At 59.3% G+C, this 41807-nt stretch carries 31 protein-coding genes and 1 riboswitch; of the genes, 15 read left to right on the forward strand and 16 right to left on the reverse strand.

Annotated features, from left to right (window positions below; translation table 11 throughout):
* The first annotated feature begins 160 nt into the window (after positions 1-160).
* Positions 161-1234 carry a 3-deoxy-7-phosphoheptulonate synthase gene (locus D8U60_RS10220; RefSeq protein WP_122746391.1) on the forward strand — a complete coding sequence of 358 codons (1074 nt, stop codon included), beginning with the start codon at positions 161-163 and terminating at the stop codon, positions 1232-1234.
* Between the two features lie 17 nt (positions 1235-1251).
* On the opposite strand, the gene D8U60_RS10225 is transcribed toward D8U60_RS10220, so the two are convergent.
* Positions 1252-2364 (reverse strand): hypothetical protein, encoded by a 1113-nt coding sequence (locus tag D8U60_RS10225; RefSeq protein ID WP_130900051.1) that lies wholly within the window; start codon positions 2362-2364, stop codon positions 1252-1254.
* A 334-nt stretch (positions 2365-2698) separates the two neighbouring features.
* Here D8U60_RS10225 and D8U60_RS10230 point away from each other — a divergent pair, with 334 nt between their 5' ends.
* From D8U60_RS10230 to D8U60_RS10275, 10 genes are all read left to right on the forward strand, one after another.
* The gene (locus D8U60_RS10230; RefSeq protein ID WP_130900070.1) at positions 2699-3568 is read left to right on the forward strand and encodes a triacylglycerol lipase; all 870 of its coding nucleotides are present in this window, start codon (positions 2699-2701) and stop codon (positions 3566-3568) included.
* A 95-nt stretch (positions 3569-3663) separates the two neighbouring features.
* A complete protein-coding gene (locus D8U60_RS10235; protein ID WP_130900052.1) occupies positions 3664-3945 on the forward strand; it encodes a peptidylprolyl isomerase in 282 nt (93 codons plus the stop codon).
* Positions 3946-4076: 131 nt separating this feature from the next.
* A complete protein-coding gene (locus D8U60_RS10240; RefSeq protein ID WP_130900053.1) occupies positions 4077-5945 on the forward strand; it encodes an extracellular solute-binding protein in 1869 nt (622 codons plus the stop codon).
* Positions 5945-7006 carry a microcin C ABC transporter permease YejB gene (locus D8U60_RS10245; protein WP_130900054.1) on the forward strand — a complete coding sequence of 354 codons (1062 nt, stop codon included), beginning with the start codon at positions 5945-5947 and terminating at the stop codon, positions 7004-7006. The genes D8U60_RS10240 and D8U60_RS10245 overlap by 1 nt, the downstream gene beginning before the upstream one ends.
* A complete protein-coding gene (locus tag D8U60_RS10250; RefSeq protein WP_122610514.1) occupies positions 7006-8028 on the forward strand; it encodes an ABC transporter permease in 1023 nt (340 codons plus the stop codon). The genes D8U60_RS10245 and D8U60_RS10250 overlap by 1 nt, the downstream gene beginning before the upstream one ends.
* Before the next feature lie 9 nt (positions 8029-8037).
* The gene (locus tag D8U60_RS10255; protein WP_130900055.1) at positions 8038-9612 is read left to right on the forward strand and encodes an ABC transporter ATP-binding protein; all 1575 of its coding nucleotides are present in this window, start codon (positions 8038-8040) and stop codon (positions 9610-9612) included.
* A gap of 117 nt (positions 9613-9729) precedes the next feature.
* The gene (locus D8U60_RS10260; protein ID WP_130900056.1) at positions 9730-11145 is read left to right on the forward strand and encodes a sigma 54-interacting transcriptional regulator; all 1416 of its coding nucleotides are present in this window, start codon (positions 9730-9732) and stop codon (positions 11143-11145) included.
* Between the two features lie 272 nt (positions 11146-11417).
* Positions 11418-12809 carry a GntP family permease gene (locus D8U60_RS10265; RefSeq protein WP_016774505.1) on the forward strand — a complete coding sequence of 464 codons (1392 nt, stop codon included), beginning with the start codon at positions 11418-11420 and terminating at the stop codon, positions 12807-12809.
* Between the two features lie 7 nt (positions 12810-12816).
* Complete coding sequence (hbdH, locus tag D8U60_RS10270) at positions 12817-13590, forward strand: 3-hydroxybutyrate dehydrogenase (RefSeq protein WP_130900057.1); 774 nt, start codon at positions 12817-12819, stop codon at positions 13588-13590.
* Between the two features lie 58 nt (positions 13591-13648).
* Positions 13649-15622 (forward strand): acetoacetate--CoA ligase, encoded by a 1974-nt coding sequence (locus tag D8U60_RS10275; protein WP_130900058.1) that lies wholly within the window; start codon positions 13649-13651, stop codon positions 15620-15622.
* An 18-nt stretch (positions 15623-15640) separates the two neighbouring features.
* Here the strand turns inward: D8U60_RS10275 and D8U60_RS10280 are convergent, their stop codons facing one another.
* Together D8U60_RS10280 and D8U60_RS10285 are read right to left on the reverse strand one after the other, a co-directional pair.
* Entirely contained in the window at positions 15641-19330 is a 3690-nt protein-coding gene (locus D8U60_RS10280) for a hypothetical protein (protein WP_153188789.1), read from the reverse strand.
* A 142-nt stretch (positions 19331-19472) separates the two neighbouring features.
* Positions 19473-20582 (reverse strand): PilT/PilU family type 4a pilus ATPase, encoded by a 1110-nt coding sequence (locus D8U60_RS10285; RefSeq protein ID WP_130900060.1) that lies wholly within the window; start codon positions 20580-20582, stop codon positions 19473-19475.
* 109 nt (positions 20583-20691) lie between these two features.
* Between D8U60_RS10285 and D8U60_RS10290 the strand changes: the two genes are divergently transcribed.
* A complete protein-coding gene (locus D8U60_RS10290; RefSeq protein ID WP_122699210.1) occupies positions 20692-23241 on the forward strand; it encodes a PAS domain-containing protein in 2550 nt (849 codons plus the stop codon).
* Between the two features lie 40 nt (positions 23242-23281).
* Positions 23282-23557: a peptidylprolyl isomerase gene (locus tag D8U60_RS10295; protein WP_007912322.1), complete on the forward strand. Its 276-nt coding sequence runs from the start codon at positions 23282-23284 to the stop codon at positions 23555-23557.
* A 116-nt stretch (positions 23558-23673) separates the two neighbouring features.
* On the opposite strand, the gene D8U60_RS10300 is transcribed toward D8U60_RS10295, so the two are convergent.
* From D8U60_RS10300 to D8U60_RS10335, 8 genes are all read right to left on the reverse strand, one after another.
* Positions 23674-24597 carry a sugar kinase gene (locus tag D8U60_RS10300; protein WP_130900061.1) on the reverse strand — a complete coding sequence of 308 codons (924 nt, stop codon included), beginning with the start codon at positions 24595-24597 and terminating at the stop codon, positions 23674-23676.
* A gap of 134 nt (positions 24598-24731) precedes the next feature.
* Positions 24732-25946, reverse strand: a complete 1215-nt coding sequence (locus tag D8U60_RS10305; RefSeq protein ID WP_130900062.1) for an amino acid deaminase — start codon at positions 25944-25946, stop codon at positions 24732-24734.
* A gap of 38 nt (positions 25947-25984) precedes the next feature.
* Positions 25985-26749: an IclR family transcriptional regulator gene (locus D8U60_RS10310; protein ID WP_122610571.1), complete on the reverse strand. Its 765-nt coding sequence runs from the start codon at positions 26747-26749 to the stop codon at positions 25985-25987.
* Between the two features lie 147 nt (positions 26750-26896).
* Positions 26897-27286 (reverse strand): RidA family protein, encoded by a 390-nt coding sequence (locus tag D8U60_RS10315; RefSeq protein ID WP_016774497.1) that lies wholly within the window; start codon positions 27284-27286, stop codon positions 26897-26899.
* Between the two features lie 31 nt (positions 27287-27317).
* Entirely contained in the window at positions 27318-28109 is a 792-nt protein-coding gene (locus D8U60_RS10320) for an amino acid ABC transporter ATP-binding protein (RefSeq protein ID WP_073474746.1), read from the reverse strand.
* Complete coding sequence (locus D8U60_RS10325) at positions 28106-28768, reverse strand: amino acid ABC transporter permease (RefSeq protein WP_016774495.1); 663 nt, start codon at positions 28766-28768, stop codon at positions 28106-28108. The genes D8U60_RS10320 and D8U60_RS10325 overlap by 4 nt, the downstream gene beginning before the upstream one ends.
* A 9-nt stretch (positions 28769-28777) precedes the next feature.
* Complete coding sequence (locus tag D8U60_RS10330) at positions 28778-29440, reverse strand: amino acid ABC transporter permease (protein ID WP_024012746.1); 663 nt, start codon at positions 29438-29440, stop codon at positions 28778-28780.
* Positions 29441-29491: 51 nt separating this feature from the next.
* Positions 29492-30340 (reverse strand): transporter substrate-binding domain-containing protein, encoded by an 849-nt coding sequence (locus tag D8U60_RS10335; RefSeq protein ID WP_016774493.1) that lies wholly within the window; start codon positions 30338-30340, stop codon positions 29492-29494.
* Positions 30341-30798: 458 nt separating this feature from the next.
* Between D8U60_RS10335 and D8U60_RS10340 the strand changes: the two genes are divergently transcribed.
* Positions 30799-31230, forward strand: coding sequence for a thioredoxin family protein (locus D8U60_RS10340; RefSeq protein ID WP_130900063.1), 432 nt, complete (start codon positions 30799-30801; stop codon positions 31228-31230).
* Positions 31231-31345: 115 nt separating this feature from the next.
* Complete coding sequence (locus D8U60_RS10345; RefSeq protein WP_130900064.1) at positions 31346-32422, forward strand: GGDEF domain-containing protein; 1077 nt, start codon at positions 31346-31348, stop codon at positions 32420-32422.
* 35 nt (positions 32423-32457) lie between these two features.
* On the opposite strand, the gene D8U60_RS10350 is transcribed toward D8U60_RS10345, so the two are convergent.
* The 5 genes from D8U60_RS10350 to cobW form a co-directional block, all read right to left on the reverse strand.
* Positions 32458-34017: a TerC family protein gene (locus tag D8U60_RS10350; protein ID WP_130900065.1), complete on the reverse strand. Its 1560-nt coding sequence runs from the start codon at positions 34015-34017 to the stop codon at positions 32458-32460.
* Between the two features lie 357 nt (positions 34018-34374).
* The gene (locus D8U60_RS10355; RefSeq protein WP_130900066.1) at positions 34375-35019 is read right to left on the reverse strand and encodes a VWA domain-containing protein; all 645 of its coding nucleotides are present in this window, start codon (positions 35017-35019) and stop codon (positions 34375-34377) included.
* 20 nt (positions 35020-35039) lie between these two features.
* On the reverse strand, positions 35040-36050 hold the full coding sequence (locus tag D8U60_RS10360; protein ID WP_130900067.1) for an AAA family ATPase: 1011 nt from the start codon (positions 36048-36050) through the stop codon (positions 35040-35042).
* 214 nt (positions 36051-36264) lie between these two features.
* Positions 36265-40113 (reverse strand): cobaltochelatase subunit CobN, encoded by a 3849-nt coding sequence (gene cobN, locus D8U60_RS10365; RefSeq protein ID WP_130900068.1) that lies wholly within the window; start codon positions 40111-40113, stop codon positions 36265-36267.
* Between the two features lie 3 nt (positions 40114-40116).
* Positions 40117-41181 carry a cobalamin biosynthesis protein CobW gene (gene cobW / locus D8U60_RS10370; protein WP_130900069.1) on the reverse strand — a complete coding sequence of 355 codons (1065 nt, stop codon included), beginning with the start codon at positions 41179-41181 and terminating at the stop codon, positions 40117-40119.
* Positions 41182-41279: 98 nt separating this feature from the next.
* Positions 41280-41492: riboswitch (cobalamin riboswitch) on the reverse strand.
* Between the last annotated feature and the right edge of the window lie 315 nt (positions 41493-41807).

Raw genomic sequence — 41807 nt, forward strand, 5'->3', positions numbered from 1 at the left:
CCTGGCGATTTACCAGCCTCCGCTCGGGACAGCCTGCCGCCTCCGATCGGTCACCTACCGGTGGCAAACACACACGCCTAGCCAGTACGGCCATTTGTCGAACACCCCAGTAGGGCCGAGTGCGCGGGAAAAACCCGCCATCCGCCCAGGAAGACCGAACATGAACTCTTCAGTTTCCGCTTTGCCACTGTCCACCCTCGATTCTGCCAACGAAGCGCTGACCCTGCGTCTGCCCAGCTCGTTGCAGCTCAAACAGCAACTACCGCTCAGCCACTCCCTGCATCAGCAGGTCACTGCCCATCGCCAGGCGGTGCGCGCCATCCTCGACGGTGAAGACCCGCGCCTGCTGGTCATCGTTGGCCCCTGCTCCATCCATGATCCGCAGTCGGCAATCGAATACGCCAGCAAACTCGCTCGCCTGGCCGAAGATGTCAGCAGTGAAATGCTGCTGGTCATGCGTGCCTACGTCGAAAAGCCGCGAACGACGATCGGCTGGAAAGGTCTGGCCTACGATCCGCATCTGGACGGCACTGACGACATGGCTGCGGGTCTGACGCTGTCGCGCGAACTGATGCTGGAAATGATCCGGCTCGGACTACCGGTCGCTACCGAACTCCTGCAACCCATGGCCGCCAACTACTTTGATGACCTGCTGAGCTGGGTGGCCATTGGTGCCCGCACCACCGAATCGCAAATCCACCGCGAAATGGCCAGCGGCCTGAACATGCCGGTGGGCTTCAAGAACGGCACCGACGGCGGCGCCGCCGTTGCTGTCGACGCCATGCGCTCGGCAGCCCATCCGCATCGGCACTTCGGCGTCGACAGCCAAGGGCATCCGGCGATCGTGCAGACAGCCGGCAACGCTGACACCCACATCGTGCTGCGCGGTGGCCATCAAGGGCCGAACTACGATGCAACCAGCGTGGCCAACATCAGCGCCGAGCTCAGCCGACTGAAGATCCCCAGCCGGATCATGGTCGATTGCAGCCATGCCAACAGCGGCAAGGATCCACTGCGCCAGCCGGCAGTCTTCAATGACGTCCTTGAACAACGCCTGCGTGGAAACCACTCGCTGATCGGCATGATGCTGGAATCTCACCTGTTCGAAGGCTGCCAGCCGCTGAGCAGTTCTCTAAGCTACGGCGTATCGATCACCGACGGCTGCCTCGGCTTCGATGCAACTGAGCGATTGCTGACCGATGCCGCACGACGCGTCGCGCAAGCCGAACGTTGATCGAACCGCCCTCCCGCTCATTCAAAGCGCGGAGGGCCGGCATTCACTGGCAAAGCCTCCACGCTGATTTGTCTAACGGGGGATTGCTGACTGACATCGTCCAGACGCTCCACGGTGTAGGCGATCTGCACCGTTGTGCCGTGATGCTCACGCCAGAACCGGTGAGGGACGATGAAACACACCGCTTGACCAGCCGTCTCCCGCGTAATTTCAAGATCATCCCGGTGACTGAAGAACTCACCGTCACACTTGAGATAGACCAACTCATCCTCTTGCACCTGCGCCCCTTCGATGAGAACGGAAACGCCGTCGACCGAATCCTTCAGTGACAACACGTTTTCAACTGCCTCAACGACATCCGGCGCAGGCAATTGCGCACGCACTGCAGGCCCGAGGAAAACCGTGGCAGGCTCGGACGCTCGAACCGTTCCACAGCGTTGTTCGACACGGTAGGCGACGACCACTTCACCACCTCGGTGAGCTTCGATGTAGCTCCCCGGCACCCAGAACGACAGGCATTGCGCGACGGAGTAGGCCTCCACGTTCAATGTGTCGGTAAAGATCTCGGGCGAGGTATCGCCGTGCCAGGACAACATCACCCGATCACCCGCCGACATCCTCGCGTAAGGCTGCAGAGTCACCAGGGTGCCCTCTGCCACTCGCGATGGCTCCAGCGCTCCGTTTACCGAGCCTTCGATCTGTGGAGCCAACAATTGCGTGCGCATATCGCCCACAGACAGTTGCAGGCGTGCAGATTCCAATGCCTTGGGCGCGGACGCATTGTGAAGTGTCCAGTAAACCTCCAGCGAGCCTCCATCCAGCGCAGCCACATGCATGGCCTTGATGACGAAGATTACGTCCCTGCCGACCTGAGCCTGGCTGATGAATCGAACACTCTCGTATTGATAGGTGAAGCCTTCGATATCCAGCCCCTCCCAATACAGCGTCAACTGATCGCCGCAGCTCATGTTGGCATAAGGAGAAATGCGAACGATGGCTTTGACCAGTGAAGGATCCAACACGCTCCCACTGAGCCCGTCAATCATCGGCGCGACAAGAGGTTCGATGGACACTTCGGCAACCATCGGCTGACGCATCCGCCAGCAAAACTCGACTTCATGGCTATTCATTTTCGTTTCCACTCCCTGGAAAACGTGCCGCCCCGAATGGCGACACTGACATCTACATTGAGGACTTCTTCGAATGTTCTTGATGTCAGCCGAATACACCGCGACGACGGCGTAAGCGCTACTCGCAAGGTAGGCAACCGGGGCGTTCGCGCTGTTATGCCGACAAACGACCCACTGAACTTCCGATTCGGATTTCACAGCTCTCCGAAATTTCGTACGCCTCGTAGTCCATTTTCAAACACAACGCGAAGCCTCTTCGTACTTCCTCAGCGACAGGGGTGTTTTAGAGTGGCTCGGTGATTTCCCGATGAACTTCTACGAAAAAGGTAAGAACATGCAACGGAATGCTACAACTCGTTATCCCATCCTGTTGGTCCACGGTCTGTTCGGGTTCGAGCGTATCGGTCATTTCGAGCTGTTCCATGACGTCAAATCCGCGCTGAAAGCGGCTGGCTGTCGATTGTTTGTTCCACACCTTTCGGCCACCCACGACAATGAAATGCGGGGTGAGCAATTGCTGTCACAGATGGCCTGCGTGCTGCGAGGCACAGGCGCGAAGAAAGTCAACCTTATAGGACACAGTCAAGGTGCACTCGCTGCACGCTATGCGGCAGCGCTTGCACCAAACGTCGTCGCTTCAGTCACCTCCGTCAGTGGTCCGAACCATGGTTCGGAGCTCGCCGACTTCCTGCGCAAGGCACTGGTCCCGGGCAAGCTGCCGGAGGTCGTTGCACAAAACGTGGCGACGCAATTTGCCGATTTGTTGTCGCTGCTCAGTGGCAGCGTGGCACTGCCACAGAATGCAGTGGCCGCACTCAACGCACTGACCACCGTCGGCGTCGGGCAATTCAATGACAAATTCCCACAAGGACTGCCACACACCTGGGGCGGTCACGGCCCGGAGCAAGTCAACGGCGTGCGTTACTACTCGTGGAGCGGGGTTGTTGCGCAATCCAGGCTGCCGGCGCTGGATCCGCTTCAAGCAACCTGCCGGGTCCTGTCGCAATATTTCACCACCGAACCCCAGCAGAATGACGGCTTCGTCGGACGCTTCAGTAGCCATCTCGGCCAAGTGATCCGCTCTGATTATCCAATGGATCACCTGGCGAGCTTGCGGCGCAGCCCGGGCGTAACCGCGTCTTCGCCGGACCCTATCGAGCTGTACGTCGAGCATGCCCGGCGCCTGCGTGCGGCGGATCTTTGAGTAGAGTCAGGAAATCAGAATGGAACTTTGCCGAGAATTCACCGACTGATTCCGGTACGCTCCACCTTTTATTGAAACAGTTCGGAGAATTCCCCATGGCCAAAGCCACTGCCCGCCACATCCTGGTTTCCAGCGAAGACAAGTGCAACGAACTCAAGGCTCAGATCGAAGCCGGCGCCGATTTTGCTGATGTAGCCAAAGCCAACTCCAGCTGCCCATCCAGCCGTCAGGGCGGTAACTTGGGTTCGTTCGGTCCTGGCCAGATGGTCAAGGAATTCGACACCGTGGTGTTCAGCGCGCCGATCAACGTCGTGCAAGGCCCGGTGAAGACCCAGTTCGGTTACCACCTGCTGGAAGTCACCAGCCGTCAGGACTGATTCGTCGTCCTGTTGCTGACAACGGCCCACCCTTTGGTGGGCCGTTGTGTTTCGGTTACATATACGGCTGGCGAGTGGCGCGCCGCTCGCGTACAACTTGCGCTTATCGATTTTGCGTTCCAAGGCTGACGATGCGACTGGTTTTTCCCACACTGATGCTCACCGCCCTCGCCCTGCTCACGGGTGCCGCCGGTGCGACCGCTGCCCCGCAACACGCACTGACCGTTTACGGCGAACCGGCCAAATACCCCGCCGGCTTCGGCCATTTCGACTACACCAATCCGCAGGCGCCGAAGGGTGGGACGATGCGGCGCTCGGCAATCGAAATCGGCCACTTCGATCATCTGCTGCCTTATATAGACAAAGGCATCGGCGTCACGCAGATCGACGGCCTGCTGTATTCTCCGCTGGCACAGCGCTCGCTGGATGAGCCCTACACGGTGTACGGTCTGGTGGCGGAGAAAATGGAACGCTCTGAAGACGGTCTGTCGCTGCGTTTCTTCATCAATCCGAAGGCGCGTTTTGCCGATGGCAAACCGATCACCGCCGAGGACGTTCGCTACACCTACAACCTGCTGATGACCCAGGGCAGCCTGCGTTATCGCACCCAGTTTGCCGACGTCAAAGGCGTCGAGATCGAGGCGCCGCTGACCGTGCGCTTCGACTTCAAAAGCAACGAAAACCGGACCCTGCCCCTGGATATCGCGACCCTGCCGGTGTTCCCCGAACACTGGTGGAAGAGTCGTGATTTCGCCGGCGGCGGTGGTTATGAACCGCCGCTGGGCAGCGGGCCGTACCGGGTCGGCAAGGTCGACTCCGGGCGCAGCATCACTTTCGAACGCAATGGCGACTGGTGGGGCAAGGACCTGCCGGTCAGTCGCGGCCTGTACAACTTCGACCATTTCAGTATCGAGTACTTCGGCGACACCGACGTCGCCCGTCAGGTGCTGCGTGGCGGTGCCTATGACTACAACCGCGAGTTTTCCGCGACCGGCTATTCGATCGGCTACGACAGTCCCGCCCTCAGCGATGGCCGTTTACAGAAGGCCCACCTCGCCACTGAAGCGCCGCAATCGGCCCAGGGTTTCGTGTTCAATCTGCAAAAGCCGATGTTTCAGGACCGTCGCGTGCGCCAGGCGCTGGCGATGCTCTGGGATTTCGAATGGAGCAACCGGCAGATGATGCGCAACGTCTATATCCGCCAGCAGAGTTACTTTTCCAACACCGATCTCGCCGCCCGGCAGCTGCCCGACGCTCAAGAGCTGAAGATTCTCGAACCGCTGCGCGGTCAGGTGCCTGAGGAAGTGTTCAGCAAAGTCTTCGAGGCGCCGAAGACCGACGGCAGCGGCATCATCCGTGACAAGCAGTTGCAAGCCCTGCAACTGCTTGAGCAGGCCGGCTGGAAACCGGATGGCGATCAACTGGTCAACGGCGCCGGCGAGCCGCTGAGCTTCACTTTTCTGGTCAGCCAGAACGGCATGGACCGCCTGCTGTTGCCCTACAAGCGCACGCTGAAGCAGATCGGCATCGAGCTGAATATCCGTCGCATCGACGCCTCGCAATACGTCAATCGCCTGATGAGTCGCGACTATGACATGATCGTCACCGGCTACCCCGTTACCACGTCTCCGGGCGGTGAGTTGCTCAACTATTTCGGCTCGGCAGCGGCCAACGATCCCGGCGCGAACAATTACATGGTGTTGAAAAACTCGGCGGTCGATACCTTGATCAACGGCCTGATCCGCGCTTCGACCCAATCGGACATGTTGCACTACGCCCATGCGCTGGACCGGGTGCTGCAATGGAATTACTACTGGATTCCCAACTATTACCCGCCGGGCACCTCGACCGTGTGGTGGAACCGCTTCGGCATTCCCACGGTGCAGGCGAGCAATGACGAAGCCATCGAGAGCTGGTGGGAAATCAGCCGCACGCCACTGACCAATCAGCAGATGACCGCCGAGAAAATCAGTCGCGGCAGACCCGGAGGGCCGCACTGATGTGGGGTTACATACTGCGGCGCCTGCTGCTGATCATTCCGACGCTCGTGATCATCCTGCTGGTCAATTTCGTCATCATCCAAGCCGCGCCCGGCGGACCAGTGGAACAAGCCATCGCCCATCTGCAAGGCATTGGCGGCGCCAGTGTCGGCGGCGGAGCCGGCGAGACATCGAGCAACGCTTCGCGCGCCAGCCGTGGCCTCGATCCGCAATTGATCAAGGACATTGAAAAACAGTACGGCTTCGACAAACCGGCCCACGAGCGCCTGTGGCTGATGCTGAAGAATTACGCGCAACTGGACTTCGGCAAGAGCTTCTTCCGTGGTGCAACAGTCACCGACCTGATTCTGGAAAAGATGCCGGTGACCATTTCGCTCGGACTGTGGGCGACACTGATCACCTATCTGGTGTCGATCCCGCTGGGCATCCGCAAGGCTGTGCACCACGGCAGCCATTTCGACATCTGGAGCAGCACGGCGATCATCATCGGTTACGCCATGCCGGCGTTTCTGTTCGCGATGTTCCTGATCGTGGTATTCGCCGGCGGTACTTCGTTGAACTGGTTTCCGGTGCGCGGACTGGTTTCGGACAACTTCGAATCGCTATCGACCCTGGGCAAGATCGCCGATTACTTCTGGCATCTGGTGCTGCCGGTCACCGCGCTGGTGATCGGTGGATTCGCGACCTTGACGATCCTTACAAAAAACTCGTTCCTCAGTGAAATCACCCGACAGTACGTAGTAACGGCTCGCGCCAAAGGCTTGAGCGAACGCCGCGTGCTGTACGGACACGTGTTTCGCAACGCCATGCTGTTGGTGGTCTCGGGGATACCTCAGGCGTTCATCAGTGTGTTCTTCGCTGGCTCACTGCTGATCGAAGTGATCTTCTCCCTCGATGGCCTTGGGCGCATGAGTTACGAAGCAGCGGTATCGCGGGACTATCCAGTGGTGTTCGGTTCGCTGTTCATCTTCACCCTGTTCGGCCTGCTGATAAAACTGATCGGCGACCTCTGCTACACCCTGGTCGACCCGCGTATCGACTTTGCCGCGAGGAATGCCTGATGTTCAAGCTCTCGCCTTTGGGTCGTCGCCGTTTCGAACGCTTCAAGAAAAACCGTCGTGGCTGGTGGTCGCTGTGGCTGTTCATCGGCCTGTTCCTGCTGACGCTGGGTGGCGAATTGATCGCCAACGACAAACCGTTGATGGTCAGCTATCAGGGCCAATGGTACTTCCCGGTGTTCAAGCGCCATACCGAACAGGAGTTCGGCGGGCAACTGCCGTTTCAGGCCGATTACCGCAGCGATTACGTGCAGAATCTGATTCGCAAGGACGGCGGCTGGTTGCTGTTCCCGCCGATTCCGTTCAGCGACGACACGCCCAACTATGACCTGAACAAACCGGCGCCGAGTCCGCCGACTTCGGTCAATTGGCTCGGCACCGACGATCAGGCGCGCGACGTGCTGGCGCGGGTCATCTTTGGTGCCCGGGTGTCGATTCTGTTTGCCTTGATGCTGACCTTTGTCAGCGCGCTGATCGGTATCGCCGCCGGCGCGTTGCAGGGCTATTACGGTGGCTGGGTCGACCTGCTCGGACAGCGCGTGCTGGAAGTCTGGTCGGGGCTGCCGGTGTTGTATCTGCTGATCATCCTTTCCGGGTTCGTCGAGCCGAATTTCTGGTGGCTGCTGGGGATCATGGCGCTGTTTTCCTGGTTGGCGCTGGTGGACGTGGTGCGCGCCGAGTTCCTGCGCGGGCGCAATCTGGAATACGTCAAAGCCGCACGCGCCCTGGGCCTGACTGACCGCAAGGTGATCTTCCGGCACATTCTGCCCAACGCAATGAACGCGACGCTGAGCTACCTGCCGTTCATTCTGACCGGGGCCATTTCAACGCTGACCGCGCTGGATTTTCTCGGTTTCGGCATGCCGGCCGGCAGTGCCTCGCTGGGCGAACTGATCGGTCAGGGCAAGCAGAACCTGCAAGCGCCGTGGCTCGGGTTGACCGCGTTCTTCACCCTGGCGTTGATCCTTTCGTTATTGGTATTCATCGGCGAAGCGTTGCGCGACGCTTTTGACCCTCGATCCTGAAGCGTGACCATGACTGAAAACCTGATTGAAATCCGCAATCTCAACGTCGCCTTCCATGGCCAGACCGTGGTGCGTGACCTGTGCCTGGATATCCGCCCCGGTGAGTGCCTGGCACTGGTGGGCGAATCGGGCTCGGGGAAATCGGTGACCGCGCATTCGATCCTGCAACTGCTGCCTGAGAGCGAGGCGCAAACCCGTGGCAGCATCCGCTATCGCGGGCAAGAATTGCTCGGTGCTGATCCGAAGGTCTTGCGAGAACTGCGCGGCAATCGCATCGCCATGATCTTTCAGGAGCCGATGACTTCGCTCAATCCGTTGCACACCATCGAAAAGCAGATTGGCGAAACCCTATTGCTGCACCGCGGCCTCGGCGGCAAGCAAGCCCAGCAGCGCATTCTCGAATTGCTCGGACTGGTCGGTATTCAGAAGCCCAAGGAGCGTTTGAAAGCCTATCCGCATCAGCTCTCTGGCGGGCAACGGCAACGGGTGATGATCGCCATGGCCCTGGCCTGCGAACCGGAGTTGTTGATTGCCGACGAGCCGACCACGGCGCTGGATGTCACCGTGCAGCGCAAGATTCTCCTGCTGCTCAAGTCCTTGCAACAGCGGCTCGGCATGTCACTGCTGCTGATCAGTCACGATCTCAATCTGGTGCGCAGCATCGCGCAGCGGGTGTGCGTGATGAAGGCTGGCGAGATCGTCGAGCAGGCGCCCTGCGAAACCCTGTTTACCGAACCCAAACACCCTTACAGCTGCGTGCTGTTGAACGCAGAGCCGGAAGGTGAAGCCCTGCCCCGTGACGAACGTGAAAATGTGCTGGAAGTCGCTGACCTGCGCGTCGATTTCCAGGTCGGCGGCGGGTTGTTCAGGCGCAAGCAGTATCTGCGCGCTGTCGATGGCATCAGTCTGAATATTCAGCGCGGCAAGACCTTGGGCATTGTTGGCGAGTCCGGTTCGGGCAAGTCGACGCTGGGTCAGGCGATCCTGCGTTTGCTGGACTCCGAGGGCAGCATTCGTTTTCAGGGCGAAGCGCTGGATGGACTCAATCAAAAGCAATTGCGCCCGTGGCGGCGGCAGATGCAGGTGGTGTTTCAGGACCCGTTTGGCAGCCTGAGCCCGCGCATGTCGGTGGCACAGATCATCAGCGAAGGTCTCGAAGTGCATTGCGAGTCGACCGCAAACGAATGTGATAAGCAAGTGATTCGCGTGCTCAGGGAAGTGGGGCTCGATCCGGAAAGCCGCCATCGCTACCCGCATGAATTTTCCGGCGGCCAACGCCAGCGCATCGCCATCGCCCGGGCCTTGGTGCTGAAACCGGCGCTGATCCTGCTCGATGAACCGACCTCGGCCCTCGACCGCACCGTACAGAAACAAGTGGTCGCCCTGCTCCGTGATTTGCAGGAAAAATACGGTTTGACCTACCTGTTCATCAGCCATGATCTGGCGGTGGTGCGCGCGTTGGCACACGACATGATCGTGATCAAGGACGGCCAGGTGGTCGAGCGTGGTGCCAGTCACGACGTGTTTGACAACCCGCAGCATCCCTACACCAAAGAGCTGCTGGCGGCGGCGCATCCGGGGTAGGTTTTTTCTGTAAATCCGCGGCGCGGCATTCGCGAGCAGGCTCGCTCCCATATTGGAATGCAGCCCCCTGCTCGCGAAGGGACCGGTACCGGCAACAAACAATCAGGATCAGCCTCCATGAACACCACCGAAAGCCTCAAGGACTACCAACGGGTGCGCACCCTGGCGATCCGTTCGCTGTTCGAGATCATCGAGCAATCCAGTGAGGGCACGGTGATTGTTGACCGCGATGCGAATATCGTCTGGATGAACGAACGCTACGCCCGGCGCTTCGGTCTCGATTCAGCGGCAGGCGCTATCGGCAAACCCTGCGAAAGCGTGATCCCCGGCAGCCTGCTGCGCGAGGTGGTACGCACCGGTCGGCCGATTCTGCTGGACATGCAGGACACGCCAAAGGAACCACTGGTGGTGATGCGCCTGCCAATCCACGACGACGCCGGCAGCGTGATCGGCGCCATCGGTTTTGCCCTGTTCGACGAGTTGCGCACGCTGTCGCCGATGCTCAAGCGCTACCTGAGCATGCAGGAAGAACTCGCCTCGACCCGCTCGCTACTGCGTGCGCGGCAGACCAAATACAACTTCGCCCACTTCATCGGTACCAGCGCTGCCAGCCTTGAAGTCAAACGACGTGCGCGCCGCAGTGCCAGCGCTGATTCGCCGGTTTTGCTGCTGGGGGAAACCGGCACAGGTAAAGAGTTGCTTGCCCAAGCGATCCACAGCGCCTCACCACGCGCGCACAAAGCCTTCGTCAGCATCAACAGCGCGGCAATTCCCGAGGCGCTGCTGGAAGCCGAATTCTTTGGCACTGCACCCGGCGCCTTTACCGGCGCTGACCGCAAGGGCCGCACCGGTAAATTACAAATCGCTCAGGGTGGCACGCTGTTTCTCGATGAGATCGGCGATATGCCGCTGCCGCTGCAAAGCAAACTGCTGCGCGTGTTGCAGGAAAAGGAGTTCGAGCCGGTCGGCTCCAATGAAGTGATTCAGAGCGATGTGCGGGTAATCGCCGCGACGTCGACGGATTTGCAGGCGGCGATCAAGCGCGGCGAATTTCGCGCCGATTTGTACTACCGCCTCAACGTACTGCCAATCCAGGTGCCGCCGCTGCGTGAACGTCTCGATGATCTGCCGGCGCTGAGCGAAGCGATTCTCGAAGAACTGCGCAGCCAGCATGAATTGCACCGCGATGCGCTGGCGTTGCTCGGCCAGCATGCCTGGCCGGGCAACATCCGTGAGTTGCGCAATGTGCTGGAGCGGGCGGCGTTGCTCAGTGATGATCTGATGCTGACCGAGCAGGATATTCGCGGGGCGATTGGCACCTTTACTCCGGTTGAGCGAACGTCCGAGCCGAGCATGCAAGCCTCCGCTGGGGAGACATTTGCACAGGCGCGGGCGCGGTTTGATCGGCAGTTGATCGAGTCGACCCTGGTGCAATGCGCGGGAAAAGTGCCGGAGGCGGCGGTTCGGCTGGGGCTGGGGCGGTCGACGCTGTACAAGAAAATGGCTGCGCTGGGGATCGCAGAGTCTACATAAAGAGACACTGATCTCATATCTTGGATAGGTTTTAAAGATCAAAAGATCGCAGCCTTCGGCAGCTCCTACAGGGTAGATACGTATTTCCTTGTAGGAGCTGCCGAAGGCTGCGATCTTTTCGGTCTCACAAAGGAGACAAATTCTTCGGCACAATTCCACCCTTTTACGAAATATCTATAGATATCAACATGTTAGGTATTTGGCACAGTAATCGCTAACACCTCTCCACAACCGTTCCACCCACAAAAATAACAATCCTGGAGAGACACACCATGAGTGTGATCATTGCCTTGGCAGCCCTGACGCTGCTGATGCTCGCCGCCTACCGTGGCTACAGCGTCATCCTCTTTGCCCCGATCGCCGCCCTCGGCGCGGTCCTGCTCACCGATCCGTCCGCCGTTGCCCCTGCGTTCACCGGGGTGTTCATGGACAAGATGGTCGGTTTCATCAAGCTCTATTTCCCGGTATTCCTGCTCGGCGCGGTGTTCGGCAAGCTCATCGAACTGTCCGGTTTCTCGCGCTCGATCGTCGCCGCTGCGATTCGCCTGCTTGGCACCAAACAAGCGATGCTGGTGATCGTGCTGGTGTGCGCCTTGCTCACTTATGGCGGCGTGTCGTTGTTCGTCGTTGTCTTCGCTGTTTACCCGTTTGCAGCGGAGATGTTCCGCCAGAGCAATATTCCCAAACGCCTGATCCCGGCGACCATTGCCCTCGGCGCATTCTCGTTCACGATGGACGCCCTGCCCGGCACGCCGCAGATCCAGAACATCATCCCCAGCACCTTCTTCAACACCACCGCATGGGCGGCGCCGTGGCTGGGTGTGATCGGCACGATTTTCGTGTTCTGCGCCGGCATGCTGTTTCTGCAGCGCCAACGCAACAAGGCGCAACGTGCCGGCGAAGGCTACGGCACTGAACTTCGCAACGAACCGGAAACCGCCGAAGACCTGAAGCTGCCCAACCCGTGGATTGCCCTGTCGCCATTGCTGGCGGTGGGCATCATGAACCTGTTGTTCACCCAGTGGATTCCGCAGTGGTACGGCAAGACGCACAGCCTCGCACTGCCGGGCATGGCCGCGCCGGTCACTACCGAAATCGCCAAGCTCACGGCGATCTGGGCGGTGCAGGCGGCGTTGCTGGTCGGCATCCTCATGGTCCTGGCGTTCGGCTTCAAGGCGATTAAAAGCAAGCTCGCCGAAGGCAGCAAAAGCGCGGTCAGCGGTGCGTTGCTCGCGGCCATGAACACCGCGTCTGAATACGGCTTTGGTGCGGTAATCGCTTCGCTGCCGGGGTTCCTGGTGCTGGCCGACTGGCTCAAGCAGATTCCCAATCCGTTGGTCAACGAAGCGATCACCGTGACACTGCTCGCCGGCATTACCGGTTCGGCTTCGGGCGGTATGAGCATTGCGCTGGCGGCGATGTCCGAGCAGTTCATCAGTGCAGCGCACGCGGCGAATATCCCGCTGGAAGTGCTGCACCGCGTGGCCGCGATGGCGAGCGGCGGCATGGACACCCTGCCGCACAACGGCGCGGTAATCACGTTGCTGGCGGTGACCGGGCTGACCCACCGCGAAGCCTACAAAGACATTTTCTGTATTACGCTGATCAAGACCCTCGCGGTTTTCGTGGTGATCGGCACTTTCTACGCCACTGGCATTGTGTGAGGTATTCATGACCACTCTTTCCGGCAAGACAGCCTTGGTAACCGGCTCCACCAGCGGCATCGGCCTGGGCATCGCGCTGATTCTCGCGAAAGCGGGCGCCAACCTGATTCTCAATGGCTTCGGCGACGCCTCGAAGGTGATCGCCGACGTCGCTCAGTACGGCGGCAAGGTCGGCCATCATCCCGCCGATGTCAGCGACCCGGCGCAGATTGCCGACATGGTCGCCTACGCCGAGCGCGAGTTTGGCGGCGTCGACATTCTGGTCAACAACGCCGGCATTCAGCACGTTGCGGCCGTAGAAGAGTTTCCTGTTGAGCGCTGGGATTCGATCATCGCGATCAACCTGTCATCGGTATTTCACAGCACGCGGTTGAGCCTGCCGGGCATGCGCCGCAAGAATTGGGGGCGCATCATCAATATCGCCTCGGTGCACGGCCAGGTCGGCTCCACCGGCAAAGCCGCGTACGTTGCCGCCAAGCATGGCGTGATCGGCCTGACCAAAGTGGTCGGGCTGGAAACCGCGACCAGCAATGTCACCTGCAATGCGATCTGTCCGGGCTGGGTGTTGACGCCGCTGGTGCAGAAGCAGATCGATGATCGCGCGGCCAAGGGTATCGATCCGCAGCAGGCGCAGCATGATCTGCTGGCGGAAAAACAGCCGTCGCTGGAGTTCGTTACACCGCAGCATCTGGGTGAGCTGGTGTTGTTCTTGTGCAGTGAAGCCGGCAGCCAGGTGCGCGGCGCGGCGTGGAATATTGATGGTGGCTGGCTGGCGCAATAAACACCTGGCCATTGTGGGAGCGAGCCAGCTCGCGAATCCGATAAGAAGAGGCAAACCCATGTCCGACATCCTCTGGCAACCCGACGCCCAGCGTATCGCCGGTTCGCGTATGGACGTTTTCCGGCGCGAAATCAATCAGCGGCATTCGCTTGAGCTCGACGACTTCCCTGCCCTGCACCAATGGAGCATCGATCAGCGCCCGGCGTTCTGGCAGGCGATCGTCGATTTCTTCGACATCCGCTTCCACACTCAGCCAGACGCCATCTTGCGTGAAGGTGCAGAAATGCCCAGCGCCGAGTGGTTTCCGGGCGCGACGCTGAACTTTGCTGAACACCTGCTGCGCCGCCGCGACGATGCCGTGGCGGTGGTTGCTGTGGCGGAAAACGGCCAGCGCGAACAACTGACCTGGGCCGAACTGGCCGAACACGTCGCCGGTTTTCAGGCGAGCCTGCGCGCAACAGGCGTTGGCCGGGGTGATCGCGTGGCGGCTTGCATGCCCAACACCTGGCAAACCCTGGTGGCGATGTTGGCCACCACCAGCCTCGGCGCGATCTGGTCCTGCTCGTCGCCGGACTTCGGCACCCACGGCGTGATCGATCGCTTTGGCCAGATCGAACCGAAAGTGCTGCTCACCTGTGCCGGTTATCAATACGCCGGAAAAATCCTGGATCAGACCGCCAAGCTCAACGAAATCCTGATACAGCTGCCGTCGCTGCAGCAGTTGATCATCGTCCCGTACGCCCGTCCGCAAGCGCGCATCGAGGATTATCAAACCCACGCTGATGTCTGCTTGTGGGAAGACTTCTATCAACCCGGCGGCGAACCGGTTTTCACCCCGGTGCCGTTCAATCATCCGCTCTACGTGCTGTACTCCAGCGGCACCACTGGCGTGCCGAAATGCATCGTCCACAGCACCGGCGGTGTGCTGCTGCAACACGTCAAGGAACATGGTTTGCACTGCGACCTCGGTCCCGATGACCGCTTGTTCTACTACACGACCTGCGGCTGGATGATGTGGAACTGGCTGGTTTCGGCGCTCGCAGTCGGCAGCGCCGTGGTGCTCTACGACGGCTCGCCGTTCCACCCGAATCACCAGCGCCTGCTCGACCTGATCGACGATGAACGCATCAGCGTGTTTGGCACCAGTCCGAAATTCCTCGCGACGCTGGAAAGCAGCGGCGCCAGGCCCCGCGAAAGTCATGACTTGAGCAGTTTGAAAACCCTGCTGTGCACGGGCTCGGCTTTGTCACCGCAAAGCTACGATTTCGTTTACCGCGACTTCAAAACCGATGTGTGCCTGGCTTCAATGTCCGGTGGTACCGACATCGTTTCGTGCTTCGTCAATGGCAACCCGCTGTCAGCGGTACGTCGCGGAGAAATCATGGGCAAGAGCCTGGGCATGGCCGTCGAGGTGTGGAACGACGCTGGCCAACCGGTGATCGGTGAGAAAGGTGAGCTGGTCTGCACACGGCATTTCCCGGCGATGCCGATCGGCTTGTGGAATGACCCCGACGGCTCAAAACTCCGCCAGTCCTACTTCAGTCTGTTCCCCGGCGTCTGGGCACAAGGTGATTACGCCGAACAGTTGCCCCACGGCGCGATGATCATCCATGGCCGCTCGGATGCGGTATTGAACCCGGGCGGCGTGCGCATCGGCACGGCGGAAATCTATCGTCAGGTCGAGAAAATCACCGAGGTACTGGACAGCGTCGCCATCGGTCAGCAGTGGCAGGATGATGTGCGGGTCGTGCTGTTCGTGCGTCTGCGCGATGGTGTCGAACTCGATCAAGGGCTCGAACAGCGAATCCGCGAAGTGATCCGCGCCAATACCACGCCGAGGCATGTCCCGGCGCGGATTGTTGAAGTGACGGACATACCGCGCACCATCAGCGGCAAAGTCGTGGAGCTGGCGGTGCGTGATGTCGTGCATGGAAGGCCGGTAAAAAACACCGATGCACTGGCCAATCCCGAAGCGCTGGAGCAGTTTCGGGATCGGCGCGAACTGGCCATGACCGAAGTTATTCAACACTGAATTTCGTCTGGCGCAGCCTCAATTCAGCTGTATTACAACTTCACCGGTAAGGGGCTGATCTCCACTGGCGTCGATCGCTGCGCGCATGATGCTGAGATTCAGCGAAAACAACGCTTCGTTTGTTTTCAACAAACTGAGCAAGGCAATAACGAGCATCAGCGAGTCGGCATTGAGGAGCGCTTGAGCACTTTCGTGAAAACCGCCAGTGATAGGCTCAGACCGGGGCAAGCGTCCCTTTGCCAAGTTTAGTAAAGGCGCCACATCCAAACCTGCCTTACCATCTCGGGTCGCCCCCTCGGCAGTGATCAGACTGATCTTGGCGGGGTTGACCCGAATCATTTCGTGGATGAGGTCATCAGCGATTTCGCCGTAACCTGTCAGGCTGAATCGCTGGTTGAAGTTACGTGTATTGACCGTCATGTACTGAACACGTTTTTTATCTGTAGCTTCTGCGCTCTTCCATTTACTGTAATCGAATGGATTTACCTCAATGACGCCATCATCTAGTTTCAGGCTATCCAACAGGAAATTACTGGCGGACGTTCCGCCGAAATCCAGCCTGATGGCGCTTAGCAGATTGGACAATTCGTCACGCGCCGCCGCGGTACTGCCAAAAAACAATCCAATCGCGGGGTCGGTTTTGAAATTCAGCGCCGGAGAGCCCAGCATTTCAATTGCGCTGTCTATTTTGAAACGGGCCAGTGGCAGACTGCGCTCGAGAATGTGAGCTGTAAAAACACCCGGAACCGGTTTCTGCAGTAATGGCAGACTAAACTTCTCTTGCAGGTCGAAATTGACGAGTCGTTTTCCCCACGGCTTACCTAGCCGATTGGCCGCGTACCACTCACTGCTTTTCTTGATGGCACAGACATTGAAAGAAGACGCGGTGCTTCCAAGCGGGCGCCACCTCCCGAAACCAACATCGGTAGCATTCGCCAGCTTGTGAAATTCCCGCGCCGTACCGGTCAGTCTGCTCATCTGGACAACGGCAGATTCCACGACTTTTGCGCCCGACGCGCCCAAATGCATGACGCTTTTGAACAATGCTTTCGACGCTTGGTATCCAGCAGTTGGCAATCCATCAATCGGATTGAAAGTCGAGACTGTCAGAGAAATGCCAAACCTGACGAGGCTGCCGATTTTTGCCGTCAACGAAACTGTTTTGGCTGCGATATACAGAATTTTAGCCGGGGCACCCAGTACAGTGAAGAAAATACCGATAGCATCCATCGTGCACGCGTAAATTCCGTCAACCACCTGATTTCTATTTCCGGAAGCCAAGTCTTCGATACATTTCTTGAACGGGACACACAGGTCAATAATATACGCCAGCACCTCGTTATAAGTGTTCTCCGCACGCTCTTTATCAGTGTATTCGGTGAAGACTTCCCTGAAATCCTGGAGGCTGCCCAATGGTCTGTTCTTCACAACAAATTGGGCAATATTTTCGATATGCTCATTTACGAAAAACTGATAATGATTACGAACGACCCGCGACGCAGAAGTCGGAGCGATAACAGTGCCAAGTTTCTCTATAACCATAATCCCAGAAGCATTCGGCGACGGCCTTTTTCCGACAATGTAACTATCGAAATCAGTTGGAACGTTATGCGTGGGGGGCAAAGGGAAAAATGCATCATCGGGCTTCCCTGTGTATTCAACCCTTCCAGGCATGTCCATTTTTTGGGTATAACTAATCAATTTGCCTAGCTCATCGTTTCTTCTGCACTCCCCCAGCAAGGTAAACATTTCATAGCATAAAGTCTGATTATTCCCGAAGGAAGCTATCATAATTACGCCGAACCGCCCCACCGCCTGGTCTTTCTTGAGCTGAACTTCGATATTTTTGGGTGGCTGATTACCCGCGCCGACCAAGTTATAATTAGCCGATGACGGATAGTAAACCTCTGCAACCGAAGGACGTACAGTAAAAAACGTGATCTTGCTTGAGGCAAAGACATCTCGATCGGCTCGAGGAATTCCTGCTATCGCAAGCTTTATGTTTGAAGCCATCGCCTTATGAATATTGCAGTGATAGCTAACGAGTTCAGCTTCGAATGCTGGTTTGATGGCAGGCAAGGCCAAAAGCTGCGGATATTTATCGAAAATGCCGGGCTCTTTATTCCAATCCCATGTTCCGGACGCCAGCAACCCTTCGATATGAAGATCAAGCATCGACACTCTCATTGCAGAATAAGTCTCAGGACGCAAAAGAGGTTGTTCAATAACATCAAAATCAGCAACCGCCTGCTTCAATGCAGTCATCGCCAGTCGTTTTCGATTGGGCGGAGCCGCCCCAAATGCCTTGACTCCCAAAACAATATCATCCACGTGCGTTTTATACGCATTCAAAGCGTCTTGAGCTGCTGTAAGAGCAGACATGTTCAGCTGCTCATGAGTGATGACTTCATTCACCAATGCCCAGTCAATGATAGGGTCGATCGCAGTAATACCTTGCAGCTCCCCCAATACCGGACTGACCGTTTCCATGCTTGCAAACTTCATGACTTGTTCATATGTCATGAAGCGAGAGACGCCTCGACAATTGATCTCGATAAAGCTCACCGCCTGGCAAAACGTCACCCAGCCGATCGAGCCAGCGTAAAGCTCTTGGGGCAGATTTTTAACCAAGAGACAAGGCGCTACATGAGCCAGGAGCAGGTGGGAAGCGAGAGGAATAATCGAGTGCGAATGGCCCTTTGCTACAAGGTAAGCCTCAAAATTTTCACGTATGGCATATAACGGCCTATCAGCCATGGTGCTCGAATCGTATATATCAAAGGTTCCGATGCAGTTGCGCTTGCCAGTAACGCCTATGGATGAATCCAACTGCAAAATTATTGCAGTGAGCAATACCTGAGCTAGATCGTCACTACTGATTTCCTCGGAATCCTTTGCCCCCCACCAGTCCAGTGCAATGACGTATTCCTTGGCAATTTTCTGCGATGCTGGATGACGAACCAGCATTGCAACGACCTCGTTAGCGCTGTCCCAATTAACGGTAGTAGCGTTATACGGTCTGACGCTTCTGAAGATTGTGTTAAGTAGATTCTCATTCGCAGGGAAAAGTTTACTCGTCACCGCGCGAATCTCTGCACACTGCTGTGGTGTCAAGGTGATCGACGTATCATTTAGCCCAGTTATCTGCCCCCAGTAATTACCAAAATTATCTCCTTCAGGCCACTTCCACTCCAAAAAGCCAATCAAGTTTTCTAGTTTTTCTCTGTCATCCGGCACGTTGAACCCGTGAAAACGCAACCACTGCGACAACAGCACTGCGTTATCAAGGTGAACGAATCCACCAAGACCTGCTGCAATAGCGACTAACTTCTCGAACTTCTCATTCGCGCCAGGATTACTCTTGACGTTATCCGATACATCCACCCACCCTTCATGAGTAACGTATATGTGAATTTCACCCGAAGACGTAACCCTACTGTAGGTGCCAGAACCGAGTAAGCTCATCAGATCCTGAAGCATCTCGCTGGCCGGTTTCTGTAAACGTCCAAAAGAGGATTCAGGCGAGAGCCAGATGATCTTTTGGTCGTCGTTTGAAATATCCCGTGCAACGTCTTCCGGAGCTTCAGCAAGAAATCTTTTCATCTGGCCTAGAAGTGCCATTCGTTCTAATTCATCTGCGGCAGAACAACGCACATTATCGGCAGCGCTCAATTTGGCAAGAGCTCCTGCACCACATCGATTTTTCATTTTATTGACCTGTTTATTTACATGGACTTGCTATCGAGATCGCAAATCTAATAAAAACAGGCGAAACCACAACTAACCAAGTATTAGTCTAGATTTCAAACATCTATCACCTGACCGCTCAGCCGCCTACAGACACGACAACTTACTCCACCAACCCCCAATCCCCTGTCGATGCTTTTTCGTTGATTGGAGAATCAAGTTTAAGCTTGATGCCTAACCGTAAGTTGTTTATCGAATCCGCGTTTTTCAAAGCTTCTTCTACTGTAATAACACGCGCAAGGACTAACTGTAAAAGTGCAGCATCGAATGTCTGCATGCCTGAGTCTTCGGATTTCTCCATGATACTTTTCAACTCAGCCAACTCATTGCGACGGAGCGCATCAGCAACAGTCGGCGTACCTAATAACACTTCCACGGCCGCCCTGCGCTGGCCGTCCACAGTGCGGAGCAGACGCTGCGAAACACAGGCTTTGAGGTTGTTGCCCAATGTCTGCAAAAGCTGTTCGCGCTTCTCCTCGGGAAACATATTGATGATTCGATCCAGCGCCTGATTGGCGTTGGTCGCATGCAGCGTCGACAACACAAGATGGCCGGTATCAGCGAATGACAGTGCATGCTCCATGGTTTCGCGGTCACGGATCTCACCAATCAATACAACATCCGGAGCCTGGCGCAGAGTGTTCTTCAAAGCCGCATGAAAGCTTCGGGTATCTACGCCGACTTCACGCTGATTGATGATCGAGCGCTTGTGCCGATGGATATATTCGATCGGGTCTTCGATCGTCACAATGTGTCCGGCACTGTGACGGTTGCGGTGATCGATGAGTGCCGCCAGTGAAGTCGACTTGCCTGAGCTGGTCGCGCCGACAAAAAGAATCAGGCCACGTTTGAGCATCACCGTTTCCAGCAGCACCGGCGGCAGCTTCAGGTCTTCGAATCGCGGGATGTCGACCTTGACGTTGCGGATCACGATCGAAACGTCGTTGCGCTGCTTGAAAATGTTCACCCGGAACCGCCCGACGCCCGTTCGGGAGATTGCCAGGTTCATTTCCAGATCCCGGTCGAACTCCCGGCGCTGCTCGGCGTCCATCAGGGAGGTGGCGATAGCCGCGGTTTCGCCGGGTTTGAATGGCTGATCGCTGAGCGCTGTCAGCACGCCATCAATGCGCGCGCTCGGCGCTGCGCCGGTAGAGAGGAACAGATCCGAGCCGTTTTTTTGCGACAATATTGACAACAGTGCATCGATTTCCATGGCTGAAAGCACCCGCGAAGCATTGAATGAGCAAATTTGGCCGACGCTTGGCGCGGCTCCTGCAACAATGATAGACCCCGTCTCACCGAACCACGCTCAGGATTGAAACATGAATGCTGTATCCACCACCGATGACGCTCAGGCCCTGATTGCCCGCACCGACTGGAGCCGCAGCCCGCTGGGCGCCGCCGGCACCTGGCCGCAGAGCCTGCGCACGGCGGTGGACATCGTGATTCATTCGCCGATGCCGATGCTGCTGTTATGGGGGCCGCAACTCACGCAGATCTACAACAATGGCTTTGCCCTGCTCGCTGGCAGCAAGCATCCCGAAGCGTTCGGGCAGCCGACGCATGAGGTCTGGCCAGAGGTGCGGGATTTTGCCGAGCCGATTTACCAAGCGGTGCTGCAGGGTCAGGTGCGCAGCTTCAGCGAGCAGCGTTTCAGCGTGCAGCGGGACGGCAAAAAAACCGATTTCTGGCTGGATCTGACCTACAGCCCGATTCGCGATGAGACCGCACAGGTGGCCGGGATTTTGATCACTGCCATCGAAACCAACGAGCGCCGACGCATTGCCCTGGAATTGCAGCGCCGTTCCGAAGAAAGCCTCAAGGCCCAGCGCCAGTCCGAGGAGCGTCTGCAACTGGCCCTCGCCGCCACCGACGCCGTCGGCACCTGGGATTGGGACATTGGCGAAGACCGTTTCATCGCCGATGCGCACTTCGCCGAATTGCACGGCGTCGATCCGGCCAGGGCCGGGCAGTTGCCGATCAGCGAATATATGCATGGGGTGCACCCCGAAGACCGCGCCATGGTCGCGCGCGGCATCAAGTACTGCATCACCCATGGCACCGAGTACGCCGAGGAATATCGCCTGTTGCAGGCCGATGGCACGCTGCGCTGGGTGTTCGCGCGCGGGCGTTGCTACAAGGATCATCATGGTCGGCCGATGCGCTTTCTCGGCGCGGCGCTGGACCTGACCGAACGCAAACATACGGAACAGGCGCTGCGTCAGAGCCAGACCGAACTTCAGCTGATCATCAACGCCATGCCGATCCTGATCAGCTACGTCGACGCCGAAGAGCGTTTTCGCCTCAACAATGCAGCGTATCTGGACTGGTACGGCCTGACGCCGCAGGAGTTGTATGGGCGCACGATCCGCGAAGTCATCGGCGAAGAGGCGTATTTCCTGCGTGCGCCGTACATCGCCGAAGCACTGGCCGGCCGCTCCTGCTCCTTCAGTTTCTACACGCCGCACCGCGACGGCAGCACCCGTCATGCCCTCATGAATTATCTGCCGCGACATGGCGCGGACGGCGCAGTGAATGGCTTCTACATCTTTGTCATCGACGAAACCGAGCGCAAGAAAACCGAGGAAGCCCTGCGCAATCTCAACGAGACCCTCGAGGAGCGGGTCAGCGCGCGCACCGAGCAACTGGCTCAGGCCAACGAGCGTTTGCAGAACGAGATGTTCGAACGCGAGCGCGCCGAAGACGCCTTGCGCCACGCGCAGAAGATGGAAGCCGTCGGCCAGCTCACCGGCGGCATCGCCCACGACTTCAACAACATGCTCACCGGCATCATCGGCAGCCTCGACTTGATGCAGCGCTATATCGCCAACGGTCGCGCCGATGAGATTGGTCGCTTCACCGAGGCGGCCGTGTCGTCGGCCAACCGTGCGGCCGCGCTGACGCATCGCTTGCTGGCCTTCTCGCGGCGCCAGTCGCTGGACCGCAAGCAACTGCACGTCAATGAACTGGTGCATTCACTGGAAGACCTGATCCGCCGCACCAAGGGCGATGCCATCGAGCTGCAACTGCGCCTGCCCGAAGATTTGTGGCCGGTGAGTACCGACGTCAGCCAGCTGGAAAATGCCCTGCTCAACCTGGTGATCAATGCCCGCGATGCGATGCCCGAAGGCGGCACGTTGCTGATCCAGACCGCGAACGTGTATCTCGACAGCAGCGACATCACCATTCTCGAGCCGGTGAAGGCCGGCGAATACGTGATGCTCGCGGTCAGCGATAACGGCACCGGCATGACCCCATCAATCCGTTCGAAGGCGTTCGATCCGTTCTTTACCACCAAGCCGATCGGCCAGGGTACCGGTCTGGGGCTGTCGATGATCTACGGTTTCGCCCAGCAGTCCGGCGGCCATGTCAGCCTCGACAGTGTGCCGGGGCAAGGTACTTGTGTACGTCTGTACTTGCCGCGCTTGCTTGAGCCGACGCCCGAATCCTCGTCTGTGGAGAAAGCCGAACCGATTGCCGCTTCATCTTCGGGCGAGACCGCGATCGTGGTCGAGGATGATCCGGCAGTGCGCATGCTGGTGCTCGATCTGCTCAAGGAACTGGGCTACACCACCTTCGAAGCGGAAAATGCCACGAACGCCCTGCCCGTGCTCGAGTCCGTGCAACGCGTCGATCTGCTGGTTACCGATGTCGGGCTGCCGGGCATGAACGGACGCCAGTTGGCGGAGATTGCTCGCCAGCATCGTCCGGGGCTTAAAGTGCTGTTCATGACCGGTTACGCGCAGATTGCTGCCGAGCGTCAGGGCTTTCTTGACGAGGGCATGGATATGGTCGCCAAGCCCTTTGTCCTTGAAGTGCTGGCGAGCAAGATTCGCAAGTTGAGCAACCCGACCCCGCGACTTGAGGCATAATCGCGCGCCCCGCTGTCCCCCCGTTATCAGGTATTGCACGATGAAAGCCCAAGCCCGCCACATTCTGGTGAAAACCGCCGAAGAGGCCGAACAACTCAAACAGCGCATTGCCAAGGGCGAAGCGTTCGATGTGCTGGCGAAGAAATTTTCCACCTGCCCGTCCGGCAAACGCGGCGGCGACCTGGGCGAAGTGCGGCCGGGGCAGATGGTCGGCGCGATTGATGCGGTGATTTTCAAGAAACCGCTGCGCACCGTGCATGGGCCGATCAAAAGCAAGTTTGGTTATCACCTGGTGCAGGTGTTTTATCGGGATTGATCGGTGCTCCTGTGTAGGAGCTGACGAGTGCAACGAGGCTGCGATCTCTTGACCTTGGCGTTGCGGATCAAGATCAAAAGATCGCAGCCTTCGGCAGCTCCTACAGGGGTTGCATTTCAGGCTTTGGGGATCAGCGCTCCAGGCACCTGTATCACCCGACTGGCCAATTCATGTCCCGCTTGCGCCGCCTCTGCCGGACTGCCGCCGAGCAAGCGCCTGGCCAGGTACGCCGCACTGAACGAATCCCCCGCCGCCGTGGTGTCGACAACCTTATCGACCTTCTGCGCCGGCACTTCAAACGCCTCCCCCTGACAACGAATCAGGCACGCCTCGGCGCCGCGCTTGAGCACCACTTCCGGCGTGCCGATCTGTGCGTACGTGGCAAACACCTCAGCGCAATCGGCAAACCCGAACAATGCCTGTTCGTCATCCACCGTCAGCAACGCCAGATCGACATATGGCAAGACGCTGCGATATGCCGCGCGCGCCTCTTCCACCGACGCCCACAGGCGCGGGCGGTAGTTGTTGTCGAAAACGATGCGTGCGCCGCGCTGTCTGGCTTCAATCAGGGCCTTGATCAGTCGGGCGCGGCCTTGCATTCCGAGTACGGCGAGGGTGATCCCACTGAAATACAGCACGTCGTAGTGCGGCAACGCCGCGAGGATCGGCTCGGCCGCAGGGGTGGTGAAGCAATCGCGTACCGCCGCTTCGTTGCGCCAGTACAGGAAACGCCGCTCGCCGTTGGCGTCGGTCTGGATGCAGTACAGACCGGGCAGCCGACCGGGCAGGCGCTGCACCAGATCGAGGCCGATGCCTTCGCTGCGCCAGATCTGGCACATAGCGTCACTGAAACTGTCATCGCCCAACGCGGTGACGTAGTCGACTTGCGCCTTTTGGCCCAGCGCACGGGACAGGTACACCGCCGTGTTGAGGGTATCGCCACCGAAGCTTTGCTGCAGACTGCCGTCGGCGCGTTGTTGCAGTTCGATCATGCACTCGCCAATCAGGGCGATGCGTGGGGTGTTGCTAAGGATTTTCATCGGGTGGGATCTCGGGTGGTTCAGTGGTGGCTAAGCGGGCGTCTTCGCGAGCAGGCTCGCTCCCACAATGGAACGCATTGATCTTGTGGGAGCGAGCCTGCTCGCGAATAGCCGCCGCAACGCAATCTCAAGCCTTAGAAACAAGTCTCCATGGTCTCGATGACCGCCAACTGCTCATCCACCAGCAACCCCACCCGCCACTTGTCAAAAGTCAGGCATGGATGCGAAGTACCAAAGGAAATGATGTCGCCGACCCTCAGTTCTACACCCGGCGCCACGGTCATGAACGCATGCTGATCCATCACCGCCGTGACCTTGCACGCGCCGACATCATCCCCCGCCGCCGGCACCACGCCGGCCTTGTAGCGCAACAACGGCACCGGCAAACCGGCATCGAAGGCGACGTCGCGCTTGCCCAGAGCAATCACCGCAAAACCCGGTTCCGGCAGCGACTGCACATGAGCCCAGACTTCCAGCGCCGGGCGCAGGCCTTCGTGCAGGTCGCTGCGACGGTCGAGCACGCAGCACTGCGCCTCTTTGTAGATGCCATGGTCGTGCGCCACGTAACTGCCCGGGCGCAACACACTGAGGAAGCGGCCGGCGGCGTTCTGGGTTTCGAAAGATTCGGCGATCAGGTCGTACCAGGCCGAACCCGACGCAGTGATGATCGGTCTGGCGATGGCAAAGGCGCCGCTGTCCTGTAGCTGCACCGCGAGACGAACCAGCGACGCGGCGAATTCGCGAATGCCACTGACCGCATGATCGCCATGAATCACGCCTTCGTAACCTTCAATACCGGTCAGGGCCAGTGCCGGTTGCGCATCGATGGCCTTGGCCAGCTCTATGACTTCCTGCTCGCTGCGGCAACCGCAACGGCCGCCGACCACGCCGTATTCGATCATCACGTTGAGCTTCACTCCCCGCGAAGCGAAGTAACTCCCGAGGTCGGCGACGTTGTCGGGGTGGTCGACCATGCAATGGAAATCGAACGCCGGATCAGCGAGCAGATCGGCAATCAACGCCATGTTCGGCGTACCGACCAACTGGTTGGCCATCAACACGCGACGCACGCCGTGGGCATAAGCCGCGCAGGTCTGGGTGGCGCTGGCGAGGGTGATTCCCCAGGCGCCGGCGTCGAGCTGTCGTTTGAACAGTGCCGGGGTCATGCTGGTTTTGCCGTGGGGCGCCAGTTCGGCGCCGCTGTCGCTGACAAATTTCTGCATCCAGCGAATATTGTGCTCCAGCGCCTCGCGGTGCAGCACCAGCGCCGGCAGGCTGACGTCGCGGGTCAATTGCGCACCGATGGCGGCGTCGCCTTTTTCTACGGCAGAGTTGATGGCAGTGGTCATGGTCCAATCCTCACAGGCGCGGCCGCAGGCAGCCGCGGTTATTCGTTGATCCGCCGGGCGAGGCTGTTGGCGCTCTCGATCAGCACCCGGCGATAGTCGTTGTAATTGTTTTTCGCATCGGCGCGCGGGGCGACGATGCACAAAGTGCAAATGGCCACGCCTTGCGGGTCTTTGACCGGCGCGGCGAAGCAATGGGTGAAGGTGTCGGCGACGCTGTCGAAGGAGAAGAATCCATCGCTGCCGGCCTGACGAATCTCCGCCAGAAAACGGTCCAGTGGCAGGCGTTCGCCGTCGGGCAGGATGTAGTCGTCTTCGTCGATCAGGTCGATGATCTGTTGATCGCTCAAATGCGCGAGCAGCAGGCGTCCGGACGCTGTCCATGGGATCGGCGCGTTTTCGCCAATATCGGAGGAAATGCGGAAATGCCGCTCGCCCTCCTTCATCAATGCAACGGTGTATTTGCGCCCGTTGAGCAGACACATCTGCGCGGTTTCGCGGGTCTGGCTGACGATCTCCTGCAAAGCGTGATCGGCCTCGCGACTGAGGTCGAAATGCCGCAGATGCGCCTGACCAAGGAAGTACAACTGGCGGCCAAGGTAGACGTGGCCGTCCTTGCCCACCGGCTCGAGAATCCGTCGCTCCAGCAAGGACGCGACCAGTTCGTAGACCGTCGATTTCGGACCGCCGATGCCGTTGGCGATGTCGTTGGGGCGCAGGGGCTGGCCGATTTCCTTGAGAAAATCGAGGATATCGAACGCCCGGTCCAGACCGCGTGCCCGGCGCTTGATGGTGTCTTCGGTCATGTCAGTGGTTTCCATTCAAAGTCGCCGGGAGTTTACAGCCAATGATCGTTCCCATGCTCCGCGTGGGAATGCCTCCGCGTCCACTTTTGGGACGCAGAGCGTCCCGGGCTGCATTCCCACGCAGAGCGTGGGAACGATCGGCGTGTATCAGGCCTTCTTCTTGTAGGCAATGCAGTCAATCTCAACCTTGCAATCAACCATCATGCTCGCCTGCACACAGGCCCGCGCCGGGGCGTGTTCGGGTTTGAAATACTCGGCGAAGACCTTGTTGAAACTGCTGAAATCCCGTGGATCGTCCAGCCAGACGCCAGCGCGGACCACGTCTTCAAGACCATAACCAGCCTCTTCGAGAATGGCGATCAGGTTCTTCATGGTCTGGTGGGTCTGTTCGACGATGCCACCAACGATGATCTCGCCATCCACCGCCGGAACCTGGCCGGACACATGCAGCCAGCCATCCGCTTCAACTGCGCGGGCGAATGGACGAGGCTGGCCGCCGGCGGCGGTGCTGCCGGTGCCGTAACGCGTAATGCTCATGGGTGTTTCTCCTGATTGCAAAAGTGCAGATTCAAAACCGCGTGCTCTTGAGAAATTCCGCCAGACGCGGCGATTGCGGGCGTTCGAACAGTTCCTTGGGAGGCCCCTGCTCTTCGATTCGACCTTGATTCATGAAAACGATCTTGTCCGAGACCTCGAAGGCGAAACGCATTTCGTGGGTCACCAGCAACATGGTCATGCCGTCTTCGGCCAGCCCCTTGATCACGTTGAGCACCTCGCCAACCAGTTCCGGGTCGAGGGCCGAGGTGACTTCGTCAAAGAGCATCAGGCTCGGGTTCATCGCAATCGCTCGGGCAATCGCCACGCGCTGTTGCTGACCGCCGGACAACTGACCGGGAAAGTGATTGCGCCGCTCCAGCAGGCCGACACGCTCCAGCCATTTTTCGGCAAGCACCACGGCTTCGTCCTTGTGCATTTTCTTCACCTTGAGCAGGCCCAAGGTGACGTTCTGCAACGCGGTCAGGTGCGGGAAGAGGTTGAATTGCTGGAAGGCCATGCCGGTCATCGCACGATGGCGGGCAATGACCTTTTCCGCATGGCGCACACGTTTACCGTTGACCTCGTCGTAGCCGATGGACTCGCCGTCGAGCAGGATCTGCCCGCCCTGGAATTCTTCGAGCATGTTCACGCAACGCAGCAGCGTGGTTTTGCCCGAACCGCTGGAGCCGATCAGCGTGACGACGTTGCCGCGCTGCATGCTCAGGTCGACACCCTTGAGCACTTCCACCGCGCCGTACTGTTTGTGCAGGCCGCGAATATCCAGCAATGCCTGATCCTGTGAAGCAACTTGAGCTTGAGTCATGGCAGGGCCACCCGCTTTTCAATGTGCCGGCCGAGTAATTCGATGCCGTAGTTGATGACGAAGAACAGAAAACCGGCGAACAGGTAGAACTCCAGGGTCATGAAGTTCCGGGCGATGATCTGTTGCGTGCTGAGCAGCAATTCGGCGACGCCGATCACCGAGAGCAAGGTCGACGCCTTGACGATTTCGGTGGACGAGTTGACCCAGGTCGGCAGGATCTGCCGCAGCGCCTGAGGTAACAGTACGTAGCCGAGGGATTGATAGAACGTCAGGCCGATGGCTTTCCCCGCCTCCATCTGCCCACGCGGCAAGGCTTGCAGCGCACCACGAACGATTTCGGCGACGTGCGAGCCGCAAAACAGCGTCAGGCCCAGGGCTCCGGCCTGAAACGCACTGATCTGCCAACCGAGCGCCGGCGCCATATAAAAGCAGGCCAGCACCAATACAAACACCGGTGTGCCGCGAATCAGATCGACGTACAGCCGAAACGGCGCACGCATCCAGAATCTGCCGTAAGTCAGGACCAGGCCGGCAACCACGCCGAGCATGGTGCCCAACACAATGGCCAGCGCCGAGACCTGCACGCTGGTCAGAAAGCCCTGCCACAACGGCTCGCGCGCGACCCACAATTCATGCAACCAACTGGGAGATTCGTACATCGCAGCCTCCTATCGGCGGATCGCCAGACGCTGCTCGAGGTAACGCAGCAGCATGGCAATGAGGTAACAGGCCGCGACATACAACGCCGTGGTCACCAGCCAGGTTTCGATCACCCGGTAGCTCTCGACGTTGATCTTGCGCGCGTAATAGGTCAGCTCCGGCACCGCAATCGCAGCGGCAAGCGAGGTGTCCTTGAACAGCGAAATGAAGTTGTTCGACAGCGCCGGCAACACGTTGCGCAGCATCACCGGCACGGTGACGTAAGCCTTGACCTGCCATTCACCGAGACCGATTGCCAGCCCGGCTTCGCGCTGGCCTTTGGGGATGCTCAGCAAGCCGCCACGGAAGACTTCGGTCAGGTACGCGCCGGCATACAGCGACAGCGTGATGATGAACGAAGGAATCTTGTCCAGACGAATGCCAAGGCTGGGCAGTGCAAAGTAGATCAACAGAATCAACACCAGGATCGGCGTGTTACGCACTACCGTGACGTACACCGAGGCCAGCACCCGCAAGGCGCGATGCTTCGACAGCAAGGCAAACGCCATCAGCAGGCCGATCACGCAGCCGATGGCGATCGACACCAGCGCCAGCTGCAAGCCCAGACCGAGCCCCGCCAGCAAGGTGTCGAAATCGCGCCACACGGCGGCAAAGTTCAACTGATAGTTCATGGTCAGCAGTACCTTGAGCGGGGCGACGGTCATCGCCCCACTCTCACGGGATCATTTGAATTCGACTGGGAAACCGATGGCTGGAGATGGCAGATCAACACCGAACCATTGTTTGAACGAGGCGGCGTAGGTCGGGAACTCAACACCGGTCATGGCTTCATGCAGCGCGGTGTTGACGAAGTTCAGCCAGTCCTGATCGCCACGTTTGACGGCGCAAGCGTAAGTCTGCGGGCTCCAGGCGTAGCTCGGGCTGCGGTAGCGGCCAGGGTTCTGCACCATCAGGTATTTGACTGAGGACTGATCGGTGGCGGCGGCATCGGCGCGGCCGGAGTTCACGGCCTGGTACATCAGGTCAACGCTGTCGTACTGATCGACCTTGGCTTTGGGCAATGCCTGATGCACCAGTTCTTCGGCGTACACGTTCTGCAGCACCGCAACGGTGACGTCATCGCCCGCCGCCTGCAGGTCTTCGATTTCCTTGTACTTGCTGTTGTTCGGCAACAGCAGGCCAACACCTTCGCGGTAGTACGGCAGGGTGAACGCGACTTGCTGTGCGCGGCTGGCGGTAACGGTGATGAACTGGCAGCTCATGTCGACCTTGTCGGTGAGCAGGTTGGGGATCCGCGCATCGGACGACTGCACCACGAACTCGACTTTGCTCGGGTCGTTGAACAGCCCTTTGGCCACGATCCTGGCGATGTCGATATCAAAACCCTGCAACTTGCCGTCCGCGCCCTGAAAGTGCCACGGCGCATTGGTGCTGCCAGTGCCCACGATCAACTTGCCACGGGCGAGAACACTGTCGAGCTTGCTGTCGGCAGCCTGGGCCAGGCCCATGACCGAGGAAGAAGCTGCAAGAACAAAAACACACGCTTTGAACAACGAAGGACGGCGATGCATGGCAAGCACTCCAGAATTGTGTTTATTCCGCTATACCGGAACACGGTTTGTTACTACGGAATAGACAGCAGAAAGTGTGCCACAGGAATCTCGCGAAATCTGTAACTGCTTTGAACGCTATTGGAATCAACAAGATATGGTTCGTGGACCAAAGGGTTTGGCCCGACCTAGAACGAAGGAAATACCTGACGCAGCCAGGAAAGGGGTAATGCGTTCCCAACTTGGGTCAGATCGCGCCGTTGTGGTGCGAATCAGGGTGACAGTTGAACAAGACCCGGTATCAGCGCTTTAGCGCCTGCCTGTAGACATCACCACCCTGCCGTTTCCCGACGGCTATCACCGTCACGACAGCACTTCTCGTGTTGACGCAGCCCACCTGTAATTTCTGACAGTAGACCGCGACGCCCCTACTCCTTTAACGTCAAGGTGCCTACCCGCTCGTTGAAAAGGACCCTTCGATGAACGCCACAAACACAACTTCCTCGCTGGACCCGGTTTACCGCAAAGCCCTGAAAACCTGGCGTCCGGTCATTCTCTATTTCGCCAATGAACACTGCCCCGCCTGCGAATGGGCCGGGCCGGTCTTTCGGCAGATTGCCGAGCCTTACCGACTGCGCGCCAACATCTATATGCTCAACACCAGCCAATCGCCCAAGCACCCGAACGTCACGGGCACGCCAACAGTGCTGTTCTATAAAAACGGCAGGCTGCTGAAAAAGCTCAAAGGTATCGGCACCGAGGAAACCCTGGCGAGGGATATGGCCCGGCATGTCGGCAGGACAAAGGCTCCCGCAACGCCACGCAAACCTCACCATGATCTGGCATGGCTGAGGCGAACACTCAAGTCATTGCGCACCGTCACTGGTTCGCGCCACCGGCTTCTGCGCTGAACCCGACCGGGATTGGACAACCCGCTGTCTGCCTGCTTTGCTGTTGAGCGAACACATTGCGCGCCGCCCGCCGGTTCGGGTGGTTGCCAGGATCGGCGCAGACAGCGGGATAAGCATGTTCGAAACCATTGAAGCGCAAGCGTTGAAGGAAACCGCGTCAAACGAGTTGAGAGAAGAGTTTCTCCAGCGCGAGTTCGAACGGCTCAAACCGTTTAGCCTGTTGATCTACGTGGTCAGTGTGTTCATGTGGCTGCTGTTTGATCTGATCGTCAGTTTTCTCGGCGGCCAGGGTTTCACGTGGCGCTCGATGGCGTTTCTCGCTGGTTTCGCGCTGTTGACGGTGGTGCTCGGTTTTACGCGCAGGGCTAGCCATTTCGATGTGCTCACCCTGTTGCTGGTCCTGGGATTGACCGTCGGTGTGCGAATGATCGTCGACGGCCTCGCGCCTGCTTCGCACAGCTTGTGGCTGGTCTTGGCAGCAGCAAGCATGTTGTACAGCGTGTCGGTACTGCCGCTGCGGCGCTGGGCGTTCTTTGCGGTACAAGTTGTGATCTGGGTGATCCTCAACCCGTTTCTTGCCACCACTACCGAAATCACTGAACTGCGCGGCGTCCTGACTGCCTGCTACAGCGTGTTTCTCTGCGCACTCACGGTGTACACCTTTTTGAAATTTCGTGAGGCCAAGCTGAACAACTACCTGATGTCGCGGCTGCTGCTGGATCAGGCCTATAACGACCCGCTGACGCAGATTCCCAACCGACGCTCGTTCATGACCCACGCAGGGCAACGGCTGCTGGCAAGCCCGCGCGAGCGCGATCATTACCTGATGATGATCGACATCGACAACTTCAAGAAGGTCAACGACACCTACGGGCATGACATCGGTGATGAGGTGCTCATTCGCGTCGCTGCCGATATCAAGACAGTGATGATTGCGTTTGACTACGCCCGTATGGGCGGTGAGGAGTTCGCGATCTATCTGGCGGGAGTGCGGCACGAGGATGTTGAAAGCCTTGCCACGCAACTGTGCCAGTCAGTGCGTGAACAGCCCACCCAGCACCCGGTCACCATCAGCATCGGCATTACCCGGGTGGCTGAGGGTGACTCGTTGAATCAGGCGCTGATCAAGGCGGATGCGGCGTTGTACGAATCAAAGCATACGGGCAAGGACCGCTTTACGTTTCATCAGTAACAAGCGCAGCGACCGCTGCGCCATTCCGCGAATGCTCAAGCCACCTCACGCTCCAGCAACACGCGCGTCACCCGCCGCTCTTGGACCGCTTTGACGGTCAATTGCCAGCCCTCGTATTCCAGCCGATCACCGGTCATCGGCAACCGATCCAGCAGACTCATGACCAACCCGGCCATGGTCTGATAATCCTCGGTCGGCTCGGCATCGAAGCCGGTACGCTGGCGAACGCGAACCAAGGGCAGCGCGCCGCTGACCAGAAACCCGCCGCGCTCTTCGACCACATCAGGGCCTTCGATTTCACTGGCATCGGGCAACTCACCGGCGATCGATTCGAGGATGTCGGTCATGGTCAATACGCCGACGAAATCGCCAAACTCATTGACCACGAAGGCGATGTGCGTCGATGCCGCGCGCATCTGCTCCAGGGCATTGAGGATCGAGTAACTGTCGAGCAGATTGACGGTCTTGCGTGCCAGATGCTCCAGGTTCGGCTCGTTGCCGGCCAGATACTCCTTGAGCAATTCCTTCTTGTGTACGAAGCCGAGCGGCTCGTCCACCGCGCCATCGCGAATCAGCGGCAAGCGTGAATACGACGAATGCATCAACTTCGTGCGAATGGTTTCGGCGTCATCGGCAAGATCAATCAGGTCAACGTCGGCGCGCACCGTCATCAGGTTGCGAATCGGCCGCTCCGCCAGTTGCAGCACACCGCTGATCATCACCCGTTCACGACGGTCGAACAGCTCGGCCACCGGCGCTTCACCGTTGTCCAGCAGGTCGGAGATTTCCTCGCCAACCTCCTCCGCCGCCAGCTTGCGGCCACCGAGCAGACGCATCACCGCATGGGCTGTGCGCTCGCGCATCGGGCGCACGCCCTGCATCGAACGTTTGCGCCGAGCCCGGGCGATCTGGTTGAAGACTTCGATGAGGATCGAGAAACCGATGGCGGCGTACAGGTAACCTTTCGGGATATGGAAGCCCAGACCTTCTGCGGTCAGGGCAAAACCGATCATCATCAGGAAGCCCAGACACAGCATGATCACGGTCGGATGTGCGTTGACGAAGCGGGTCAGCGGCTTGCTGGCGACGATCATCAGGCCGATGGAAATGATCACGGCGATCATCATCACCGCCAGTTCATCGACCATGCCCACGGCGGTAATCACCGCATCGAGCGAGAACACCGCGTCGAGCACCACGATCTGCGCGACGATTGGCCAGAACAGCGCGTAGGTTGTGTTGGTCGAGCGCTCGCCGACATGGCCTTCGAGGCGCTCATGCAACTCCATCGTCGCCTTGAACAACAGGAACACGCCACCGAACAGCATGATCAGATCACGACCGGAGAAGCTCTTGTCGAACACCTCGAACAACGGCTGCGTGAGCGTAACCAGCCAGGAAATGCTCGCCAACAGGCCCAGGCGCATGATCAACGCCAGCGACAGGCCGATGATCCGCGCGCGATCGCGCTGATGCGGCGGCAGTTTGTCGGCAAGAATTGCGATGAACACCAGGTTGTCGATACCCAGTACCAGTTCCAGCACGATCAGAGTCAACAGGCCTAACCAGGCCGTGGGATCCGCTAACCATTCCATAAAACGTCTCGATCTCTCTTCAGTGAATTCAGGCGGCCGGACACGGCGAAGTGCAACGCAAAGGCTCAAGAGCCGCGTTATCAACCATAGTCGGTAGTCGGAAGACGGGGTGCTGCGAAAGGATCAAGACCGCGCGAAGGCGTGCTGGAGAGTGCTGACTGGGAGGCTCCGAGAGGGTGTTCATGTAGATCCTGAATGAAAAATGGCCTTCGAGCGTACAGCGTCGACCGACCTGCTCCACAGCGGTAAATCATTTCAAAATCTGTATGAATGACCTTGATCGCAGACTTTCAGCGTTGCTGAAGAAGCCTTCGCGAGCAGGCTCGCTCCCAAAGGGTGCGAGCGGTGCGGCAGATTTCAGCGCAAATCCAGCTCATCGATATGCTGATACTGCGCTTGCAGCGCGGTCGCCAGATCCTTCGCCCGGCCCAGTCGAATCGGCCCGCGCTCAATGTCGATCAGCAATCCCGGACACGCCAGCACTGGCAACGCCGACAGTTCTTTCACGCGACCATCGGTCACGATCAGGCAGCGTTGCTGTTCGGCAGAAAAGCGCTTGCGTCGCAGCGTCAGCCATTGCTGCGCCTGCGCCAGTGCCGCGAGCAACGGCGTGCCGCCACCGGCGCCCAGACCGTCGAGCCAGACGCCCAGGCCGCTTGAGGCCTTCAAGCCTTGCACCTGCCATTTCGGCGCAGAACCACTGGCGGTCAGCAACGCCAGCCGCGCCCGCTGGCGATAAGCATCGTCGAACAGCTGCGCGAGCAGGCCCTTGGCATCACTCAAGGCCTGATGGCGACGGGTCGAAGCCGACGCGTCGACGATCACCAGCCAGATTTCATGGGGCGCGCGGGTGCGCTGTTGAAACAGCAGATCGGCGCGGCGCTGGGGGCGGCCATTGAGCAGCGTGCCCGGCCAGTTCACCGATCCGCTGCCGGCCCCATGCCGCTGGCCCTGGCGGCCATTGTCGAGTTGTCCGGCACGGGGTCTGGCATTCGCCCCCACGTCGGACCGGGGGCGAATGCCTAGGGCTTTTTTGCCAGTGGCGGCCAGCTCGGAACGTCGCGGCGGGTACCGGTGGCTTGCGCCGTTGCCGGCATCTCGCCCCACTGGCCCTGGCCTTCGCCGGATTTGCTGTCAGTGCCTGAGGGAGATTGCGCTTGTGATTGGGCGCTGGATGAAGGGTGTTCGCGGCGGCGATGGCGCAGGGCAAATTCGGCCACCGCGTCGATGTCCTCTTCAGCAATCGCATCCGCCCCACGCCACGCGGCATGGGCGCGGGCCGCGCGCAACCAGACCAGATCGGCACGCAAGCCATCGACGCCAGCAGCGAAACAACGCTCGGTAATCAACGCCAATGCCGCGTCATCCAGTGGGATGGCTGCCAAACGCTCGCGGGCGCTTTCACAGCGCGAACGCAGGATGTGTTGCTCGCTCGCCCACTGCGCGCAGAACCCTTGTGGATCGCTGTCGAAATCCAGCCGCCGGCGAATGATCTGTCCGCGTTCGGCGGGCGCGGTGTGGCCGCTGAGGGCAACGTTCAAGCCGAAGCGGTCAAGCAGTTGCGGCCGCAGCTCGCCCTCTTCCGGGTTCATGGTGCCGATCAGAACGAATTTGGCCGAATGCCGATGGGAAATGCCGTCGCGCTCGATCAGGTTGGTACCGCTGGCGGCGACATCGAGCAGCAGGTCGACCAAGTGATCGGGCAGCAGATTGACCTCATCGACATAGAGCACGCCACCGTCAGCCTTGGCCAGAACACCGGGCGAAAACTGCGCGCGACCGTCGCTCAGGGCAGCATCGAGGTCGAGGGTGCCGACCAGACGCTCTTCGGTAGCGCCCAACGGCAAAGTGACGAACTGGCCGCTGGCGAGCAGGTCCGCCAGGCCCCGCGCCAGCGTCGACTTGGCCATGCCGCGCGGACCTTCGATGAGTACGCCGCCGATTTTCGGGTCGATGGCGGTCAGGCACAGGGCGAGCTTCAGGTCATCGGCGCCGACCACGGCGGAGAGTGGGAAATGCGGGGTGTCGGTCATGGGTTGCTCTTTCGTGGTCGTGGATGGTCATGACGTTGTGGTGGTGTCAGTTGTTGCCCTCACCCTAGCCCTCTCCCAGAGGGAGAGGGCTAGGGTGAGGGCCTCTCGAGTTCTGTCGACGTGATGCATCGGGTCGACGCAAATTTCGACAGCGCTAGAGATCGGCTCCCCCTCCCTCCGGGAGAGGGCTGGGGTGAGGGTAGCTTTTTAGCGGCTACATATCTTCCTCGATATCCAACAGCAAATTCTCCAGCGCCTCTTTATAAGCCCCAGGCTCCTGCCACATCCCGCGCTGCTGCGCTTCGAGCATGCGTTCGGTCATGTCGCGCAGAGCATGCGGATTATGCTCACGAACAAAATCCCGGGTCGCCGGATCAAGCAAATATGCCTCCGCCAGCAACGCGTACTGATGGTCATCGATCAACTGCGTAGTCGCATCGAAGGCGAACAGATTATCAACCGTCGCCGCCAGTTCGAACGCGCCTTTGTAGCCGTGACGCTTGATTCCGTCGATCCACTTCGGATTCGCCGCGCGCGAGCGCACCACGCGGTTCAACTCTTCCTTCAGGGTACGAATCTTCGGCAGATCCGGCTGGCTGTGATCGCCGTGATAACTGGCCGCCGCTTCGCCACGCAGCGTCTCCACCGCAGCGAGCATGCCGCCCTGGAACTGGTAGTAATCGTTGGAATCGAGCAGGTCATGCTCGCGGTTGTCCTGGTTCTGCAGAACTGCCTGCACCTGGCTCAGACGCTGACTGAACTGCTCGCGGGCAGCCGTGCCCTCGTCGGCGCCGCCGTAAGCGTAGGCGCCCCAGTTCAGGTAGACCTCGGCGAGGTCTTCGCGGCTCTGCCACAGACGCCCATCGATCGCGCCTTGCACCCCGGCGCCATACGCCCCCGGTTTCGCGCCGAAGATGCGCCACCCGGCCTGACGCCGCGCGGTATCTTCATCGACGCCCGACTGCAACAGCGCCTCGCGTTCGGCACGCACTTTAGCGGCCAGCGGATTCAAGTCGTCCGGCTCGTCCAGCGCGGCCACCGCTTGCACGGCGGCGTCGAACAGGCGGATGAGATTGGCAAACGCATCACGGAAAAACCCCGAAACCCGCAGCGTCACGTCGACTCTTGGACGATCGAGCAGACTCAGCGGCAGAATCTCGAAATCATCCACGCGCTGACTGCCCGTGGCCCAGACCGGACGCACGCCCATCAACGCCATGGCCTGAGCGATGTCGTCGCCGCCGGTGCGCATGGTTGCGGTGCCCCACACGGACAAGCCGAGTTGGCGCAAGTGATCGCCGTGGTCCTGCAAGTGTCGTTCAAGGATAAGCGTCGCCGACTGGAATCCGATGCGCCACGCGGTGGTGGTCGGCAGATTGCGCACGTCCACCGAATAGAAGTTGCGCCCGGTGGGCAGCACGTCGAGACGGCCACGGCTGGGTGCGCCGCTGGGGCCGGCGGGGACGAAACGACCGCTGAGGGCGTCAAGCAGACCGCGCATTTCGGCCGGGCCGCAAGCATCGAGGCGCGGGGCGACGACTTCGCGCAGATGCTCGAGTATCGAATCAACCTCAGCCCACCCCGGCCCTTGTGGGAGCGAGCCTGCTCGCGAAGGCGTCGGGTCAGACAACTGTTCTTTTACTGACACACCGCTTTCGCGAGCAGGCTCGCTACCACAGGGGACATTCAGTGTTTGGGAGATCAGGTCTGCGGCAAACAATTCGAGGCGTTCGCGGGTGTCGCCGGCGGTGCGCCAGACTTCTTCGCTGATGGCCTGCAACTCGGTCGGACGCGGGCCACTCCAGGCATCGGCCAACGCGCAATCCAGCGGATCAAAACCAAGATCAAACGCTTTAGCCAGTGCTCGCAGCAGACTCGACTGCGCGGCCTTGCCGTCACCGCGCGGGATGCGCAGCAACGCCAGCAAGGTGTCGATACGCAAGCGCCCGCTCGGCGATTCGCCAAAGATGTGCAACCCATCGCGAATCTGCGATTCCTTCAGGTCGCACAGATAAGTGTCCAGACGCGGCAACCAGATCGCCGCATCGGCATCGCTGTCCAGCGCTGCGTCCAGTTGCAGTTCCCGGTCGATCTGCGTGTCACGCACCAATTGCAGAATGTCGCGTTGCAACTCACGGGCGCGGCGCGGATCGAGCAGTTGCGCCTCGTAATACTCGTCGGCGAGCAGCTCCAGATTGCGCAGCGGCCCGTAGGTTTCGGCGCGGGTCAGTGGCGGCATCAGGTGGTCGATGATCACCGCTTGCGTGCGGCGTTTGGCCTGAGCGCCCTCGCCCGGATCGTTGACGATAAACGGATAGATATTCGGCAGCGGCCCGAGCAGCGCGTCCGGCCAGCAATTCTCCGAAAGGCCGACGCCTTTGCCCGGCAACCATTCGAGATTGCCATGCTTGCCGACGTGGATCACGCCGTGAGCGCCGTAGGTGTTGCGCAACCAGAAATAGAACGCCAGATAACCGTGCGGCGGAACCAGATCCGGGTCGTGGTACACCGCGCTCGGATCGACCTGATAACCGCGCGCGGGCTGGATGCCGACAAAGGTCAGACCGAAACGCAGACCGGCGATCATCAAGCGACCGTCGCGACACATCGGATCGTTGTGTGGCGATCCCCAACGCTCGAGTACCGCGGCGCGATTCGCTTCCGGCAACGCATTGAACATTGCCAGGTAATCGTCCATCACAAGGCTCTGCTGGCACGGGCGCAGGTCGAGAGTATCGAGGTCGTTGCTGACACCGCCGAGCAGTTGCTGGATCAGTTCGGTGCCGCTGTCGGGCAACTCGGCCGTGATCGGATAACCTTCGGCACGCAATGCGCGGAGGATATTCAGCGCCGCCGCCGGCGTATCGAGGCCGACGCCATTGCCGATGCGGCCGTCGCGGGTCGGGTAGTTGGCGAGGATCAGGGCGATGCGTTTTTCGCCATTGGGCACCCGCCCCAGAGCAATCCAGCGCCGCGCCAGTTCGGCGACGAAATCCATGCGTTCAGGTTGGGCGCGATAACAGACCACATCGGACTGACTGCGCTCGCAGCGCCACGCCAGATCCTTGAAGCTGATCGGTCGGCTGATGATGCGCCCGTCAAGCTCCGGCAAAGCAATGTGCATCGCCAGATCACGCGGCCCAAGGCCCTGTTCGCTGTCGCGCCAGCCGGGCTCATTGTCCTGAGCGCAGATCGCTTGAATCACCGGAATGTTGCGGCGAAACGGGCGCAGATGCGGCGCCTCGGGACTTGATTGGGCAAAACCGGTGGTGTTGAGAATCACCCCCGCCTCGACTTCATCCAGCCAGTCCTCGACCACCGACAAGCAACCGGGTTCTTTCAGACTGGCCACCGCGATCGGCAGCGGATTGAGCCCGGCTGCCTGCAAACGCTGACAGAACACATTGATGAACGCGGTGTTCGCCGCCTGCAAATGCGAGCGATAAAACAACAGCGCCGCCACCGGTTGACCGGGCAGCCATTCGGCTTGCCAATCGCTCAGGGCAGCGCTGTTTTTCTGTGGGTGATAAATCGCCGTGCGCGGCAGGGTTTGCGGCTCGTTCCACGGGTAATCACGGGCGAACCATTGGTTGCCCAGGCAACGGAAGAAATCCAGTGCATTGCCCATGCCGCCCTGACGCAGAAATTGCCAGAGTCGATCGCGTACTTCGGCGCTGACCGTGCTCAAGTCACTGAGCTCGGGGTCCGGGCGGTCATCGCCGGGCACCAGAATCAGTTGCACGCCGCGTTCGGACAACTCGACCAGCCGCTCGACACCGTAGCGCCAATAGGCAATGCCGCCATGCAGAGAGATCAGAATGACCTTGGCGTGGCGCAGCACTTCGTCGACATACAGATCGACCGAAGCATGATTCTGCACCTGCATCGGGTTGGCCAGACGCAGGCTCGGATAGTCATCGGGCAATTGCTGCGCAGCCTCGGCAAGCAGCGCCAGGCTGGAATCGCCGCTGCACAGGATCACCAGCTCGGCGGGGGTTTGTCCGAGATCGGCAATGTTGTCGTCCGAGACGAATCCGCCGGGCTGGGTCCTGAGCAGGTGCATGGCTTAAACGCTGAGCGCAGCGCGCAATTGCGCTTCGAGTTGCGCGGCATCGAGTTCCTGACCGATCAGCACCAGACGCGTGACGCGCGCTTCTTCGGCGCCCCACTGACGGTCGAAATGCTTGTCGAAACGCGTGCCCACACCCTGGATCAACAGGCGCATCGGCTTGTTCGGAATCGCCGCGAAGCCTTTGACCCGCAGAATGCCGTGTTGCACCACGAGTTGCGTCAGCGCGTCGAGCAGCAGGCTTTCATCGGCTTGCGGCAGTTCGATTGAGATCGAATCGAAGGCGTCGTGATCGTGATCGTCTTCATCGCCGTCGTGGTGGTGATCATGGTGGCTGTGGCGGCTGTCGATGTGCTCCTCGGAGCCGGCACCGAGGCCGATCAACACGTCGAGCGGCAGGCGGCCATTGCTGGCTTCGATGATTTTTACCGCTGGCGGCAGCTCTTCGGCGACTTCAGCGCGCACCCGAGCCAGATCTTCCGCGCTGGTCTGGTCTGCTTTGTTGAGGATGACCAGGTCAGCACTGGCCAGTTGATCGGCGAACAATTCGTGCAGCGGCGACTCGTGATCAAGGTTCGGATCGAGTTTGCGCTGGGCATCGACCTGATCCGGGAACGCTGCGAAGGTGCCAGCAGCGACCGCCGGGCTGTCGACAACGGTGATTACCGCGTCAACGGTGCAGGCGCTACGGATTTCCGGCCACTGAAAGGCTTGCACCAGCGGTTTTGGCAGGGCCAGGCCCGAGGTTTCGATAAGGATGTGGTCGAGATCGCCGCGACGGGCAACCAGTTCGCGCATTACCGGGAAGAATTCTTCCTGCACCGTGCAGCACAGGCAGCCGTTGGCCAGCTCATATACGCGGCCGCTGGCCTCTTCCTCGGTGCAGCCGATGGTGCATTGCTTGAGGATTTCACCGTCGATGCCGAGCTCGCCAAACTCGTTGACGATCACCGCAATGCGCCGGCCCTGAGCGTTATCGAGCATGTGCCGCAGCAGCGTGGTTTTGCCCGAACCGAGGAAACCGGTGACGATGGTGACGGGGAGTTTGGCCAGTGTTTTCATCGGTATGCCCTTTGGCAAGCGGCGGGCATACGGGACGAGAACCGGCAGCGCGCATGCACGCCGGAAGCATTCGCCACCGGATCACCCCGCCCGGTTGTAGTGAGAATCTGTGACGAGGCAGGTCTCCTGGCTGACGGTGTTCAGGCGTTGGGCCTGGCGTCCATTGCGCCTTCCCGCTGGCTCATCGGTTGAGCTGGCAGTGGCGTGGCAACGAACATCACCGTTCACAGTTGCGGGGGCAGCCGCGGCTTTGACCGCGTTCCCTTCTTAGCTTCGGCGAGTGCCGAAGAACCTCGAAAGCGCAAGGCTACGCATGGTGTGGGGATGGGTCAATGGGCGTTGAGCCTCGGAACCGGGGCATATCCGTTGCTACGGCTGCAGCGGCGGGCGGTTTCGCTCCAGCGACTCACGCTTCCAGATGTACGACTGCGTCTTACGGTAGCTGCGCTGCCACACCCGGAGCGATCCCATAACGAAGCCTGCCGAAGGGGCAAAAGATCAAAAGCAAAAGCCAGATCAAAAGATCGCAGCCTTCGGCGGCTCCTACAGTTGGATTGGGTACCACTTCAAGAACAGGTCGGCTGTCAGGCCGCCTTCGCGAGCAGGCTCGCTCCCACAAAAGCAAA

Source organism: Pseudomonas sp. Sample_11, assembly GCF_004307505.1.
GTDB classification, from domain to species: Bacteria; Pseudomonadota; Gammaproteobacteria; order Pseudomonadales; family Pseudomonadaceae; genus Aquipseudomonas; species Aquipseudomonas atacamensis.

What these genes read in the sequence shown, in the direction of transcription:
- D8U60_RS10240 (WP_130900053.1), top strand. Translation starts at nt 4,077, where the DNA reads ATGCGACTGGTTTTTCCCACACTGATGCTCACCGCCCTCGCCCTGCTC.
- hbdH (WP_130900057.1), top strand. Translation starts at nt 12,817, where the DNA reads ATGACCACTCTTTCCGGCAAGACAGCCTTGGTAACCGGCTCCACCAGC.
- D8U60_RS10350 (WP_130900065.1), bottom strand. Translation starts at nt 34,017, where the DNA reads ATGGAATGGTTAGCGGATCCCACGGCCTGGTTAGGCCTGTTGACTCTG.
- D8U60_RS10275 (WP_130900058.1), top strand. Translation starts at nt 13,649, where the DNA reads ATGTCCGACATCCTCTGGCAACCCGACGCCCAGCGTATCGCCGGTTCG.
- D8U60_RS10310 (WP_122610571.1), bottom strand. Translation starts at nt 26,749, where the DNA reads ATGACCGAAGACACCATCAAGCGCCGGGCACGCGGTCTGGACCGGGCG.
- D8U60_RS10260 (WP_130900056.1), top strand. Translation starts at nt 9,730, where the DNA reads ATGAACACCACCGAAAGCCTCAAGGACTACCAACGGGTGCGCACCCTG.
- D8U60_RS10255 (WP_130900055.1), top strand. Translation starts at nt 8,038, where the DNA reads ATGACTGAAAACCTGATTGAAATCCGCAATCTCAACGTCGCCTTCCAT.
- D8U60_RS10305 (WP_130900062.1), bottom strand. Translation starts at nt 25,946, where the DNA reads ATGACCACTGCCATCAACTCTGCCGTAGAAAAAGGCGACGCCGCCATC.
- D8U60_RS10315 (WP_016774497.1), bottom strand. Translation starts at nt 27,286, where the DNA reads ATGAGCATTACGCGTTACGGCACCGGCAGCACCGCCGCCGGCGGCCAG.
- D8U60_RS10265 (WP_016774505.1), top strand. Translation starts at nt 11,418, where the DNA reads ATGAGTGTGATCATTGCCTTGGCAGCCCTGACGCTGCTGATGCTCGCC.
- D8U60_RS10330 (WP_024012746.1), bottom strand. Translation starts at nt 29,440, where the DNA reads ATGAACTATCAGTTGAACTTTGCCGCCGTGTGGCGCGATTTCGACACC.
- D8U60_RS10235 (WP_130900052.1), top strand. Translation starts at nt 3,664, where the DNA reads ATGGCCAAAGCCACTGCCCGCCACATCCTGGTTTCCAGCGAAGACAAG.
- D8U60_RS10325 (WP_016774495.1), bottom strand. Translation starts at nt 28,768, where the DNA reads ATGTACGAATCTCCCAGTTGGTTGCATGAATTGTGGGTCGCGCGCGAG.
- D8U60_RS10285 (WP_130900060.1), bottom strand. Translation starts at nt 20,582, where the DNA reads ATGGAAATCGATGCACTGTTGTCAATATTGTCGCAAAAAAACGGCTCG.
- D8U60_RS10295 (WP_007912322.1), top strand. Translation starts at nt 23,282, where the DNA reads ATGAAAGCCCAAGCCCGCCACATTCTGGTGAAAACCGCCGAAGAGGCC.
- D8U60_RS10320 (WP_073474746.1), bottom strand. Translation starts at nt 28,109, where the DNA reads ATGACTCAAGCTCAAGTTGCTTCACAGGATCAGGCATTGCTGGATATT.
- D8U60_RS10335 (WP_016774493.1), bottom strand. Translation starts at nt 30,340, where the DNA reads ATGCATCGCCGTCCTTCGTTGTTCAAAGCGTGTGTTTTTGTTCTTGCA.
- cobN (WP_130900068.1), bottom strand. Translation starts at nt 40,113, where the DNA reads ATGCACCTGCTCAGGACCCAGCCCGGCGGATTCGTCTCGGACGACAAC.
- D8U60_RS10345 (WP_130900064.1), top strand. Translation starts at nt 31,346, where the DNA reads ATGTTCGAAACCATTGAAGCGCAAGCGTTGAAGGAAACCGCGTCAAAC.
- D8U60_RS10280 (WP_153188789.1), bottom strand. Translation starts at nt 19,330, where the DNA reads ATGAAAAATCGATGTGGTGCAGGAGCTCTTGCCAAATTGAGCGCTGCC.
- D8U60_RS10225 (WP_130900051.1), bottom strand. Translation starts at nt 2,364, where the DNA reads ATGAATAGCCATGAAGTCGAGTTTTGCTGGCGGATGCGTCAGCCGATG.
- D8U60_RS10360 (WP_130900067.1), bottom strand. Translation starts at nt 36,050, where the DNA reads ATGACCGACACCCCGCATTTCCCACTCTCCGCCGTGGTCGGCGCCGAT.
- D8U60_RS10290 (WP_122699210.1), top strand. Translation starts at nt 20,692, where the DNA reads ATGAATGCTGTATCCACCACCGATGACGCTCAGGCCCTGATTGCCCGC.
- cobW (WP_130900069.1), bottom strand. Translation starts at nt 41,181, where the DNA reads ATGAAAACACTGGCCAAACTCCCCGTCACCATCGTCACCGGTTTCCTC.
- D8U60_RS10300 (WP_130900061.1), bottom strand. Translation starts at nt 24,597, where the DNA reads ATGAAAATCCTTAGCAACACCCCACGCATCGCCCTGATTGGCGAGTGC.
- D8U60_RS10245 (WP_130900054.1), top strand. Translation starts at nt 5,945, where the DNA reads ATGTGGGGTTACATACTGCGGCGCCTGCTGCTGATCATTCCGACGCTC.
- D8U60_RS10230 (WP_130900070.1), top strand. Translation starts at nt 2,699, where the DNA reads ATGCAACGGAATGCTACAACTCGTTATCCCATCCTGTTGGTCCACGGT.
- D8U60_RS10250 (WP_122610514.1), top strand. Translation starts at nt 7,006, where the DNA reads ATGTTCAAGCTCTCGCCTTTGGGTCGTCGCCGTTTCGAACGCTTCAAG.
- D8U60_RS10340 (WP_130900063.1), top strand. Translation starts at nt 30,799, where the DNA reads ATGAACGCCACAAACACAACTTCCTCGCTGGACCCGGTTTACCGCAAA.
- D8U60_RS10220 (WP_122746391.1), top strand. Translation starts at nt 161, where the DNA reads ATGAACTCTTCAGTTTCCGCTTTGCCACTGTCCACCCTCGATTCTGCC.